Source organism: Streptomyces sp. AK08-02 (genome assembly GCF_033795085.1).
GTDB lineage: Bacteria > Actinomycetota > Actinomycetes > Streptomycetales > Streptomycetaceae > Streptomyces > Streptomyces echiniscabiei.
Genome location: NZ_JARAZV010000011.1, coordinates 1 through 57,383, shown reverse-complemented (window position 1 = coordinate 57,383; position 57,383 = coordinate 1). Strand labels below are relative to the sequence as shown.

General features: G+C 69.9%; 52 protein-coding genes and 1 pseudogene (1 of these 53 running past the window's edge). 21 read left to right on the top strand and 32 right to left on the bottom strand.

What is annotated here, in order from left to right; all coding sequences use genetic code 11:
• Together PV734_RS23205 and PV734_RS23200 are read right to left on the bottom strand one after the other, a co-directional pair.
• A protein-coding gene (locus PV734_RS23205) for an NAD(P)/FAD-dependent oxidoreductase (RefSeq protein WP_319092775.1) crosses the window boundary here: on the bottom strand, positions 1-360 show its 5' portion. The gene continues 954 nt to the left of window position 1, outside the view; 360 of the gene's 1,314 nt are visible here — the first part of the coding sequence; its start codon is at positions 358-360; its stop codon lies beyond the left edge, outside the window.
• Between the two features lie 178 nt (positions 361-538).
• Entirely contained in the window at positions 539-1,318 is a 780-nt protein-coding gene (locus tag PV734_RS23200) for a cobalt-precorrin-6A reductase (protein WP_319291425.1), read from the bottom strand.
• 18 nt (positions 1,319-1,336) lie between these two features.
• On the opposite strand from PV734_RS23200, the gene PV734_RS23195 reads away from it, so the two are divergent.
• Positions 1,337-2,512, top strand: coding sequence for a cobalt-precorrin-5B (C(1))-methyltransferase (locus PV734_RS23195; protein WP_319093047.1), 1,176 nt, complete (start codon positions 1,337-1,339; stop codon positions 2,510-2,512).
• Positions 2,513-2,684: 172 nt separating this feature from the next.
• Positions 2,685-4,622 carry a potassium channel family protein gene (locus tag PV734_RS23190; protein ID WP_319092777.1) on the top strand — a complete coding sequence of 646 codons (1,938 nt, stop codon included), beginning with the start codon at positions 2,685-2,687 and terminating at the stop codon, positions 4,620-4,622.
• 137 nt (positions 4,623-4,759) lie between these two features.
• On the opposite strand, the gene PV734_RS23185 is transcribed toward PV734_RS23190, so the two are convergent.
• The 7 genes from PV734_RS23185 to PV734_RS23155 all read right to left on the bottom strand — a co-directional run bounded on the left by PV734_RS23185 (position 4,760) and on the right by PV734_RS23155 (position 9,618).
• Positions 4,760-5,128: a DUF6415 family natural product biosynthesis protein gene (locus PV734_RS23185; RefSeq protein WP_319291423.1), complete on the bottom strand. Its 369-nt coding sequence runs from the start codon at positions 5,126-5,128 to the stop codon at positions 4,760-4,762.
• Positions 5,125-5,349, bottom strand: a complete 225-nt coding sequence (locus PV734_RS23180; protein ID WP_319092779.1) for a hypothetical protein — start codon at positions 5,347-5,349, stop codon at positions 5,125-5,127. The genes PV734_RS23185 and PV734_RS23180 overlap by 4 nt, the downstream gene beginning before the upstream one ends.
• Before the next feature lie 2 nt (positions 5,350-5,351).
• Positions 5,352-5,657, bottom strand: a complete 306-nt coding sequence (locus PV734_RS23175; RefSeq protein ID WP_319092780.1) for a hypothetical protein — start codon at positions 5,655-5,657, stop codon at positions 5,352-5,354.
• 270 nt (positions 5,658-5,927) lie between these two features.
• A complete protein-coding gene (locus tag PV734_RS23170; protein ID WP_319092781.1) occupies positions 5,928-7,115 on the bottom strand; it encodes a helix-turn-helix transcriptional regulator in 1,188 nt (395 codons plus the stop codon).
• Between the two features lie 36 nt (positions 7,116-7,151).
• Positions 7,152-7,793 (bottom strand): HAD family hydrolase, encoded by a 642-nt coding sequence (locus tag PV734_RS23165; protein ID WP_319092782.1) that lies wholly within the window; start codon positions 7,791-7,793, stop codon positions 7,152-7,154.
• 242 nt (positions 7,794-8,035) lie between these two features.
• Complete coding sequence (locus PV734_RS23160) at positions 8,036-9,019, bottom strand: NADPH:quinone reductase (RefSeq protein ID WP_319291420.1); 984 nt, start codon at positions 9,017-9,019, stop codon at positions 8,036-8,038.
• A gap of 20 nt (positions 9,020-9,039) precedes the next feature.
• Positions 9,040-9,618 carry a PadR family transcriptional regulator gene (locus PV734_RS23155; RefSeq protein ID WP_319291417.1) on the bottom strand — a complete coding sequence of 193 codons (579 nt, stop codon included), beginning with the start codon at positions 9,616-9,618 and terminating at the stop codon, positions 9,040-9,042.
• A gap of 124 nt (positions 9,619-9,742) precedes the next feature.
• Here PV734_RS23155 and PV734_RS23150 point away from each other — a divergent pair, with 124 nt between their 5' ends.
• Positions 9,743-10,135 (top strand): ester cyclase, encoded by a 393-nt coding sequence (locus PV734_RS23150; protein ID WP_319291415.1) that lies wholly within the window; start codon positions 9,743-9,745, stop codon positions 10,133-10,135.
• 103 nt (positions 10,136-10,238) lie between these two features.
• Here the strand turns inward: PV734_RS23150 and PV734_RS23145 are convergent, their stop codons facing one another.
• The gene (locus PV734_RS23145) at positions 10,239-12,029 is read right to left on the bottom strand and encodes a prolyl oligopeptidase family serine peptidase (protein WP_319291412.1); all 1,791 of its coding nucleotides are present in this window, start codon (positions 12,027-12,029) and stop codon (positions 10,239-10,241) included.
• 42 nt (positions 12,030-12,071) lie between these two features.
• Entirely contained in the window at positions 12,072-14,981 is a 2,910-nt protein-coding gene (locus tag PV734_RS23140) for an ATP-binding protein (RefSeq protein ID WP_319291410.1), read from the bottom strand.
• 191 nt (positions 14,982-15,172) lie between these two features.
• On the opposite strand from PV734_RS23140, the gene PV734_RS23135 reads away from it, so the two are divergent.
• Complete coding sequence (locus PV734_RS23135; protein ID WP_319291408.1) at positions 15,173-16,687, top strand: helix-turn-helix transcriptional regulator; 1,515 nt, start codon at positions 15,173-15,175, stop codon at positions 16,685-16,687.
• Positions 16,688-16,755: 68 nt separating this feature from the next.
• Here PV734_RS23135 and PV734_RS23130 read toward each other — a convergent pair whose 3' ends face one another.
• On the bottom strand, positions 16,756-17,289 hold the full coding sequence (locus tag PV734_RS23130) for a hypothetical protein (protein WP_319092789.1): 534 nt from the start codon (positions 17,287-17,289) through the stop codon (positions 16,756-16,758).
• Positions 17,290-17,540: 251 nt separating this feature from the next.
• On the opposite strand from PV734_RS23130, the gene PV734_RS23125 reads away from it, so the two are divergent.
• Entirely contained in the window at positions 17,541-18,380 is an 840-nt protein-coding gene (locus PV734_RS23125) for an SURF1 family protein (protein ID WP_319291405.1), read from the top strand.
• A gap of 80 nt (positions 18,381-18,460) precedes the next feature.
• On the opposite strand, the gene PV734_RS23120 is transcribed toward PV734_RS23125, so the two are convergent.
• From PV734_RS23120 to PV734_RS23105, 4 genes are all read right to left on the bottom strand, one after another.
• Complete coding sequence (locus PV734_RS23120) at positions 18,461-19,516, bottom strand: hypothetical protein (RefSeq protein WP_319291403.1); 1,056 nt, start codon at positions 19,514-19,516, stop codon at positions 18,461-18,463.
• Between the two features lie 422 nt (positions 19,517-19,938).
• Positions 19,939-20,604 carry a SigE family RNA polymerase sigma factor gene (locus PV734_RS23115; RefSeq protein WP_319092792.1) on the bottom strand — a complete coding sequence of 222 codons (666 nt, stop codon included), beginning with the start codon at positions 20,602-20,604 and terminating at the stop codon, positions 19,939-19,941.
• 414 nt (positions 20,605-21,018) lie between these two features.
• Positions 21,019-22,086, bottom strand: a complete 1,068-nt coding sequence (locus PV734_RS23110; protein ID WP_319291890.1) for an aspartate-semialdehyde dehydrogenase — start codon at positions 22,084-22,086, stop codon at positions 21,019-21,021.
• Positions 22,087-22,307: 221 nt separating this feature from the next.
• Positions 22,308-23,588 (bottom strand): aspartate kinase, encoded by a 1,281-nt coding sequence (locus tag PV734_RS23105; RefSeq protein ID WP_319092793.1) that lies wholly within the window; start codon positions 23,586-23,588, stop codon positions 22,308-22,310.
• A 203-nt stretch (positions 23,589-23,791) separates the two neighbouring features.
• Here PV734_RS23105 and PV734_RS23100 point away from each other — a divergent pair, with 203 nt between their 5' ends.
• Together PV734_RS23100 and PV734_RS23095 are read left to right on the top strand one after the other, a co-directional pair.
• A complete protein-coding gene (locus PV734_RS23100) occupies positions 23,792-24,505 on the top strand; it encodes a response regulator transcription factor (protein WP_319092794.1) in 714 nt (237 codons plus the stop codon).
• The gene (locus tag PV734_RS23095) at positions 24,502-25,860 is read left to right on the top strand and encodes a HAMP domain-containing sensor histidine kinase (RefSeq protein WP_319092795.1); all 1,359 of its coding nucleotides are present in this window, start codon (positions 24,502-24,504) and stop codon (positions 25,858-25,860) included. The genes PV734_RS23100 and PV734_RS23095 overlap by 4 nt, the downstream gene beginning before the upstream one ends.
• Positions 25,861-25,902: 42 nt before the next feature.
• Here PV734_RS23095 and PV734_RS23090 read toward each other — a convergent pair whose 3' ends face one another.
• On the bottom strand, positions 25,903-26,400 hold the full coding sequence (locus tag PV734_RS23090) for an SgcJ/EcaC family oxidoreductase (protein ID WP_319092796.1): 498 nt from the start codon (positions 26,398-26,400) through the stop codon (positions 25,903-25,905).
• A gap of 285 nt (positions 26,401-26,685) precedes the next feature.
• On the opposite strand from PV734_RS23090, the gene PV734_RS23085 reads away from it, so the two are divergent.
• Both PV734_RS23085 and PV734_RS23080 read left to right on the top strand, forming a co-directional pair.
• Positions 26,686-27,678, top strand: a complete 993-nt coding sequence (locus PV734_RS23085) for a hypothetical protein (protein ID WP_319092797.1) — start codon at positions 26,686-26,688, stop codon at positions 27,676-27,678.
• Between the two features lie 100 nt (positions 27,679-27,778).
• Positions 27,779-28,336, top strand: coding sequence for a hypothetical protein (locus PV734_RS23080; RefSeq protein ID WP_319291401.1), 558 nt, complete (start codon positions 27,779-27,781; stop codon positions 28,334-28,336).
• 136 nt (positions 28,337-28,472) lie between these two features.
• Here the strand turns inward: PV734_RS23080 and PV734_RS23075 are convergent, their stop codons facing one another.
• The 3 genes from PV734_RS23075 to PV734_RS23065 all read right to left on the bottom strand — a co-directional run bounded on the left by PV734_RS23075 (position 28,473) and on the right by PV734_RS23065 (position 30,207).
• Positions 28,473-29,132 (bottom strand): DUF5063 domain-containing protein, encoded by a 660-nt coding sequence (locus PV734_RS23075; protein ID WP_319092799.1) that lies wholly within the window; start codon positions 29,130-29,132, stop codon positions 28,473-28,475.
• Complete coding sequence (gene recR / locus PV734_RS23070) at positions 29,125-29,724, bottom strand: recombination mediator RecR (RefSeq protein WP_319092800.1); 600 nt, start codon at positions 29,722-29,724, stop codon at positions 29,125-29,127. The genes PV734_RS23075 and recR overlap by 8 nt, the downstream gene beginning before the upstream one ends.
• Positions 29,725-29,859: 135 nt before the next feature.
• Entirely contained in the window at positions 29,860-30,207 is a 348-nt protein-coding gene (locus tag PV734_RS23065; protein ID WP_319092801.1) for a YbaB/EbfC family nucleoid-associated protein, read from the bottom strand.
• A gap of 335 nt (positions 30,208-30,542) precedes the next feature.
• Here PV734_RS23065 and PV734_RS23060 point away from each other — a divergent pair, with 335 nt between their 5' ends.
• Complete coding sequence (locus PV734_RS23060; protein WP_319092802.1) at positions 30,543-31,316, top strand: SLATT domain-containing protein; 774 nt, start codon at positions 30,543-30,545, stop codon at positions 31,314-31,316.
• A gap of 80 nt (positions 31,317-31,396) precedes the next feature.
• On the opposite strand, the gene PV734_RS23055 is transcribed toward PV734_RS23060, so the two are convergent.
• The 3 genes from PV734_RS23055 to PV734_RS23045 all read right to left on the bottom strand — a co-directional run bounded on the left by PV734_RS23055 (position 31,397) and on the right by PV734_RS23045 (position 39,287).
• Positions 31,397-32,074, bottom strand: a complete 678-nt coding sequence (locus PV734_RS23055; protein WP_319291399.1) for a hypothetical protein — start codon at positions 32,072-32,074, stop codon at positions 31,397-31,399.
• 11 nt (positions 32,075-32,085) lie between these two features.
• On the bottom strand, positions 32,086-36,978 hold the full coding sequence (locus PV734_RS23050; RefSeq protein WP_319291396.1) for a ricin-type beta-trefoil lectin domain protein: 4,893 nt from the start codon (positions 36,976-36,978) through the stop codon (positions 32,086-32,088).
• A 506-nt stretch (positions 36,979-37,484) separates the two neighbouring features.
• Positions 37,485-39,287: a serine/threonine-protein kinase gene (locus tag PV734_RS23045; RefSeq protein ID WP_319291393.1), complete on the bottom strand. Its 1,803-nt coding sequence runs from the start codon at positions 39,285-39,287 to the stop codon at positions 37,485-37,487.
• A gap of 278 nt (positions 39,288-39,565) precedes the next feature.
• Between PV734_RS23045 and PV734_RS23040 the strand changes: the two genes are divergently transcribed.
• From PV734_RS23040 to PV734_RS23025, 4 genes are all read left to right on the top strand, one after another.
• Positions 39,566-40,921 carry an aspartate aminotransferase family protein gene (locus PV734_RS23040; protein ID WP_319291390.1) on the top strand — a complete coding sequence of 452 codons (1,356 nt, stop codon included), beginning with the start codon at positions 39,566-39,568 and terminating at the stop codon, positions 40,919-40,921.
• Between the two features lie 221 nt (positions 40,922-41,142).
• On the top strand, positions 41,143-42,045 hold the full coding sequence (locus tag PV734_RS23035) for a GntR family transcriptional regulator (protein WP_319291388.1): 903 nt from the start codon (positions 41,143-41,145) through the stop codon (positions 42,043-42,045).
• A complete protein-coding gene (locus PV734_RS23030) occupies positions 42,045-44,480 on the top strand; it encodes a glycosyltransferase (RefSeq protein ID WP_319092806.1) in 2,436 nt (811 codons plus the stop codon). The genes PV734_RS23035 and PV734_RS23030 overlap by 1 nt, the downstream gene beginning before the upstream one ends.
• A 182-nt stretch (positions 44,481-44,662) precedes the next feature.
• Positions 44,663-45,313 carry a hypothetical protein gene (locus PV734_RS23025; protein WP_006373454.1) on the top strand — a complete coding sequence of 217 codons (651 nt, stop codon included), beginning with the start codon at positions 44,663-44,665 and terminating at the stop codon, positions 45,311-45,313.
• Between the two features lie 24 nt (positions 45,314-45,337).
• Here the strand turns inward: PV734_RS23025 and PV734_RS23020 are convergent, their stop codons facing one another.
• Entirely contained in the window at positions 45,338-45,628 is a 291-nt protein-coding gene (locus PV734_RS23020; RefSeq protein WP_319092807.1) for a hypothetical protein, read from the bottom strand.
• 212 nt (positions 45,629-45,840) lie between these two features.
• Between PV734_RS23020 and PV734_RS23015 the strand changes: the two genes are divergently transcribed.
• The gene (locus PV734_RS23015) at positions 45,841-46,626 is read left to right on the top strand and encodes a pectate lyase (protein WP_319092808.1); all 786 of its coding nucleotides are present in this window, start codon (positions 45,841-45,843) and stop codon (positions 46,624-46,626) included.
• A gap of 34 nt (positions 46,627-46,660) precedes the next feature.
• Entirely contained in the window at positions 46,661-47,494 is an 834-nt protein-coding gene (locus PV734_RS23010) for a GH12 family glycosyl hydrolase domain-containing protein (protein WP_319092809.1), read from the top strand.
• A gap of 65 nt (positions 47,495-47,559) precedes the next feature.
• Here the strand turns inward: PV734_RS23010 and PV734_RS23005 are convergent, their stop codons facing one another.
• From PV734_RS23005 to PV734_RS22985, 5 genes are all read right to left on the bottom strand, one after another.
• Positions 47,560-48,003 (bottom strand): hypothetical protein, encoded by a 444-nt coding sequence (locus tag PV734_RS23005; RefSeq protein WP_319291385.1) that lies wholly within the window; start codon positions 48,001-48,003, stop codon positions 47,560-47,562.
• Complete coding sequence (locus PV734_RS23000) at positions 48,000-48,266, bottom strand: hypothetical protein (RefSeq protein WP_234372480.1); 267 nt, start codon at positions 48,264-48,266, stop codon at positions 48,000-48,002. The genes PV734_RS23005 and PV734_RS23000 overlap by 4 nt, the downstream gene beginning before the upstream one ends.
• Positions 48,267-48,379: 113 nt before the next feature.
• Positions 48,380-48,838 carry a hypothetical protein gene (locus tag PV734_RS22995; RefSeq protein WP_319291381.1) on the bottom strand — a complete coding sequence of 153 codons (459 nt, stop codon included), beginning with the start codon at positions 48,836-48,838 and terminating at the stop codon, positions 48,380-48,382.
• Positions 48,839-48,913: 75 nt separating this feature from the next.
• Positions 48,914-49,270, bottom strand: coding sequence for a hypothetical protein (locus tag PV734_RS22990; RefSeq protein WP_319092813.1), 357 nt, complete (start codon positions 49,268-49,270; stop codon positions 48,914-48,916).
• 156 nt (positions 49,271-49,426) lie between these two features.
• Positions 49,427-49,825, bottom strand: coding sequence for a hypothetical protein (locus PV734_RS22985; protein WP_319291887.1), 399 nt, complete (start codon positions 49,823-49,825; stop codon positions 49,427-49,429).
• 234 nt (positions 49,826-50,059) lie between these two features.
• On the opposite strand from PV734_RS22985, the pseudogene PV734_RS22980 reads away from it, so the two are divergent.
• The 3 genes and pseudogenes from PV734_RS22980 (at position 50,060) to PV734_RS22970 (ending at position 52,939) form a co-directional block, all read left to right on the top strand.
• Positions 50,060-51,691, top strand: a pseudogene (locus PV734_RS22980) (IS200/IS605 family accessory protein TnpB-related protein).
• Positions 51,692-51,857: 166 nt separating this feature from the next.
• Positions 51,858-52,694 (top strand): helix-turn-helix transcriptional regulator, encoded by an 837-nt coding sequence (locus tag PV734_RS22975; protein WP_319291378.1) that lies wholly within the window; start codon positions 51,858-51,860, stop codon positions 52,692-52,694.
• On the top strand, positions 52,691-52,939 hold the full coding sequence (locus PV734_RS22970) for a DUF397 domain-containing protein (protein WP_319092814.1): 249 nt from the start codon (positions 52,691-52,693) through the stop codon (positions 52,937-52,939). Before PV734_RS22975 ends, PV734_RS22970 begins: the two co-directional genes overlap by 4 nt.
• On the opposite strand, the gene PV734_RS22965 is transcribed toward PV734_RS22970, so the two are convergent.
• On the bottom strand, positions 52,930-53,436 hold the full coding sequence (locus tag PV734_RS22965; RefSeq protein WP_319092815.1) for a hypothetical protein: 507 nt from the start codon (positions 53,434-53,436) through the stop codon (positions 52,930-52,932). The genes PV734_RS22970 and PV734_RS22965 overlap by 10 nt on opposite strands.
• A gap of 272 nt (positions 53,437-53,708) precedes the next feature.
• Here PV734_RS22965 and PV734_RS22960 point away from each other — a divergent pair, with 272 nt between their 5' ends.
• Positions 53,709-53,933 (top strand): hypothetical protein, encoded by a 225-nt coding sequence (locus PV734_RS22960; protein ID WP_319092816.1) that lies wholly within the window; start codon positions 53,709-53,711, stop codon positions 53,931-53,933.
• 27 nt (positions 53,934-53,960) lie between these two features.
• Here PV734_RS22960 and PV734_RS22955 read toward each other — a convergent pair whose 3' ends face one another.
• Positions 53,961-54,560, bottom strand: coding sequence for a TetR/AcrR family transcriptional regulator (locus PV734_RS22955; protein ID WP_319092817.1), 600 nt, complete (start codon positions 54,558-54,560; stop codon positions 53,961-53,963).
• Between the two features lie 353 nt (positions 54,561-54,913).
• Here PV734_RS22955 and PV734_RS22950 point away from each other — a divergent pair, with 353 nt between their 5' ends.
• Positions 54,914-56,359, top strand: a complete 1,446-nt coding sequence (locus PV734_RS22950; RefSeq protein WP_319291375.1) for a pyridoxal phosphate-dependent decarboxylase family protein — start codon at positions 54,914-54,916, stop codon at positions 56,357-56,359.
• Positions 56,360-56,540: 181 nt separating this feature from the next.
• Here PV734_RS22950 and PV734_RS22945 read toward each other — a convergent pair whose 3' ends face one another.
• Positions 56,541-57,002 carry a hypothetical protein gene (locus tag PV734_RS22945; RefSeq protein ID WP_319093050.1) on the bottom strand — a complete coding sequence of 154 codons (462 nt, stop codon included), beginning with the start codon at positions 57,000-57,002 and terminating at the stop codon, positions 56,541-56,543.
• Positions 57,003-57,383 lie beyond the last annotated feature (381 nt).

The following is a 57,383-nucleotide window of genomic DNA, read 5'->3' as shown; positions in this document are numbered from 1 at the left end:
CGCCCCCGCGTACTCGAGTCCGCACCCCTCGCACCGCACCGACATGCTCATCTCCGACTCCTGGGTGGGGACACCGAGTTCGTCGAAGAGCCGCAGCAGGCGCGGATAGGTGCGGCGGTTGTGCACGATGAACCCGGAGTCGACGTGGTGCACCCGTCCGTCGTGCGGCGAGGTCAGCTCGTGGGTGTGAGCGTGTCCGCCGAGCCGGTCGTCGGCCTCGTACAGGGTGACGTGCCGGTCCAGGCCCAGGACGTACGCGGCGGTCAGCCCCGACACCCCGGAGCCCACCACCGCCGTCCGCCGCCCGCCCCGTGCCGCCCGCCCCGGGTCGTCCGACGCCTCCCTCGACGTCCACCGCATCGTCTCTCCTCCCGCCTCCGCGATCCGCCGTCTACGCGGTCTCCGCGTAATCCGGATCAGGTCGGACAGCAGATTGGTCGGGAAGGAGACGGTTTTGGCTTTGCTCGGGGGCGGAGTCCTGCCCAGGGGGCCGGGTGGGCCCGGGTGAGGACCGGCCCCCGTACCCCGGCCGCAGGGATCAGCCCGGTTCGCCGGGTGCGGGGCGGTCGCCGAGCCGTAGCACCCGCAGCACCCGCAGCGCCTCCTCGGGCCCGTCGACCACCCGGACACCCTCCGGTACCGCCGGACGCCGTACGACGACCACCGGCAGCCCCGCCTCCCGCGCGGCCGTCAGCTTCGGGGCGGTCGCCGGGCCGCCGCTGTCCTTCGTGACGAGGACGTCGACGCGGTGGCGGCGCAGCAGCTCGCGTTCGCCTTCAAGGGTGAAGGGACCCCGGTCCAGCAGCACCTCCATACGGGCCGGGTGCGGGGCCTCGGGCGCGTCGACGGCACGGACGAGGAACCACAGCTCGTCCAGGGCGGCTCCCGCGAAGGCGGCCAGGCCCAGGCGTCCGGTGGTGAGGAACACGCGCCGGCCGAGCGCGGGCAGCAGCGCGGCGGCCTCCGCCAGGGAGCCGGCCCCGTGCCAGTCGTCGCCCTCGACCGGCACCCAGCCGGGACGCCGGAGCGCGAGCAGGGGAACATGGACCGCGGCGGCGGCCCGCGCCGCGTGGAAACCGATCGTGGCGGCGAAGGGATGAGTGGCGTCGATGAGCACGTCCACCCGGTGCGCGCGCAGCCACTCGGCGAGCCCCTCGGCCCCGCCGAAGCCACCGACGCGCACCTCGCCGGGCGGCAGCCGGGGCGCGGAGACCCGTCCGGCCAGCGAGTACGTCACCCGAACCCCACCCTCCTCAGCCGCCAGCAGCTCGGCGAGACGGCGGGCCTCGGCCGTTCCGCCCAGGATCAGTACATGCACGAGGACCGGGTTCCCTTCATGAGCGGCGAGCGACGAGCGGCGAGCGACGGCAGCGAGGCCGGGGGCGGGCGCGGCGCCCAACTCAAGCACACCGGCCTGCGCCCCGGCTGGACCACCGGCGCCTGCGCGACCGCCGCCACGACAGCCGCGTACACCGCCCTGCTGACCGGCGACTTTCCCGACCCGGTGACGATCACGCTGCCCAGGGGCCAGACACCGGCGTTCGCGCTGGCCACCGAGGAGCTGACCGGCTCGTACGCCATGGCGGGCATCGTCAAGGACGCGGGCGACGACCCGGACGTCACCCACGGCGCGCTGGTCCGGGCGACCGTGCGTCTGCTGCCCGCCGGGTCGGGCGTCGTCTTCCGGGCCGGTCCGGGCGTCGGCACGGTCACCCGCCCGGGACTGCCGCTGCCGGTCGGCGAACCGGCGGTCAACCCCGTCCCCCGGCAGCTGATGCGCGAGCACGTCGCCCGGGTGGCGGCCGAACACGGGAAAGGGATCGGGGGCGGGGGCGGGGACGTCGAGATCACCGTCTCCGTCGACCACGGCGAGGAGATCGCCCGGTCCACCTGGAACCCGCGTCTGGGCATCCTCGGCGGCCTGTCCATCCTCGGGACCACCGGGATCGTCGTCCCCTACTCCTGCTCGGCGTGGATCGACTCGATCCGGCGGGGCGTGGACGTGGCCCGGGCCGCCGGACACACCCATGTCGCCGGATGCACCGGCTCGACCTCGGAGAAGACGGTCGTGGCCGCCTACGGACTCCCCGAGCAGGCCCTGCTCGACATGGGCGACTTCGCGGGGGCGGTACTGAAGTACGTACGCCGTCATCCCGTCGACCGGCTCACGATCTGCGGCGGGTTCGCGAAACTGTCGAAGCTGGCCGCCGGTCACCTGGATCTGCACTCCGCCCGTTCCCAGGTCGACCTCGGCCTCCTCGCCGAACTGGCCCGGCGCGGCGGCGCGAGCGAGACCCTGGCCGCCGAGGTCGCGGACGCCAACACCGGCCTCGCGGCACTGCAGTTGTGCGCGGCGGCCGGTGTCCCGCTCGGCGACCTGGTGGCGGTGGCCGCACGCGACGAGGCCCTGACCGTGCTGCGCGGGGCGCCCGTCGCGGTCGACGTGATCTGCATCGACCGGGCGGGCGGGATCGTGGGACGCAGCGGGGTGAGCGCCGGCGGGCGCGCGTGACCGCGCTTCCGAACGCCTGACCTCCGCGTCCGACGGGCCCCGGCCCGCAACCGCCCGTCCCCGTACGGCAGTCTTCTCCCTCGTGGCGATCCTGGGGAACCTTCCGAGTCAGAGCGGGCCGAACGGGCCGAGTGGTCCGGGTGGTCCGGGTGCAGGTGATCCCGCCGCGCACATGATCGTGGCCGGGGACGACGGACTCGCGCACCGCCTGGCCCACGAACTCCGCAACGTCTACGGCGAGCAGGTCACGCTCGTCGTCCCGCCCTCGGAGCGGAACGTACGGCCGCCGGTGGTCGTCCGGCCCGCCGGAACCGCGTCGGCGCTGCTCGACCGGATGTCCGCGGCCGTCAACCGGGCGGCGGGCAACGGGACCACCGGGCCGGCCGGAAGCGGTGAACCCGGGCCGCACGCGGGGATGTTGGAGGCCGTCGAGGCGACCGAGGCCGTACTCGCCCAGGCGGGCGCGGAACGGGCCGCGGCCCTGGCCCTCGTGTACGACGACGACGAGACCAACATCCGCGCCGCACTCACCGCCCGCCGCCTCAACCCACGCCTGCGGCTCGTACTGAGGCTCTACAACCGGCGGTTGGGCCAGCACATCGAGGAACTCCTCGACCAGGCATCGGTGTTGTCGGCGGACCCCGGCGACGGCACTGCCGAGCCAGGCGACTTCGACGCGTCGACCACCGTCCTGTCCGACGCCGACACCGCCGCCCCCGCACTCGCCGCCACCGCCATCACCGGTACCAGCAAGGTCGTCCAGACCGCCGGACTGCTGCTGCGCGCGGTGGAACGGCTGCCGCCCGCGCCGGGCGAGGTCGCCGACCCCGGCCTGCACACACTCGCCCTGCTGTCCGCGACGAGCAGCGACCCGGCCGGCGCGGACGGCTCCGAGGGCAGCGGCGACCAGGGACCCCGGCTGCTCCCCGACGAGGCGGCGGTCGCGGCGGCCACCGGACGCGGGACGGTCGTGCTCCAGCAGGTGGCGTACGCGTACTCCGGGACGTCGATGTCGGGCGGGCGCGGGCGGGGCGTGGTGCCGCCGTTCGCCTCGCTGTTCTCCCGGCGGCTGCGGTGGTCGCTGGCCGGGATGGTCGGGGCCGTGATCGCCCTCGCCATCGCGCTGACCATCGCGACCGGCGACCATCCGATCCACGCGACGTACCTGACCCTGCTCGACCTCTTCGCGATCAACGACCCGGCACTCGGCGCCTCGATGCCCCGCCAGATCCTCCAACTCCTCTCCGGGCTCGTCGGGTTGCTGCTGCTGCCGGTCCTGCTGGCCGCCGTCCTGGAGGCGCTCGGTACGTTCCGCAGCGGATCCGCGGTACGGAGGCCGCCGCGCGGACTGAGCGGCCACGTGGTGCTGCTCGGGCTCGGCAAGATCGGCACCCGGGTACTGACCCGGCTGCGCGAACTGAACATCCCGGTGGTGTGCGTCGAGGCGGACCCCGACGCGCGCGGGCTCGCGACGGCACGGCGGCTGCGGGTGCCGGTGGTCCTGGGCGACGTGACCCAGGAGGGCGTCCTGGAGGCCGCGAAGATCAACCGCGCCCAGGCCCTGCTCGCCCTCACCAGCGCCGACACGACCAACCTGGAGGCGGTGCTGTACGGGCGTTCCGTACGGCCCGACCTGCGCGTCGTCCTGCGCCTGTACGACGACGACTTCGCCACCGCCGTGTACCGCACCCTGCGAGCGGCGCACCCCGGCGCCACCACCCGCAGCCGGAGCGTGTCGCATCTCGCGGCGCCCGCCTTCGCCGGGGCGATGATGGGGCGCCAGACGCAGATCCTGGGCACGATCCCGGTCGAGCGGCGGGTGCTGCTGTTCGCGGCGATGCGGGTGGGCGGGCACGCCCAGTTGGAGGGCCGGACGGTCGGGGAGGCGTTCCGTGCGGGGGCCTGGCGGGTGCTGGCGCTGGACACGGGGGTGGGTGCCGCGGGCGGCTCCGCACAGGGCGTCGGTGAGGACGGACGTCCGTCCGGGCTGGTGTGGGATCTGCCGGTGACGTATGTGCTGCGGGCGGAGGACAGGGTGGTACTGGCCGCTACGCGACGGGGGTTGGCGGAGCTGTTGGGCCGGCGGCGGGCGGAGCGGGCGGGGGTGTAGTTCCTCGGCTCCGGCGCCTCTACCCGTCCTGTTCCCGTCCTGTCCGTGATCCGTGATCCGTGCGCGGCAGTTGTGGTCGAGATGCTTCGCGACGTGCACTCGGCGGACAGCGTCAGGTCTTCCGCGGGTCTTGGCACTCACTGCCCAGCCTCCGGATGTGCGCCGCGCAGGTTCTCGTAGTGGTCGCACAGGGCATTCAAGGACCGGGAAAGACGGCGTGCGTACGCGACGTGTGAACTCGGGCCGAGGTTCGGCTTGATACGCAGCTTCCTGCGCGTCTCGGAAATGGCCATCCGAGCGTCCACTCGGGCGAGGGTGTCGTCACCGCGCCTTGCTGAGGCAACCCGCCCTACTTCGGGAATGATGAGCGCCAGGTGCCCCTTCAGCGTGAGCATCAGCGTGTGAAGTTCGTCCACGGAGGGCGGCTCGGCGTCCGGCGCCAGCAGTCGGGACGCGGTGGCGCGCATCGTCTCGACGTCGAGGGGCAGGGGGGTCTTCGGCGTCACAACCACTCTCCCCGTGAACGGGCGTTGGCCACCGCGACGGCCGAACTCAGCGCGTCGGCGCCGGTGACGGGCCGGAGATTCTCCGGACGCGCATCCCATTCCCGGCCGCCACCGACCGGCCGCACCTGCACGTACGGCCCCTCAAAGCCCATGACCTTGCCGATCCTCCCGGCGTCGGTGTCCTCGACGGTGTCGCCGAGGTTCGGCCTGTACGCGGTCATGCTCACCGGACCTCCTGCGCCGACAGGGTCAGCGCTCGCGCCTGCCCGTTCGGTGGAAAGGCGTAGGCGCGCACCGGAAGGGCTGCGCCCAGCTCGACGAACCAAGCGCGCGTCGGCACCAACCCTTGGCGCTGAGCCCTGCGACGTCGGGCGTGGACGAGGATGGCTCCCCACATCTCCGGCGACGGATCGTGCACGATCACGCCTGAGCCGTCGTCCCGGTCCGCATCAGGAGTGGGGCTGCTGAACGCAGGCGGCCCGAGCACGAGTGTTCTCACACGTTCGAGCAATCGCGGTACGAGATACACGTCGACTCCTTCATAGTCGGCCGCGCCCCGGGGTGTTCACGCACCGCCGGGGTCTGCTGGCGTCTCCCAAAGAAGGCCACGCCGTGGTCATGGCGCGGGGCACCCGCGTGCAGTCGAACGAGGCTCACGCGCGCGTCAACGATCGTCGGCACGAGCGGGAGTGCATTGGCCATCCCCGATTCCCATCTGCTGGTTTCTACGCGTGTGACAGATGGTGGGGTCCGGCAAGAGGCACAAGTACCCCAGTGAGGGGTAGTTGGGTGAGGTCGCTCAGGTGGCAGCGCACCATTCGGCGAAGTTGGTGAGGCTCTCCGAGCCAGAACGCTTCAGACGACGAAGCGTGCCGACGTCCTCACGGACCCACAGGTGTTCACGCGTGTGCTGCGGGGCGATTTGCCGCGCGACCTTCAGCGACTCGAAAGCATCATCCGCGAGCCCGGACCACAACTGGGCCCGGGCAAGCTCGATGTAGAAACCGGAGCGCCGTTCAGCCGGAAGGTCCTGGGGCGGCTTCCACTCCCCTGCGACGTCAAGGGCGCGGTGAACGTGGTCGTTTCCCAGACTGACGGCGACGGACACCTCGTGGATGCGGACGGACTCGGGACCGAACGCGGTGCCGCAGTACACGTCCTCCTGTACCTGGTCGCCAAGCGAGCGAGCCTCGCCAAGGTGAGTGGCGGCGGCGGAGGCATCATGTGCCCGGCCCGCAAGGACGGCGGCCCGCATGTGTAGTGCGCCGCGTGCTGCGATCTCCGGCGTCGTACGAGCGGCTGGTGCGGAGTCCAGGGCATGTTCCAAGGCACGCAGTCCCGCAGCGTGTGCGCGTGCGGCGAAGAAGGTCTCGGTGCGCACGTAGGCGACGGACGCTGACAGAAGCGGATCGCCTGCCTCGGGTCCGGCCCACCGCATGAGGTCGATCAGACGCGCGGACAGGTCGCGGGCACCGAACTTGTAGGCGACGGCATCCGCGGAGCGATAGGCCCTGACCAGGAGTCCAGCCAGTTCGGCTCGTTCTACGGCGGAAGCCGCGTGATAGCCCCGGGCAAGCTCGCCGAGGAGTTCAGGCAGCTCGCGGGCGATGCGGGTGTACTGCGCGGCCAGTCTCCAGCGGACGGCTGCGGCGACAACTGCGCGCAGCTCAGGGACAGGACGGACCGGGCCGTCCTCGGGAAGGTCGTACGTCGCGATCGCCGCAGACAACGCGGGCAGTGCGTCGTGGACGCGAGTGCGAGCTGTGTCCCGGTCTGCGAGGAGGAGAGTGGGATCGATACCGAGAGCGTCCGCGATGGCTTCGAGGGTGGTGCCGCTGACACCGCGCTCACCACGCTCGATCTTGCGGATGGTGCCGAGTGCCACGCAGGCGGCAGCCGCGAGTTCCTGCTGCGACATCTTCGGACGGACAACGCTGCGGTAGTAGGCGATTCGCCTTCCTACCCCGCCACGGGTGGGTGCAGCCATGGTTGCTCCAGTTCAAGGCCGGTGGGGCCGCTCGCTTCAGCCGCCGACGATCTCGGTGAGCTGAGTGAGGTTGTCGATCCGCCAGTCCGCCGTCGCGACGACATCCGGGTCGTTCGCCCACAGATGTCCCCACGGGCCGCGCCGAATGTGAGCGACACGCAGCCCGGCCGCCTTCGCCGGGAAGACGTCGTTGGCGGGATGATCGCCCACGTACACGGTCTCGCTCGGTGCCGCCTGGGCCACGTCCAGAACACGCTCGAAGAATGCTGACTGCGGCTTCGCGACACCCCACTCCCCCGACGTCACGATCAGGTCCGCCGGGAGATCCAGACCGCGCAACAACTCACCCGAACGAGTCGTCTGGTTGCCCGCGATGATGACGCGCACACCCAGCCTTCGCAGCTCGGACAGAGCAGACCGTACGTCACCGTAGAGATCGCTCTCATCGAGCTGCTCACCACGGCCGGCACCTTCACGGGCCCGGTATTCGGCGTCGATGTCGATGTCCGGCCGTACAAGACGAAGTGCGTCGGCGTTGTCGCGGCCCTGGGCCACGACAGCACCGACGAGCGCAGAGAGGGTGTGGCGGGGGACGGCCAGCCAATCGGCCCAGGAAGCCCAATAGCGGTCGTCCCGGGTGATGGTCTCTCCGACGTCCAACACAACAGTCTCAGTCACCCTGCGAGCCTAAGACAGAAGGCCGCAGGCATCATCGCCGTACGTGACTTCAAGAACCTCGACGGTCTCGCTCTGCTGAGCCGTCCACCCTGTTCGAGGCCCTCGTCACCGGTGTACGTGAGAGCCGCTCCGAGTCCTGACGCACCGAGTTGGGGCCCGCTCCAGTTCGCCGATTACTTGGCGGCGCGACGGACCGCCGCACAGAGCCGGGCAGTCGAGCAGGGCGGTGTTCCGGGTCTGCGCTATTGGGGGACGGTGACCAGGATGCGGCCGTGGCCACCGCCGGTGTCGACCTGGTCGTGGGCTTTGGCGATGTCTTCCAGCGGGTAGCGGTCGCCGAAGGCGATGGTGAGGGCGCCGACGGCGGCGGCGGAGGTGAGGTCGCGGGCGGCCTGGCGCTTGGCCTCGGCGGGGAAGTCGTCGCTGCCGAGCAGGCGGAGAGTGACGTTGTTGAACAGCAGCGGCCAGAAGGGGATCTCCGTGCGGTCCGTGCGGGTGGCGTAGGCGGCGATGACGGCGCCCTGGGCGGCGACGGCGTTGTCGAGGTCGGCGTTGTCGGACAGTGCGACCTCGATGATCCGGTCGACGCCCCGTGGCGCGTACGAGCGGATGGCCGCGGCGGGGTCGCCGGTGTCCAGGGCGACGGCGTGGGAGACGACGGCCGGATCGACGCGGTCGAGGTCCGCGGATCGGCGGACGGTCGCGATCACGGTGGCGCCGGCCCAGTGGGCGAGCTGGGCGGCCAGGGAGCCGACGCCGCCGAGAACTCCGTGGACCAGAACCAGCCGGCCGTCGACCGGGCCGTCGGCGAAGACGGTGCGGTGGGCGGTGATACCGGGGATGCCGAGGCTCGCGCCCAGCTCGTCACCGAGGTGGTCGGGCAGGGGTGCGGCCTGGTGATCGGGTACGACGGTGTACTGGGCGGCGGTGCCGAAGGGGCGGTAGGACTGGGCGCCGTACACCCAGACCCGTTGTCCGACGCGGTGGACGTCGACCCCGTCGCCCACCGCGTCGATGACTCCGGCGGCGTCGCTGTGCGGGATCACCCGCGGGAAAGGCATGGACGAGCCGAGCCAGCCGCGTCGTTTCTTGGTGTCGCCGGGGTTGACGCCCGAGACGGTGACGCGGACGCGGACCTCACCGGGGCCGGGGAGAGGATCAGGGAGTTCGCCGACCTGCAGGACATCGGCGGCGGGGCCCTGGTCGTCGTACCAGGAAGCAAGCATGGAGGTACCTCCGTGGGCGGTCAGTTCGCGGGAGCGGCGGGTGCGTGCGGATCGCTGTCGGTGCCTGCGGTGTCGAATGCGGGCGGCTTCTCCCCGAGGGCCTCGCGCAGCCAGGTCCGTTCGGCGCGGCTGGTGGCGCGGGCGGTGAGCAGCATGCCCCGCCGGTAGGGGTCGGCGATCTCCTCGGCACGCACGGGCCGCTCGCTGTCGTAGAAGAAGCTCGCCGGTTCTTCCAGGAACTCCAGCCGTCTGCGCAGCACCGCGTGCTGTTCGGCCACGTCGGGCAGGTGGGAGAGGAAGGCCAGGACGACGAAGAACCGGGTGAAGTCGGTGATCTCGTGGTCGGCGGGCTTGCGCAGGCGCTGAAACATGTCGGCCCGTCCGGCCGCGGTCAGACTGAGCACGTACCGGGACGCCCCTGCGGCCGGGTCGGCGCGCCGCTCGATCAAGTCAGCCCTGTTCAGGCGATTGATCGCCGGGTACAGGCTGCCGTCGCTGACCGGCCGCGTGTAGCCGGTCAGTTGTGAGACGCGGCGGCGCAGCTCGTGTCCGGGCAGGAGGCCCTCGGCGAGGAAGCCGAGTATCGCGAGTTCCAGCATGAGTCCATCTTCGCATGCAGACATCGAATCGATGTGAACATCGATTCGATGTTATGGTCGAGGACCCGCCCGAACGTCTCCGGAGAGGCACAGCAAGATGCCGTCGCAGTCCACCGAGTCAGTGATGAACCGTTTCGTCGAGTTCATCAACACGGGCAACGAGGATCTCGCCCGCGAGATCATTTCTCCGGACGCGGTGTTCCACGCGCCAAGCCACCCGGAACCACTGCGGGGGCCCGACGGTTACCTGGAAGTCATCGGGATGATGCGCAGCGCCTTCCCCGACGTCCAGTGGACGCTGGAGGAGACGGTCACCGAAGGCGACACCGTGGCCGCGCGGTTCACCATGCGGGGAACCCACGACGGTACGTTCTTCGGGATCCCGGCGAGCGGCAACAAGATCTCGGTGCAGGCCATGAACTTCTACTACCTGGCCGACGGCCGGATCGTCGGCGAACGGGGCCAGCCCGATCTCCTCGGCGTGATGCGGCAGATCGGTGCCGTGCCGGCGCCGTGAACCTCGTGGCGCCGGGCGAGCCTTCCGCCGCGCAGGACTGCCGCTGGACGGAGAAGGGTGGGGCGGGTGGGGCGGGTGGGCAGCACCCGCCCCCAGAACGCCCTCACGCCCCCAAGTGCCGCTCCACGAACTCCAGTTCCAGGCGGACCTGCTTGATCCGCTCGTCCACCACCAGTGAGCCGTGGCCCGCCTCGTAGCGGTACACCTCGTGGACCGCGCCCCTCGTCTCCAGGCGCTTCACGTAGTTGTCGATCTGGCGGATCGGGCAGCGCGGGTCGTTCACGCCGGCCGAGATGTACACCGGCGCCTTCACCGCGTCGACGTACGTCAGCGGTGACGACGCCTCGAAGCGTTCCGGGACCTCCTCCGGTGTGCCGCCCAGCAGCGTGCGGTCCATCGCCTTCAGCGCTTCCATCTCGTCGTGGTACGCCGTGACGTAGTCCGCGACCGGCACCGCCGCGAGGCCCAGTGCCCACGCGTCGGGCTGGACACCGAGGCCGAGCAGCGTGAGGTAGCCGCCCCAGGAACCGCCGGAGAGGATCAGCCGGTCGGGGTCCGCGAGGCCCGAGCCCACCGCCCATTCCCGTACCGCCGCGATGTCCTCCAGCTCGATCAGACCGACCCGGTGCTTGAGGGCGTCGGTCCACTCACGCCCGTACCCGGTGGATCCCCGGTAGTTGACCCGCACCACCGCGTACCCGTGGTCGACCCAGGCCGCCGGGCCCGCCGCGAACGAGTCGCTGTCGTGCCAGGTGGGCCCGCCGTGGATGTCGAAGACCGTCGGGAACGGGCCGTCCGCTCCCGCCGGCTTCTGCACCAGGGCGTGGATACGGCCCCCCGGCCCCTCCACCCACACGTCCTCCACGGGCACCGAACCCGGGGACTTCAGCCCGGGCGGGTCCAGGACCACCGCTCCGGTCGTCGAGCGCACCGACGACGGCCGCTCCGACGACGACCACAGGTACTCCACGCTGCCGTCGGGCCGGGCCGTCGCCCCCGAGACCGTGCCGGGGGGCGTGGGCACCTTCACCAGCTCGCGCGAGTCCAGGTCGTAACGGAACAGCTCGCTGCGCGCCTCGAAGCCGTGGGCGATCAGGAGTCCGGAGCCGTCCGGATACCACTCCGCGCTGACATCGCCCGGCAGGTCGAGGCCGAGGTCCGTCTCCTCCCCGCTCACCACGTCCCACACGAGGGGCTCCCAGCGCCCGCGCCGCTGATGCCCGACGAGCAGCCGTGTGTCGCCCTCCACCGGAGCGAAGCCCAGCACCTCCAGGCCCAGCTCCTCCGCGCCGCCCTTGGTGTCGTCGAGCTCGGCGACCGTCGTACCGTCCGGGCGCAGGACGCGCAGCGCCGAGTGCATCGCGTCGCCGTGCTCCGTGTGCTCGATCGCGATCAGCGAACCGTCGTGCGAGAGGTCGCCGACGCCCGCCGACTCGCGGTGCCGGTAGATCACCACCGGGGGCGCGCCGGCCACCGCCAGATGGATCGTCGTGCCGTCCTCGTCCGTCGAGCGCCCCACGACCGCCGTACGACCGTCCCGGGCGAGCGCGAGCCCCGCCGGGTACGAGGCCTCCAGACCGGGCGTCGCGACCTCGTCCTCGCCGCCCGCGAACGGCTGCCGGCGCCATACGCCGAACTCGTCGCCGTCCTTGTCGTCGAACCACCAGATCCACTCGCCGTCGGGCGACAGCACACCGTCCGTCGTGCCGTTCGGCCGGTTCGTCACCTGGCGCTGCTCGCCCGTGGCACGGTCCCAGGCGTAGATCTCGTACGTCCCCGTCGCGTTGGACACGAACAGGGACCGGTCGGGGGCGTCTTCCGCCCAGTCGGGGAGGGAGACCCGCGGGGCTCGGAACCGCTTCTCCCAGTCGGGCATGGCTTCTGCGTAGCTCATGTCTCTATGTAACCCGATCGGCGGTCTGCTGCGGCGCACGATCTAACGCTGAAGCGGTGTCCCGCCGGATCGGTCGCCGCCGGAGTCCGGCAGGGCCGTGTGGACGTCCTTCCTCGACGCGCCCAGCTTCGTCAGCACCCGGGCCACGTGTTTCTCGACTGTGCGCGGGGACAGGAACAGGGTCTCGGCGATGTCCTGGTTGGTGGCCCCGCCGGACAGCAACTCGGCGACCTCCAGTTCCCGGGGCGACAGCTCGCTCCCGTAGCCGCGCCGGCCACGGCGCCCCACCGCCGCCACGCCGAGTTCACGCAGGCGGTGCTGGCAGCGCGCGGCGTCACCGGTCGCACCCAGGTCGGTGTAGCCGCGCACGGCCTCGGCCAGGTGTCCGGCCGCGTCCTCCGGTTCGGCGCACGTCAGGGCGTCGCCCCGGTGTTCGGCGGCCTTGGCCACCTCGTAGGGGCGGCCGATCTCCTGCCACCTCCGCTGCGACTCGGCGAAGTGCTCGGCGGCTTTCACCCGCTCGGTGGTCGCCGTCGGCCCGGTGGCGCGGAGCAGCAGCAGCCCCTGGGCCAGTTCCAGTTCGGCCAGGGCAGCCGGCGCGTCCCGGTCGCGGACACCGGACTCGGCCTCCGTCACGAGTTGTTCGGCCGCCGTGCGGTGCCCGCAGCCCAGCGCGGCCTCGACCGCGACGGGAAGCAGGCCGAAGGTCCGTGTCCAGGAACCGAGTTCACGCAACGTCGACAACGCCGGTTCGGCGGCCGCCCAGGCCGCCCGCGGGTCGTGCTGGGCGAGCCGGACAGCCGTGAGTGCGGCGGCGATCCCCATGGTGACGTCCGCCGAGGTGCCTCCGTGCTCCGCGGCGGCGATGAAGTTGTCGAGGGCCCGGGAGTGCCTGCCCTGGGCGAGGGCATGGTGTCCCTGGTACAGCAGTCGGTCGACCTCGACCTGTCTCATATCGGGGTGGGCACGTCCCAGGGCCGCGTACTCGCCGTCCAGGTCGGCCCAGCGGCAGACCAGCCGGTCGATGCACAGTTCCTGGGCGCGGACGAGGCACTCGAACGGCCGACCGTCCACGCCGTCGGCCAGGTCCCTCATCTCGAGCAGCAGGGCGCGGGCCCGCCGGTCGTGGCCCAGCTGGATGGCCTCGGCGGTGAGGTTGTAGAGGGCGAAAATGGTCTGGCTCAGCACCACGCCGTCAGCGCCGCGCCGCGGCAGCCGGTCCACCAAGGGCCAGACGGCGGGATCACCGTCCCTGGCCATCAACAGCAGTCGGGTGATCCTGACCGCCATCCGACTCGCCTCGTCGGTACCGTCCGCCACGGCCTGCTCGGCCCGGCCGAGCCATTTCCACCCCTGCGTGGCGACGCCGTCCAGGTCGTTCAGGGCCAGCGCGATCATCGCCTTCACCGCCTTGTGCGGGAGGGTGGCCAGCTCGTCGATGGCGTGTTCGAGCTCGCGGAAGCCGGCAGGGTCGCGGTCGATGTTGAGCATGTTCAGACCGAGTCCCATGCGGATCTCACCCCGGGTGGCCGCAGGCAGCCGCGGATCGGCCAGCACGGCGCGCAGCTCGCGGACGGTCGCCGCGTAGTCGATGCCGAAGTTGACGATCCGGGCGAGCGCGAGCGCGGCCCGGGAACGTCGCTCGGTGTCCGCCCCGGACTGGGCCAGGATCTGGTGCAGGAGCGTGACCGCGGTGCCGGTGTCGCCCAGCGCGACGGCCTGTTCGGCGGCCTCCTCGGTGCGATCGAGCCAGCCCGGCTGGTCGCCGACGGCGAGCGTGTGGTGCGCGATCTGCACCAGCGGCAGCGGGTCGTGCGTCTGGAGCTCGTCGATGGCACGCCGGTGCAGGCGGACCCGGCGCGGCCCGAGGATCCGCCGGTAGGCGACCTGCTGGGCCAGCACGTGGCGGAAGGCGTACCGGCCGGTGGCGGTCTCGCGCAGCACCGCCGCCCGCAACGCCTCGGTCAGCGCTTCGGCGGCCGGGTCGCCGTCCAGTCCCGCGACCTCGGCGAGCAGCGCCTCGGTGGCGGGCACCGCCAGTACGGCCGCCGCGTCCACCACCGCCGCCCCGGCCTGGGACAGCGATGTCAGACGCTCGGTGACCGCTTCCCGCAGACCGCTGGGCACAGCGGCCCGCTCCAGCTCCCCGACGTCGCGGCGGGCCTGGGCCCGGAGCGTGAGCAGGTCTTCCTCGGCGACCAGCGGCAGGCCCTCACTGCGGCGGTGAAGCACCGTGCACAGCTCGGGCGTGGCCTGTGCGCCGAGCGCGATCGCGGCCAGGTCGGCGATGTCCGTCCCGGTGAGCGGCGACAGCCGGATCACGGTGCCGTCCGCACCGGGCGGAGGCCGGTAGGCCGCGCCCAGGACGGGGGTCCCGGGCGGCAGGTCCTCGGCCCGGTAGGTCACCACCAGTGCGAAGTGCTCGGGCAGGTCCCGGGCGAGCAACAGAAGCAGCTCGCGGGTCGCGTCGTCGACCCAGTGGAGGTCTTCGACCACCATCACCACCCGCCCGATCGAGGCGAGCACCGTGCGCACGGCCCGGATCAACCGGTGGCGTGCCGCACGCGGGTCACCCGGTTCGGGCGGTGCCGGTGGCAGGCGGTCGGCCAGGTCCGGCAGCAGCGGAGCCAGCGCGCCGGCCGTCGGCGGAAGACCGGTGTCCGGCAGCCACGGACCGACCTTGCCGAGCGCGTCCACCACCGGCCCGTAGGGCAGGGGCTCGCGCAGCGGGTGACAGAAACCGGTGACCACCCGCCAGCCCTCCGACCGCAGGATCGCGGTGGCCTCCTTCACCAGCCGGGACTTCCCCATGCCGGCGTCGCCCTCCACCATCACCACAGCCGGTGGCCGCCGAACGGCGTTGAGCAGCCGGTCGAGTTCGGGGCGGCGTCCGACGAACGCGAAGCCCCGTCCGAAGCCCGCGGCACCACACTGGTCAGCCGTCCCGGCCATCCCGTCACCGTCCTCAGCGGACACTGCTGCCGTGCGCCGCTACCCATCTTGGCGGCCGTACATACCCACTCTAAGCGGCCCCCATTGTTCCGTCCGGCCGGTACCGGCAGCGTCGAACATGCGCCCCGGGCAGCGTGTCCCAGCCCAGGTGCGTGCTCAGGCAGGGTGCGTGCTCAGGCAGGGAAGGAAAGATGGGTCGTCCCGAGAAACCGCTGGATCCCGGCGAAGGTCCCGTTCAGCGCTTCGCGAGCGAACTGCGTGCGCTGCGGAGCGACGCCGGCAGCCCCACCTACCGTTCGATGGCGTGCCGTGCCCACTACTCCCCCACCGCGCTGGCCCAGGCCGCCGCGGGCGACCGGCTGCCGTCCCTGGCCGTGGTCGTGGCCTTCGCCCGGGCCTGTGGCGGGAATCCGGACGAATGGCAGCGACGGTGGTCGCGGGCCGCCGAGGAGTCGGCCGCGTTCCGGGACGACGACGTCGCCCTGTCGCCCTACCGGGGGCTGGAGCGGTTCGAGAGTGAGCAGCGGCACCTGTTCTTCGGGCGCGACCGTGTGGTGGACAGCCTGCTCGACCTCATACGCACAAAGCGGTTCGCCGCGCTGTCCGGACCGTCGGGCAGCGGGAAGTCCTCGCTGCTGCGCGCCGGCCTGCTGCCGGTCCTGCGAGATGCCGCGCGGTGCGTCGGACACCCGGTCACCGTCCACCTGATCACGCCGGGACCACGGCCGGCGACCACGTACGAGCAGCTGTTGTCGCCCGGCGCCGACGACCCGGAACGCTGGATCGTCGTCGACGAGTCCCACGAGCCGGGCACGCCGGTGCCGGACCTGGACGAGCGGCTGCGGTTCGTCGAACTGCTGGTGGCCGCGCGGCGACCGGAATCGCGGCTGAGGGTGGTCCTCGGCCTCAGGCCGGACTTCCTGTGGTGGTGCCCGCGTCGGACACCCTGGCTCGACGCACTGACCGACTGCACCGTGCGGATGCCGGGGATGACGTCGGCGGAGCTGCGCGAGGCGATCGTCCGCCCGGCGGCGGCGGCCGGGCTCGCCGTGGAACGTGATCTCACGGCCCGGCTGGTCGACGACTTCCTCGGGCAGCCCACCATGCTGCCCATGCTCTCGAACGCGTTGCTGCGCGTCTGGTGCCGCCGGCGCGGCCGGGTGCTCACCCTGGCCGACTACGAGGAGACGGGCGGGGTGCGGGGCGCCCTCGCCACCACCGCGGAGGAAGTGTTCGACCGGCTGTGCGCCCGGCAGCGGCTCACCGCGCGCAGGGTGCTGCGCCGTTTTGTCGCCCCCGACGAGAACCGCTCCTACGTGCGCCGGCCGGTGCGGCCGTCCGAGCTGCGCGCGTTCGAGGACCGGGAGACGCGGCCGGTGCTGAACACGCTGGTCGGCGCCCGGCTCGTCACACTCGGCGAGGACTCCGCGGAGCTCACCCACGACGCCGTGATCAGCGAGTCTCCCAGGCTGCGTCGGTGGCTGGAGGAGGACCGCGAGCGCCTGCTGCACCACCGGTATCTGACCGAGGCGGCGGGAGCCTGGCAGGAGCTCGGCCACGACGAGTGCGACCTCTATCGCGGCAAGCGCCTCGCCATCGCGGAAAGCCTTTTCCCCCGCTGTCAGGAACCCGACGAGCTGACCGGTCTGGAACGCGAGTTCCTCACCGCTTCCCGCCACGCTCAGGGGCACCGCCCCGCCGCGTGACCACAACGCGTGGACGCGGCAGAAGGGGGTGTGACCGCCGTGCGGCGGTCACACCCCCTTCGGATGTGCTAGCTCCGTCCCGCGTAGTGGAACGTCGAGTAGTGGTCGTTGGTCCAGAACAGGTCGCCGGTACCGATCGCCCTGACGATCCGGTTGGCGTCACGCCGGGGAACCACGTCGTCCCGCTGACGGTCGTAGATGGTCGTGTTGTACTCCTGGAAGGTCCCCGTGTACCCGTGGCTGGAGCTGGGGGCCGCCGGGCTGTTCATGAAGTTGATGAGGCCCTGGTCGCGGTCGTAGAACCGGCCGCCGGTGAAGACGAAGTCGGAGTGGGTAACCCCGTTGCTGTCAGTCCAGCGGGCCGCCTCGATCCACTCCCGGTCACCGAGGTTGCGCCAGTTCGGCCATCCCATATTCTCCCAGAAGTCGATGCCCAATTCCATGTTGCTCGGCGGATTCTGGGTGTGCTGGGAACTACCCGAGACCGGCGCCGGCTGCGCCGAAGCGACACCGGGGGCGGCGACACCTATTCCCAGGGCGAGCGTGGAGGCGACGAAGCCCACGGCGAACGCACGCCTGCTCTTGACAACGAGTTTCTTCATGCTGATCGGATTCTCTTTCACTTGCCACTCCGCCGTGTTCGGCGGCCTACGGCAAATCCTCACATCCGAGCAATTGTCCAGCTATCCCCTGCCGATTGGTGTGGACAATCCGCCGCTCGAGCGACGGCCATCCGATTGCCGGCGGCAGGATGCGGCCTTCCCGCATGACCAGCTGACGGCTTTGACTGCGCTGACGGCCCCGGCCGACCCCGCGAACCCGGCGCCCACCCCCGCCCCGTACCTTGGAAGGCGTGTACCGGTTTCTGCTGACGCCCCGTTGGTGGGGGATCAACGTCTTCGTGCTGCTCGCCATCCCCTTCTGCGTGTTCATGGGGTCCTGGCAGCTGAGCCGGTTCGAGGACCGGGTGCAGGACCACCGGACCGCCACGAAGGAGGTCTCCGCCGAGAAGGAGGAGGCCGCCCGGCCGCTGGCCGAGCTGCTGCCCGTAGACGAGAAGACCTCCGGGGACCGTGTCACCGTCACCGGGCGATACGCCCGCCAACTGCTCGTCCCGGACCGGCAGCTCGACGACCGGAACGGCTACTACGTACTGACCCTGCTGCGCACCGACGGGGGCCGGGCACTGCCCGTCGTACGGGGCTGGCTGCCCGGTACCCCCGACCCCGCGAAGGCCCCCGCCCCGCCCACCGGCGAGGTCACCGTCACCGGTGCGCTCCAGGCGTCGGAGTCACCGGGGTCCAACGGCGTGAGCGCGGTGGGCGGTCTCCCGGCCGGGCAGACCGGCGCGATCAGCGCCGCCTCCCTGGTGAACCTCGTGCCGTACGACGTGTACGACGCCTGGGTGACCCTCGACAAGGGCGACTCCGGCATGAAGGCCGTACCGGCGACCGCGCCCGCGAACACCGGCCTCGACCTGAAGGCGTTCCAGAACCTCGGCTACACCGGCGAGTGGTTCGTCTTCGCGGGCTTCGTCGTCTTCATGTGGTTCCGACTGGTGCGCCGCGAGGCGGAGTTCGCCCGGGACGCGGAACTGGGGCTCCTCCCCGACCGGACGCCCACCGGGACGGCCGACAAGACCGCCGACGAAACGCCCTCCGCGGATCCGACGCGGGAAGGCGCCAGCGCCTGACCAGGATCCTGGTCAGGTTCCTGACGAGGATGTCGGGCGGCCGACCGGGACGCGTGGCCGGGCCCGCCCGTACGTGACCGCTACGCGCTCTCCGCCATGACCCCGGTCCTGTACACCGTGCCCGCGCACGCGTTGGACACCGTCGTCGTCACCGAGGGCGAGCCGGCCTCCGCCGTGTAGGTCACCGCCACGCTGCCGTCGGCCAACGTGCCGTCCTCCGTCAGCAGCTGGGACGTGGTGCCCGCGTCGCCACCCGCCGTGGTCGTGGACGAGTCGGTGCTCTCGGTCGGAGTGGGCGTCGGGGACTCCGTGGAGCCGCCCGTCGTACCGCCGTCGGAGCCGGTACCGGTCGTGGGGCACGTCTCCGAGGGCACCCAGGCGAACTGCACCGTGTACGCCGCGCCCGGCGCCAGAACCAGACCGCTGACCGAGAGGCCCGGGTCGGGCAGGCCGCCGGCCGCGTCCCCCGCCGTGTGGTCGGCGGTGCCGATCTTCGACGAGTCCGCCGCGCCCTGTGCCAGCGGGGACACCGAGCCGGTGCCGCCGACCGTACAGCTGGCGCTGGAGACGTTGACGACCCGGAACGTGCCGTAGACCGCGCCGCCCGCGTCGGGGGCGCCGACCGACCCGGTGGCCGAGCCCAGCTGGGTGGCGTCGCAGGTGGCCGGGGTCTGCGGGGTGTCCGACTGGTTGGAACTCCCGGTGGTGCTGCCGCTGCCGCCGCCCTTGTCGGGGTCGCTCGCGCCGCCCGACGGGGTGCTCGTCGGCTTGTCCTTGACCGTGCCGGAGTTGCCCCCGGAGGTGCTCTCGCCGCCGTCCGGGCCCTTGCTCGTGCCCTTGTCCCCGTCGGTCGCCGAGCCGTGGCCCGCGTTGACGGAGGGGCCGGACGCGGCGCCGTTGACGTTCGAGACGTGCAGCAGGGCCGGGACGGCCGTGCCGATGAACAGCGCGGCGGCGGCCAGACCGATGGCGGCGTGCCGCTTACGGGCCCGTCGGGCGGGCACCGCCCGCCGAAGATGGTCCAGCACCGCGTCGGTCGGCTGGATTCCGCCCACCGCCTGGTGCAGCATCGTGCGCAGTGCCAGCTCTTCCGAGCCGAGCCCGTCCAGGGCCTCGTCGTCGGGGCCGTGATTCACAGTTCCGTTCCCAGCGTGCGATTGCTTGTGCTCTTGCTCATGGCGGCGAGGTCCGTGGACTCCGGCCGCCCAACTCCCGTTGGATCGGGCCCCCTTGCCGGAAACCCTACCGGCCCGAAACTCCGCGGGCCGGAAACCGTCGCTCCCCGATCCGGCATCCCCGCGCCCTTCGCGCCCGGCAGCCGCCGAGTCCGAAACGTCGCGTTCGGAGGGCTCGCGTTCGGAGCCCTCGGTTTCCGAGACCTCAGGTGCCGGCACCGGGGATGCCGACGCCTCGGATCCCGGCGCCTCCGAGCTCGAAGCCTTCGGTCCTCGCGCCTCGGGTCCCGAAGCCTCCGGTCCTGTCACCTCGGGGCCCTGCGCCTGCTCCCGCTCCCGATTCCGCTCGCGGCCCTGCTCCCGGTCCTGGCCGTGATCGCCGCTCATGCCGGTTCCTCCATGGCGATGCGCAGCGCGGCGATGCCCCGTGAGCCGTACGCCTTCACCGAGCCGAGCGATATGCCCAGCGTCTCGGCGACCTGCGCCTCGGTCATGTCCGAGAAGTAGCGCAGGACGAGAACCTCGCGCTGGCGGCGCTGCAGGCCCTTCATCGCCTTGATGAGGGAGTCGCGCTCCAGCAGGTCGTACGCCCCCTCCTCCGCGCTCGCCATGTCCGGCATCGGCTTGGAGAGGAGCTTCAGGCCGAGGATGCGGCGGCGCAGCGCGGAGCGGGAGAGGTTCACCACCGTCTGGCGCAGATAGGCGAGCGTCTTCTCCGGGTCACGGACGCGCTTGCGCGCGGAGTGGACCCGTATGAACGCCTCCTGGACGACGTCCTCGCAGGACGCGGTGTCGTCGAGGAGGAGCGCGGCGAGGCCGAGGAGGGAGCGGTAGTGGGCGCGGTACGTCTCGGTCAGGTGATCGACCGTCGTCCCCGCCGCCACGCTCTCGTCGGCGCCGTCACGCTGGTTGGGTATGCGGGCCGGCCGCGCTGCGGGCATCGGCGCGATCACCGGCATGCCGCCGTGCGCACCCGGCACGCGGGGTCGGCGGGGCGGACGCAGGGCTGTGCCGCGCGTCGCCGTTCTGAAGTCCAGTACCTCTGCCACGCATGTTGGACACGCATCCCCCCGTCAGGGTTGTACGCATCCGGCATCACTTTTGCGTCGTACGACACAGCCACCCTCATGCGTCCCGCTCTTCCCCTAAATCCATGGTCACCGCGCGTCCCCCGCATGGTCACGACGTCCCACGCCCTGGAAGGGCGACCGCAAAGACGCTCCCCGCCGTCCGCGCGGTTGCGGGCAGCGGGGAGCAAAACTTCTGTTCTCGCCGTTCTCACCTGGATCCTACAAACGTTTTCTGCCGCAACCGGAGTGATTTCCGACAAGATCAACGGATCGCTACGGACCGGCACAGAGCGTTACCCGCAGGTCAGCCGGTGGTGGGTGGGCGGGTTGGTCAGGAGTTGTCCTGGGGTTGCCCTGGGGTTGGCCAGGGGTTGGTCTGGGGGCCGGCGATGATCAGGACCGCTCGGCTGCCACCAGCTCGGCGATCTGTGTCGTGTTGAGCGCTGCGCCCTTGCGCAGGTTGTCCCCGCACACGAAGAGTTCCAGCGCGGTCGGGTCGTCCAGCGACCGCCGGACCCTGCCGACCCAGGTCGGGTCGGTACCGACGACGTCCACCGGGGTCGGGAACTCTCCCGCGTCCGGGTTGTCGAACAGCACGACCCCGGGCGCGGTGGCGATGATCTCCCGGGCTCCGGCGACGGTGACCTCGCCCTGGAAGCGGGCGTGGACGGTCAGCGCGTGCGCGGTGACGACCGGCACACGTACGCAGGTCACGGCCACGGGGAGCTTCGCAAGGCCGAGGATCTTGCGGGACTCGTCCCGCAGCTGCATCTCGTCCGACGACCAGCCGTCCGCCCGGGCTGCACCGGCCCACGGTACGACGTTCAGCGCGACCGGCTCCGGGAACGGCCCCGTCCCGTCGCCCACGGCCCGCCGTACGTCTCCGGGGCTGGTCCCCAGTTCCGTACCGGCGACCAGGGACAGCTGCCGGCGCAGGGTGTCGACGCCGGCCCGGCCCGCCCCGCTCACCGCCTGGTACGTGGAGACCACCAGCTCGCGCAGGCCGTACTCGGCGTGCAGCGCGCCCAGGGCGACGATCATCGACAGGGTCGTGCAGTGCGGGCTGGCGATGATCCCGCGCGGGCGCTGCCGTACCGCGTGCGGATTGACCTCGGGGACGACGAGGGGGACGTCGGGGTGCATCCGGAAGGCGTTCGAGTTGTCGATGACGACGACACCCTTGGCGACGGCGACGGGCGCCCACTGTTCGGCGATGTCGTCGGGCACGGAGAACATCGCGACGTCGACGCCGTCGAAGGCCTCCTCCGACAGCGCCACGACCTCGGACTCCTCGCCGCGCACGGTCAGTTTGCGGCCGGCCGAGCGCGGGGAGGCGACGAGACGGATCTCGCCCCAGATGTCCGCGTGCTGGGACAGGATCCTGAGCATGACGGCACCGACGGTGCCGGTCGCTCCCACAACCGCGAGCGTGGGCCGCGCGGCGGACCGGGGCGCGACGATCGCCCCGGAGGCGGCCGGCCGGGACGCGAGCGACCGAGCAGCGGCCTGCCCAGGCCCAGGCTCAGTAACCACCCGATCCCCGGCCGACCGGGGACCGACCGAGCCGGTCACCCCGGCCCACCGGGGCACAGCGGCCGACCCGGACGCGGACGACCCAGGACCGGTTGAACCGGTCACCCCGGCCACCGTCGATCCAGTCACCGTCGATCCGGGCGGAGCCATCAGCGGCCGGTGCCTCCGTAGACGACGGCCTCGTCGCTGTCGGAGTCGAGGCCGAAGGCCGAGTGCACGGCGCGGACGGCCTCGGGCACGTCGTCCTGGCGGGTGACGACCGAGATGCGGATCTCGGAGGTCGAGATGAGCTCGATGTTCACGCCCGCGTCGGACAGCGCCTGGAAGAAGGACGCGGTGACGCCCGGGTTGGTCTTCATCCCCGCGCCGACCAGCGAGATCTTGCCGATCTGGTCGTCGTAGCGCAGGGAGTCGAAGCCGATCCCGCCCTTCGCCTTCTCCAGGGCGTCGATGGCCTTGCGACCCTCGGTCTTGGGGAGGGTGAAGGAGATGTCCGTCAGACCCGTCGACGCCGCCGACACGTTCTGCACGATCATGTCGATGTTGACCTCGGCGTCCGCGATCGCGCGGAAGATCACCGCGGCCTCGCCCGGCTTGTCCGGGACGCCGACGACCGTGATCTTGGCTTCGGAGACGTCATGGGCGACTCCGGAGATGATGGCGTGCTCCACCTGCTGGTCCCCTTGCCACTCGGGCTTCTCGTTGCTGACCCAGGTGCCCGGCAGTCCCGAGAAGGACGAGCGCACATGGATCGGGATGTCGTAACGGCGGGCGTACTCCACACAGCGGTGGAGCAGCACCTTGGAGCCGGACGCGGCCAGCTCCAGCATGTCCTCGGAGGAGATCCAGTCGATCTTCCGGGCCTTCTTCACCACACGCGGGTCGGCGGTGAACACACCGTCGACGTCGGTGTAGATCTCGCACACCTCGGCGTGCAGGGCGGCGGCCAGCGCGACGGCCGTCGTGTCCGAGCCGCCCCGCCCCAGCGTGGTGATGTCCTTCTTGTCCTGGCTGACGCCCTGGAACCCGGCGACGATGGCGATGTTGCCCTCGTCCAGCGCGGTCCGGATGCGCCCCGGCGTGACGTCGATGATCCGGGCTTTGTTGTGGACCGAGTCGGTGATGACGCCTGCCTGGCTGCCGGTGAACGACTGGGCCTCGTGCCCCAGGTTCTTGATCGCCATGGCCAGCAGCGCCATGGAGATCCGCTCTCCGGCGGTCAGCAGCATGTCGAACTCACGCCCGGCAGGCATCGGAGACACCTGCTCGGCGAGATCGATCAGCTCGTCCGTCGTGTCGCCCATCGCGGAAACGACGACGACCACTTGGTGGCCGTTCTTCTTCGCTTCCACGATTCGCTTGGCGACACGCTTGATGCCCTCGGCATCGGCTACGGATGAGCCTCCGTACTTCTGCACGACAAGGCCCACGTGCGCTCCTAGCTCAGTCCGTCTGCGGTCGACTCAGTCTAACGAGCGGCCGAATTCCCCTTACGGGATATCGCATGGTGAGATGTCCCGCTCACCACGGCGTTCACCGGGGGATCTTCGGCCGCTCAGCGGGGCTCATGCCCACCCGCTCCTGGGATACGCGTTGCCGCTGTGAATTAAGTTTCAAGGACTAAGGTTCGGACGTGCGCGTACTTCTGGTGGAAGACGATGAACCTGTGGCCCAGTCGCTCCGTCGCGGCCTGCTGCGCTACGGCTTCGAGGTGGCGTGGGTGTCCACGGGCGGCGCGGCACTCAGCCACTCCGAGCCGTACGACGTCGTCCTGCTCGACCTCGGCCTGCCCGACACCGACGGCCTGGACGTCTGCAGGGCGCTGCGCGAACGCGGTGACGTCCCGATCATCGTCATCAGCGCGCGCAGCGACGAGACGGACCGGGTGGTCGGCCTGGAGCTCGGCGCGGACGACTACGTCTCCAAGCCCTTCGGTGTACGGGAGGTCATCGCGCGCATAAGGGCGGTGATGAGGCGCGTCCAGCCGCGCGCCCAGGCCGACGCCGGCCCCGACCGGTACGGCACCCGACTGACGATCGACCGCAAGGCCGCCCGGGTCCGCCTGGACGGCGACGAGGTCGCCCTCGCGCCCAAGGAGTACGACCTGCTGGCCTTCCTCACGGAGGAGCCGGGCGCGCTGATGTCGCGCGAGCAGATCATGGAGGCCGTCTGGGACGCGAACTGGTTCGGGCCGACGAAGACGCTCGACGTTCATGTGGCGGCGCTGCGACGGAAGTTGAGGGGCGCCGTCGTGATCGAGGCGGTACGGGGCGTCGGCTTCCGGCTGGAGATCGCCAAGGCCGAGATCAGCAAGGACGAGACCGTCAAGGACGCTGAGCCCTCGTGAACCGTCAGCTCATCCGCAGTTACATCCTGCTCGTCGCGGTCGCCATCTTCCTCTTCACCGTGCCGGTCGCCTTCACGCTCACCAAGCAACTGCGCGACGACACCAAGGTGTCCGTCCAGCGCGAGGCCCAGACCATGGCGCTGCTCCTGGGCCACGGCGACAGGATCTCGTGCGAGGCCCTGGAGAAGGTGGCCAGGGCCTACGACCGCGAGACGCTCGGCCAGGTCCAGGTGGCCACCGACAGCTGCGCCGCGAAACTGCCGAGGCCCAGCTCGGACGCCGCCCTGACCCGCGCCCTACGGGACAACGAAGGCACCACCGACTGGGGTTCCGACTTCATCTGGGGCAAGCAGCTGACGGTCACCGTCCCCGCACAGGGCGATTCGGCCGTGCGGATCGTGTACTCGACGTCGGACATGACCAAGCGGCTCTGGAACATCTGGGGTTTCCGGGCGGGCCTGGCCGTGCTCGTCCTTGCCGCTGCCGCCGCGATCGGCGCGTACGCCGCCCGTCGCATCACCGCGCCCCTCCGTGAACTCAACGGCATGGCGAGCAAGTTCAGCGACGGCGACCTCACCGCGCGCTCGCAGGTGACGGGCCCGCCGGAGACCCAGACGCTGGCCCGCACCCTCAACCAGGGGGCGGAACGCCTGGACACACTGGTCGCCTCGCAGCGCATCTTCGTGGCGGACGCCTCGCATCAACTCCGTACCCCGCTCACGGCGTTGCGCCTGTCGCTGGACAACATCGCGGACGGCACCGACGACGAGTTCGTCCGCGAGGACGTGGAGCAGGCGACCGCCGAGGTCGTCCGGATGAGCCGGCTGGTCAACGGGCTGCTGGTGCTGGCCCGGGCCGAGGCGAAGGTCACGGCGGCCGAGCCGCTGTCCCTCAGGGACATCGTGGACGAACGTCTGTCGGTGTGGAGGCCGGCCGCCGACGAGCGCGGAGTCACCATCGCGCTCCCGGGGGATAGGGGTGTCGACGGCCGGCTGCTTGTGCTGGCCAGCCCCGGTCATCTGGACCAGGTACTGGACAACGTTCTGTCGAACGCCCTGGAGGTCTCACCGGACGGCGGGACGATCACCGTACGGGCACAACCTCGGGGCGACTGGCTGGAGTTGACGGTCTCGGACGGCGGTCCCGGTATGTCGGACGCCGAGAAGTCCCGTGCCTTCGACCGCTTCTGGCGCGGCCAGGGCCTCACCGGGCGCTCCGGCTCGGGGCTCGGCCTCGCCGTCGTCAAACAGCTGGTGACGGACGACGGCGGGACGGTCGCCCTGGCGGACGCGCCCGGGGGCGGGTTGAGCGTGGTGATCAGCCTGCGTGCGGCAACTCAGAAGAGCGCCGGCTGACCAACTCCGTTGGCCGATCGGGACCGTTCCGGTCCGGGCTGATCAGCCCTCGGGCATCATCGACGAGTGGTGGTTGACGATCAGCCACTTGCCGCCACGCTTCTCGTACTCGTACGTGTAGCGGGCGTCGACCCTCTTCTTCTCGCCGGTCTTCGGGTCGGTGAGGATGAAGTAGTAGGAGCCGGCGTCGATCGCCGAGTTGTCGTCCAGGATGTTGATGTAGGACTTGATCTTCTTGCCGACCGGCTTGTTCAGCAGGAAGTGGTCGAAGTAGTCCTCGATCTGGGCGTGGTTGGTCCGGATCTTGTTGGAGACGGTCGGCAGCAGCACCGCGTCCTTCGCGTAGCGGTCGGTGACCTTCTCCGCGTCGCCGGTCTGCAGGGTCTTGTTCCAGCCGTCGAAGAGGGCCGCGATCTGCTTCTTGGTGGGCTTCTTCGACTGCTCGCCACCCGCCACGCTGACACCGGCGGTCACCGTCGCGGCGGTGACGAGGGCGGTGGCCGTGACGAGGGCGGCGCGTATGCGGGTCTTGCGGTTCATCGCAACTCCTGTACGGGTGAGGGGGGTTCGCCTTCTCCGCAGGTCCTGCGGTGGAAGTGACTCCAGCCTCTCTTTTCGCTGGTTAGCGCCCGTGCAAGGGACGTACAGGGGGCGGGAAGGACACCTCCAACTCACGTAGCGCGACGGGCGGTCACGTTCCGCAGTCAATGAGCTGCACCATCGGTCCGCCGGTCCCACCCAGGACGCTCACACTCACCCCAGTACGGTGAGCCCGGCCCCACAGGCCGCCCCGACTCCCGCCCCTCCCTGAGGAGAAGCCCCCGTATGACCTCCCGGCAGAAGCTGTTCACCCTCGGCACGACGACGACGGCGGTGGCCGTCGCACTGGCGCTGACCGGATGCGGCGCCGGCTCGAAGGACAGTGCCGACGGCGCCGACGCGAGCCCGGTGGCGAAGGGTGCCGTCACCGAGGCGCAGGCGGCGAAGATCCTCGGCACCTACGAGTCGGTCAACAACAAGGCCAACGCCCAGCAGGACTCAGCCCTGTTGGGCACCGTCGAGGGCGGGCAGCTGTACGAGCAGAGCAAGGCCGACTACCGCCTCTTCGCGACCAAGTCGAAGAAGGAGCAGGCCGAGTACCGCAAGCCCTTCCACTACACCGGCATGAAGTACTGGATCCCGGCGGGCAAGGACTGGTTCGCGGTGACGACTAAAGCGAGTGACTCCAAGAGCGAGGCGCTGCTGGTCTTCGGCAAGGAGTACGACGACTGGAAGATGATGTCGGCCGTCTACTCGGAGGTACCGCTCCCGGCGATCGCCACCGACGACTCGGGCCTCGCCACCGCTGTCGACGCCACCACCCGCGTCGGTACGCTCGCCCCCAACCAGATCTCGGCGGCGTTCGAGGATCTGTACGCGACCGGCGGTACGAAGGCCGGGGCTGGCATCTCGCACACCACCGAGGTCGCGAAGGACGCGATCGAGACCCACACGAAGCGCGACAGCGGCAAGAACGCGAAGTTCGCGACCACGGCGTACGTCACCACACCCACCGAGTTCGACACGGTCTACGCCCTGCGCCTCAAGGACGGCGGCGTCCTGGCGGCGCTGCCGACCGCGCACGCCTCCCAGTTCGTGATGAAGGCCGCCTACCGCGAGAACTACGACATCACCCCGACCGAGGTGGAGTCGGTCTTCAACGGCCGCGAACGCGACACCGTGGTGAACACCTACCAGGGCATGGCCCTGGCAACCCTCCCGAAGACGGGGAAGCCGTCGGTGACGGCACGCGAGTACCGGATCGTGGACTCACAGTAGCGGCATGGCGGATACGCGGGCGGTGCTGATCGGAAGCACCCGACCACCCGCCCGGAAACCCGGTACCGGACACGGGTACCGCTCGACAATGATGGTGGCCATGCCGAACGAGACAGGCCCCGAACCGCTGGGCCTCTGTGTGGTGGCCAACGTGGCGCGGGAGACCAGCCATGGCGACGGCGGGCTGGAGATCCGTGCTGGACTGCGGCACTTCGCTCCCGGGGCCAAGGTCTGGATCGCACCGCTGCGGTGGGACGGAGGCAGTCCGAGCGTGCCTGTCGTGGGCCGGCACCGGGGCAACAGCCGCCGCTACAGCGCGATGGTGATCCCGCGCCGGTTCCTGGAGAACTTTCGGGTTCGTGCCGTTTACAGCTCAGCATTGCTGAGCGCGCTCGGTGGCGGCCCGCTCTGGGGTGAAGAGCATGCGGAGAGCTACGTACGGTACTGGGGCACGCCCAGGCTGGAGACGCAGGTCGAGGTCGAGGGCAGGGACTACACCCTGTGGGCTCCGCCCGTCACCGATCCTCCGCCCATGGAGCTGGAGTTCGAGGGCGCGACCTATCATCTGGCCCACTTCAACGCCAACCGCGCCCGCTACTCACCCCTGCCGCCGCCCGTCGAGCCGTCCCCGTCACCGGTCGGGCCGACCGACTCCTGAGTTCGTTCTTCATGTCCGGCGCGGCGTACTCGCCGCGCCCCACCCGGTACGTCCCGATCCATGATCCCGCCGCCGGTCAGGCCGCGCCGACCACCCGGTCCCCGTACGCGATTCCCTCCAGCGGCCTGACTTGTCGCTACTTCACCGTACGCAGCCCCAGCGGCTCCGCGATCTCCTCCTCCATCACCTTGCCGGCTTCCTCCGCCAGGGTCTCGTCGCCGAGTTCCTGGTCCGTGTCCAGGCCGTCCAGCTCCGCCAGGGGCTGGTTCAGGCGGACGTGGGCGACAAGGGACTGGAGCGCGCGCAGGGTCGCGGACGCCGTCGAGCCCCAGTTGGAGAAGTAGGAGAACTGCCACCACCACAGGGCCTCCGTGGTGCGGCCCGCCCGGTAGTGGATCATGCCGTGGCGGAGGTCGGCGATGACGTCGGCCAGGTCGTCGGAGATACGGGCCGGGACCGGGGCCTTGCGGGGCTCGTAGGGGTCGAAGACCTCCGAGTAGACGTCCACCGGGTCCAGCATCAGCGCCAGCCGTTCGCGGATGTCGTCCACGTCCGGTTCCGGGCCCATGTCGGGCTCGTAGCGCTCGTCCGGGAGGATGTCCTCGTGCGCGCCGAGGCGACCGCCCGCCAGCAGGAGCTGGGAGACCTCCAGGAGGAGGAAGGGCACCGCCGAGTCCGGCTCGTCGCCCTTCGCCACCTCGGTGACGGCCACCAGGAAGCTCTCCACCTGGTCGGCGATCTGGACCGCGAAGTCGTCGGGGTCCTGCGTCGTGTTGTGCAGCGTGGCGTCAGACATCTAGAAGTCGTCTCCCCTCGAAGGCGCGGCCAAGGGTCACCTCGTCCGCGTATTCCAGGTCGCCACCCACAGGGAGGCCGCTGGCCAGGCGGGTGACCTTGAGGCCCATGGGCTTGATCATGCGGGCGAGGTACGTGGCCGTGGCCTCGCCCTCCAGGTTCGGGTCGGTGGCCAGGATCAGTTCCGTGACCGTGCCGTCGGCGAGCCGGGTCAGGAGCTCCCTGATCCGCAGGTCGTCGGGGCCCACGCCCTCGATCGGGCTGATCGCGCCGCCCAGGACGTGGTACTTGCCGCGGAACTCACGTGTCCGCTCGACCGCCACGACGTCCTTGGGCTCCTCGACGACACAGATGACCGTCAGGTCCCGGCGCGGGTCGCGGCAGATGTTGCACAGCTCCTCCTGCGCCACGTTCCCGCAGGTCGCGCAGAAGCGGACTTTCGCCTTCACTTCGAGGAGGGCGTGCGCGAGCCGCCGTACGTCCGTCGGCTCCGCCTGCAGGATGTGGAAGGCGATCCGTTGCGCGCTCTTGGGACCGACGCCCGGGAGCCGCCCCAGTTCGTCGATGAGGTCCTGGACCACGCCTTCGTACAACGGACTGCCTTTCCGTACGTCGGTACATCAGTACAACGGTCATCGGTACGGCGGTCGCCTCGCGCCCGCTGTACGTACCGTAGTTGGCCGCCGCCCACCTGAGGAAGGCGGGACCGGGGGCGCGCGGGGCGAACGTCAGAACGGCAGGCCCGGGATGCCGCTTCCGCCGCCGCCCAGACCCTGGGCCAGCGGGCCGAGCTTCTGCTGCTGAAGCTGCTGCGCGTTCTCGTTCGCCGCCTGTACGGCCGCCACGACCAGGTCGGCGAGGGTCTCCGTGTCCTCCGGGTCGACCGCCTTCGGGTCGATCCTGAGGGCCCGCAGTTCGCCGGCGCCCGTCACGGTCGCCTTGACCAGTCCGCCGCCCGCCTGCCCGTCGACCTCGGTCCGCGCGAGCTCCTCCTGCGCGTTCGCCAGGTCCTGCTGCATCTTCTGGGCCTGCTGAAGCAGCTGCTGCATGTTGGGCTGGCCACCACCGGGGATCACGATCAGCTCCTCGTCGTCCGTAGTCGTTCGTCATCGTTGTGCGTCGTCGTTGTGCGTCGTCGTGCGTGCCGAATTCGGCTTCAGCACGAGCCTACGTGGTCGGGTGGGCCGTCGCTCCAGCACTCTTTCGAGTGAGCCGGTTGACCGGCCTATACCTGATCAAGCGATCCGTCCGAGCGGAAAAGTAACGAAAGCTTGGTCATCGCCACCCATTGGGCGGTAGGAAGGGGGCGGCACGACAGCTTTACAACGGCATCAGACGTCACGTGGGCGCCCGTACGGTGTCACGGACTGTGATGGATTGTGGTCAGTCTGCTCAGCTAAGGGAGTGCCGGGTGAGCCAGCCGGAGATGCAGCCCGAGGGGCCGTCCCAGAGACCGCCCCATGAGGGGCGGAGCGAAGATCCCGCCGGGCTGAATACCGCCGGGCCACGGCCCGGGGACCTCACCGGCCGGCCCTTCCCCCTCGGCGACTGGGGCGAGCCCGCGCCGCGCCTCGACGAGCTGTACCGGTGGGTGGAGCAGGGGGCGCTGGAGACGGCCGCCTGGTACCTCGCCGACCGGGTCTGGAAACGGCGGGGCGCCCGGGCCCTGCGTACGGGCGCCGCGCTCGGGGCGATCTCCGGAGCCGCGCTGCCGCTGCTCGACCTCACCGGGGTGGTGGGCGACATCGCGCCCTGGGGATACCTGGCGATGCTGGTCGCGGTGGCATGCGTCGCCGCCGACCGGTTCTTCGGGGTCACCTCGGGCTGGATAAGGGATGTCGCCACCGCCCAGGCCGTCCAGCGACGCCTTCAGGTGCTGCAGTTCGACTGGGCGTCGGAGAGCGTGCGCGAGGTCCTAGGACCGACGGAGGGAACGGCGAGCGAGGCGGCCGACCGGTGCCTGGGAGTACTGCGCCGCTTCTCGGAGGACGTGACGGAGCTGGTCCGGGCGGAGACGGCGGACTGGATGGTCGAGTTCCGCACGGGCTCCGCTCCGCTGGGCATCCAGTCGGCGGGGATGGTCGTACCCCGCCAGGACGCGACGGTCCACCAGGGCCGCTTCGGCGTCGCCGCCCCGGGCGCCCGACCGAACATGCCCCGCCAGAGGCCGCCGGAGGCGCGGTGAGGTAGGGCACGCGTGACTAACAGGAGGAAACCCCGCCAGGGATTGCCTGGCGGGGTTTCGACTTCATCGATCTGTCGAGGTCACTGCTCCGTCAGGGCAGCGCGCAGGTAGGCGATCAGATCACCGGGTGGCACCTCGTCCCAAGAGGACCCGGGCTCCACGGCACAGACCTCATAACGCTCCTCGTCCGGCTCGTGGACCAGGACCTGACGGCTCGCTCCGTCGAAGAGATCCACTCGCAGACGGACGGCACGGTGCGAGACCGTCGGGAACATGTGCCTCAGCACCTCGTCCTCATGAAGGCGACGGAGAAGGTTCCACTGGCCCCGATGGAATTCGGTCGACAGAAGGAGAGACCACTGCGAAGAGGTAGGTTCTCCCCTTTCGATGGCCCTGGCGTATTCGTCAAGCTCCAGGAAATCGAACCTTGCCTGCAACTCGCCGAACGGCACACCTTCGCGCCATGCGACGACCGCCTCCACGAGCAACCCGAGATCGTCTGTCGAACCGACCTCCCAGGAGAACCCGGGAACGTCCCAGGTGGACCCAGGAACACGGACGCTCACGCGGAACAGTCGTTCCTCGGCCGCGGGATCGACCGACACGTGACCCCTTGCGGTCTTGACAGTCATGCCGTCCGTGGTTGAGGGCGTCGGCCAGATTTCGCCGCTGCCCAGCCCTGCGGCCTGTTTCGTCGCCGGTACGAGGCCGCCCGCAGCGGTCACATCCGGGTACAGGTCTGTCCCATGGGGATCCATACTTCGACTCCTCAGCACTGGCAGTAACCAATGCTCATACCCTTCACACGGTCAAGCTTTCCCAGCTCCGAGAGGTCCGGCATGGATGTCGGGGGATCCAGCCGCATGGCTCCGCCCGGACCCGATGGGGAGTAGAACTTGATCGAACTCCATGGACGTTGACCGTTGGCGAGAGCTCTCACGATCATGGACATCTCGTAGTCCGTAGCATGCCCATGCTCGCCAGCCAGGAGGCCGCGCCGGGCAGCATCCATGAAGGTTCCCTGTCCGGCCAGCCCTGTCATGTTGACGTGCAGAATCACGTTCGGATCGGCGATGGCCATTTCCGCCATCGAGGCGAAGTCTTTCGGGGACACCTGGGAAAAGGTAAGGAACTCGTTCTCCGGCAGCTTGGCCCACTCGTCGAGCTTTCCGCCGTTCTGCCACCCCAGTGCCAGCTTGCAGTTGTGGACAAGAACGGGAGTGGCGCCTGCCAGCACGAAGAACGTGTGCAGGTCCGCGACCGTGAGGTCGTAGACCGTGCGCGGCGCCAGGCCCGATCGGTCGAGGAGTGCGGTCACCGCCCGGACGGAGCCGTCCGGGGTGCGCAGACGGTCCCCGACGCGCAGGTCGGAGACCAGTGTCCAGCCGCGATCCACCTCGTAGAACTTGTGACCGGCGGTGCTGGCCAGCTTCCCCCCACCGGCGACGGTGATGTCCACCAGCCGCTGGGTGTCATGCCTGAAGGTGTCGGTGACCCGCCTGGCCAGCGATTCGCCGGAAGCCGGATCCGTGGCCATGACGAGGTCTCCCACGACCACCTGTCTGATGGGGCGTCGTGAGCCGTCCGCCATCAGTACCTGGGTGGTGCCGGGGAAGCTGTTCGCCTTGCAGGCGGTGTACAGGTCTTCGTAGGCGGTGACGAATTTGTTGATCTTGGAGATGGTGCCGGGGTCCAGGTCGAGAGTCTTGAGCGCCTTGAACGCGTCACGGACTCCCACGCCCGTCTTCATCGCGGCGTCCAGAACCCGGATCCCCTCGAAGACCTTGGTGAACGCCTTGCCGGGGATGAAGTTGCTCAGGGCCCAGGCGCAGCCGCTGGCGCTGCCGTGGTAGCAGTCGACGAAGTCCTGGACCAGGACCGCCTTGATGATCTTGTAGGTGAGCGTCTGCTGGATGAGTGCCAGCTTGGAGAAGTACTGAGTGACGTCCTTCTTCAGACCTGGGATGCGCTTGCTCTCGATGAGCAACGTGTCCGCCGATGCGCAACCCTCGGTGCTGGCCGTACTGGCGGGGTCGGTGCAGAGGAAGAAGTCGACCATCGCGCTGAACGTGACCGTGAACGTGACGGTGCAGCCTTCGAAGCCGACCGTGATATCACAGGGGTCGTGCTGCTTGGCGTCGGAGATCTCGATGCTGTCCTCGTCGACGACGTACCACGTGCCGCCGACTCCGGTGCCCGCACCGGTGGAGACCTGCTGGTTCGCGGCGTTGCGGGCCGCTGCTTCCGCTGCTTTCTGCGCCTCCTGCGCGTACTTCAGCGCGTCCTTCGCCGCCTGTTCCGCTTCGGTGGCGGCTGCCTCGGCGCGGTCGGCGGCGGCTCGGGCGTCCTTGGCCGACTGCTCGGCCGCCGCTGCGGCGTCGCGGGCCGCTGACGCGTCGAGGGCGGCCTGGTCGGCGGCGGCGCGGGCGTCCTTGGCGTAGCCCTCGGCGCGTCCGGCCGCCTGGTCGGCGGCTGTCGCGTCGACGGCGGCCTGTCGGTCGTACTCGACGGTGCGGGCCAGGGACGCCGATGCCTGTGAGGCGGCCTTGGCGGCGTCGGCCGCGTAGCCGAGCGCCTCCTTGGAGTAGGTGCGGGCGGTCGCCGCGTGGGCGGCGGCGTTGGCCGCGTACTGGTACGCGAGCTTTGTGTCGCCCGTAGCCTGGTCGGCGAGGCTCTTGGCCGCTGCCGCTTCCGCCTGCGCGTTCTTGGCGTGGGCATCGGCGACGGCCTGCTGCTGGTCGGCGATCGACTTCGCGCCCTGACCGGCCAGCACTACCAGGCCCGCGGCCGAGTCGGTGGTGACGTAGGGGGAGCCGAGCTCGATCGCGTCGTTGGCCGGCTTGGCGACCTGGGACGCGGCGTTGCCCGCGTCGGCCGCGGCCTGCGCGGTGACATGGGCGAAGCCCGCGGCCTTCGCCGAGGTGGCAAGGGCCTTGGCGGCCTCCTTGTTCGCCTCGTCCGCCTGGGACATGGCGGTCTCGGCCAGCGTCTCCGCCTCGTCCGCCAGTTCGACGGCTGTTTTGGCCTCGGAGGATGCGTGCTGAGACGCCGTGATGGCGTCGGCCACCGCGCTGGTCGCGGTCGCTACGGCGGCGTCGGCCCTCAGCTTGGCTGCCTGGGCGGCGTCCGCGTTCGAGCGGGCGCGCTTGGCAGCCGCTTCGGCGCGGGTGGCCGCGGCATCCGCCTCGGATGCCGCCTGGGTGGCGGCGTCCGCCGCTGCCCGGGAACGGCCTGCGGCTGCCTCGGCGTCGTCCGCGTGCGCGGAGGCCGCGTCCGCTGCCGCTCTCGACTCCCCCGCGTTGCTGTCGGACTCGTGGGCTTGGGCGAACGCCTCCCTCGCGTCCGCCTTCGCGCGGGAGGCGTCCGCCTTCTGCTCGGCGTCCCAGGCGTCGTCCCGCAGATCGCGGGCCTTGTCGCGGGCCGTCACAGCGTCGTTCTTCCGCGCGAGGGCGGTCGCACCGGCGGCTTCGGCCTTCTCCTTGGCGTCCTTGGCATTCGCGGCCTCGGCCTGCGCGGTCCGCTTGTGCTGGTTGGCCTCGATCTGCTTGGCGGTGGCGGTGTCCTTCTCCGCCCTGGCCGTCTTCTCCTCGGCCTCGGCCGCGAGGCGCTTGGCGCGCGCGTCGGCGGCAGCCGCCTTCGCGTCAGCCTCCGCCTTCAGCGCGACGGCCAGCTTCGCCTCCGCCGTCTCCTTGTCCTTCTTGGCGTTGTCACGGTGCAGCTTGGCAGCGTCCGCCGCGGCCTTCGCCTGCAACTCGGCCGCGTGCGCGGCCTCCTTGCGGAACTCCGCGTTGACCTGCGCGGCCTGCGCCAGAGCCCGCTGCGTGATCGTCGCGCTGTCCGCCGCGGCTGCCCTGGTCGCGGCCTCGGCGGTCTCACCGGCCTTCACCGTCGCCGTCAGCGCAGCCACCGTCCCCTTGGTGACCTGTGCCTTCTGCTGACCGACCAGGAGCCCACGACCTCGCGGCGCGCCGGCTCCGTCCGCGATGCCGTACGCGGCCTGCTCGGCAGCGTTGGAGGCGGTGGCCGACTTCTTCGCGTTCTCCAACTGGGTTCTGATCGTGGCCAGATGTTTCTTCGCCGCCGCCTGGGCGTCGGTGACGATCTTCTTCGCCTTGTCGAACTCGGCCTTCTCCGGGTACAGAGAGCTGTCCGTGCCCTTGTGGCCGGACGGCTTGATCAGAAACTTCTGCGAGTCGGCGTTCTTGCAGTCCAGCAGTCGTGCGTCCGTGCTCTTGGTGAACGCGCTCAGGTCGAGGCACTTGCCCGTGGTGACGCTCTTCAAGGGCGAGGTGGCACGGACGTCGCCCTTCCACGACTGCCCCGCGGACTTGTAGCAGTCCGATATCTGGATCTTCGTGCCGTTCGCCGACGCGTTTCCGGCCACGTCCAGACACTTCAGCGAGCCGACATTACGGAGGTGGAGGTCGTCCTCCTTGCCCTCCAGCGTCCACTGCTGGGACGCGCCGCCGTTACAGGTGAAGATCTGGACGGGTGTGCCGTTGGTCTTGCCACTCCCCTGGACATCCAGGCAGTTGCCCTTCGCACCCGGCACCTCGATCGTCACATAGCTGTCGCCGATCCAGCCCAGCCCGCCCGCGGACCAGTAGTCCTGCCAGCGGGTGGAATAGTCAGCGAGCCATGACTGGCCGAGAACCTGGCCCAGCGCGAACGTGCCGTCCCGCAACGCGTTCGTGGCGCTGAGACCGGCGGTGAGGATCTGCTGCCGCTGCGTGGCCTGCGCGGCGATCTCCTGCTGCCACTCGGCGGAGGCCTGCGCCACCTCCTTGCCGAGAACCCGGTTCGGGTCGATCGGGGCGTGCCACGCACACGACGCGAAGCGGGCCTTCAGATCCTCGACCGCGATACGGAATTCCGGGGTGCCCGGGGCCGGGGCGGTGCGGGGGAATCCACCGGAGGCCAGGAAGATCCGGGCGTCATCGGCGAACACCCGGGGAACGAACAGCACATTGGGTTCGATCTTCCCCGAGTTCTTCTTCCACAGCTTCCACGCCTGCTGCTCCTCCGGTGTCCCCCCGGCGGTGTACAGCGGGTCGCCTATCGCGAGCGCGGCGGCCTTGGTCTTGTCGTCGGCCGTGGGCGACGGATCGTAAAACGGGGAGAACAGGTCGATCGAGCTGCTGTACGACTGCCAGACCCACTGCTGCAGCCCGGTCCGCTCGTAGACCTCGAACTCATCGTCGGGTTCGCCAGGGTAAGAACTCAAGCCGCTGACGGCGTTGGTGAGCGCGAACTCCTGGGCGAACATCTTGTCGTCCCACTGCTTGACGCCGGCACTGTCCGCGCTGAAGGCCTGGTGCAGTGGGGTGGTCGCGTCGGAGAGATCCCGGCTGAGCTTCTGATGGAGCTGATCGGCAGGCAGCCCGACGGCGTTCTGCGCGAGGGCGAACAGGTTGGGCCCGCCCTTGCGCAGGCCGTAGGCAGCCACGCACTGGTCGTCGCGCAGTTGCTCGGCTGCTTTGGAGTCGAAGCCGTCGTACGAGTCGGCCGTCGCGGCGACAGGCTGTGCGGCGTCCCGACCGAGCAGGCCGGGCTGGACGGCCAGGCCGCCGAGGACGGCCAGGGCGGCTACGGACGTGACAGCGGAGGTGAAAGTGGCAGAGGTTCGTGATCTGGGCTCGAACAGCCCCGGTCTGAAGCGCAAAAGCAAATCCTTCGCAGAAAGCGAGTGAGAGCAGGCAGGGAGGCGACTGAGCGGAGAGCGGACAGGCAGCGGTGGCCGCCCGAAGAGGCGGTGAGCCGCGCGTGGGTCAGCCCGCCGCCCCAGCGCGGGAAGAGGGACCGCAGACAGCAGCGGTCGGGCAGACGTTCAAAACGAGCCGGCATCGCGGCATGACGAACCAATCCCCCGTGGCGGCACAGTCCCCCCGGCCGCCGAATGACGTGAGCGCAACATGGGAGGGGTGGTCAAGGCCCCTGCCGTCGGCGCGGCGCTCACCATAGCCACAGGCGGACAGGGCATGACAAGACTCGTCTTCGGCGCCCGGACCGTGGAACGGGAAATCACTTGCTCTGCGATTCGCTGCACAGCACGAGCAAACGCCGTGCTCAGAGCGGGAGTTACATGTGCGGGAGAGGTAAAGAAAGCGTGCGTACAGAGTTCAATCTCGGCCATGAATTGACCAAAAGTCACTCACTTGCGGCCGCCGCTCAACTCTCCTTCTCGTACGTAAGTTCACCGCCCCCGCCCGCTGTCACTCGCCTCAGCGTGCCGTTCTTGCGCAGGGTGAGGGTCGAGGCGGCGCCCGGGGTGCAGGAGGAGGCCGGTTCGCCGGAGGTGACCTGGGACGGGCCGAGGTTCAGCAGGGTGTCGCCGGTGGGGCGTTCGGTCAGGGCGGCGGCGAAGACGCAGTGGTAGGTGCCCGTCTCCGTGCGGCCGTCGGCGACCAGGGTCAGTACTCTGTCGCCCAACTCGCCCTGGGTGATGGTCAGTCGGCGGGTGTTGTGGCCCGTGGAGTTGTCGATCGAGGCGGTCCAGGTGCCGAGGAGGCCGGACGGGACGACACCGCTCGGCGGGGACAACGACCGGCCGGACGACGTCGGTGTGGGCGTCGGGGACACGGGCGGGGTGCCGTCGTCGCCGTTCAGCAGGGCGGCGATGGACGCGCCGGCCCCGAGGGTGACGACCAGCGCGGCGACGCCGAGCCCGACCGACAGCCGGGATCTCCGCCCGGCCGGCTGCGCACGCCCTGTCGCGTAGGGCAGCGGCGCCTCGCTGGGCGTCCTGCTCCACGCGACCGGCATGACCGGCTCTTCGAGCGCCGGGTCCCCGGGCCAGACAGGGGGCCGTTGGCTCGCGCCCGGGGCGGTGGCGAAGGGCTGCGGGTGGGGCCGCTGGTGGGCGGGGAAGGTGAGCGGTTCGTCGGGCGGCGTGTGCTCGGGCTCGATGTCCCCCGCCCTGGCCTCCCGCTCATCGGAATCCCGCGCCTTGGCCCCCCGCCCACTGGCTTCCCGCTCCCTGGCCTCCCTCTCCCCGGCAGCCTCGCTCCGCTCGACGCCGCCCCCCGCCTCCGCCCCCGGCCTCTCCTCCACCTCTGTCTCCACGTCGAGCAACCGCACCGCGTGCCGCCCGAGTTGGGCGACCAGCGCGGCCGGCAGCCAGGTGTCCCCCGCGTGGCCGTCTGCGACGAGGTCCGCCGGCACCCCCGTACGTTCCAGGATCTGTTCCGGGGTGGGGCGGTCGGCCGGGTTCTTGCGGAGGCAGTCGCGGACGAGGTCGGCGACGCCCTCCGGGACACCCGTCAGGTCGGGTTCCTCCTGGGCTATGCGGAACATCATCGCGTGGGCACCGCTGCCGACCGCGCCGAAGGGCAGGGCGCCCGTGGCGGCGTACGCGAGCACGGTGCCGAGGCAGAAGACGTCGGCCGCGGGCGTGACCCGGTCGCCCCGCACCTGTTCCGGCGCCATGAAGCCCGGTGAGCCGACGAGCGCGCCGGTGCGGGTGAGGCCGCCGTCGGCGACGGTCTCCAGGGCGCGGGCGATACCGAAGTCGATGACGCGGGGCCCGTCGATGGTGACCAGGACGTTGGACGGCTTGAGGTCGCGGTGGACGATCCCGGCGGCGTGGATGTCGCGGAGGGCGTGCGCGAGCCCGGCGGCGAGAACGCGTACCGACCGCTCGGGCAGTGGCCCGTGGTCCCGCCCGACGACCTGCTTCAGGCTCGGCCCGGCGACGTACCCGGTGGCGACCCACGGCACGGCGGCCTCGGTGTCGGCGTCGAGCACGGGCGCCGTCCAGTGCCCTCCGACGCGACGCGCGGCGGCGACCTCCTGCCGGAACCTGTCCCGGAACTCGTCCTGCTCGGCCAGTTCGCGCCGGACCAGCTTGACGGCGACCGTGCGCCCCCGCTCGGAGCGCGCGACATACACATGCCCCATCCCGCCCGCACCGAGCCGCGCGACCAGCCGGTACGCCCCGATCCGCACCGGATCGCCGTCCCCGAGCTTCCGCATGCCGCGCCTCCTCCCCGTAACGCCCCGTACCCGCCCTGCAAGAACCCGGACGACCCGTACACCCCGTAAGCCCGTCCGCGCGGATGCCGCCGCGACAGGCCGAGGATAGTGCGGAGCGGTGATCGTGCGGCAAGCGCTTGTGCGCGGCTTCGTCGGTGGCCGGGGTTTTCGTCGGTGGCCGGCGGTTTGGGCCAGGTCGACAACCTGTCGCGTCAGCCGCCATTCCCCAGACAGGTCGCCGATACCGCGCCCTCACCCCGGACACCTACGCTCCCCGCATGACCCCTCAGCCCAGCCCCCAGTCCGGCGCGGCCGTCAAGGCCGCCGACCGTGCGCACGTGTTCCACTCCTGGTCCGCGCAGGAGCTCATCGACCCGCTCGCCGTCGCCGGTGCCGAAGGGGCGTACTTCTGGGACTACGACGGCAGGCGGTACCTGGACTTCACCAGTGGGCTGGTCTTCACGAACATCGGCTACCAGCACCCGAAGGTCGTCGCGGCCATTCAGGAGCAGGCCGGGCGGATGACGACGTTCGCGCCCGCCTTCGCCGTCGAGGCGCGGTCCGAGGCGGCCCGGCTGATCGCCCAGCGGACCCCGGGCGATCTCGACAAGATCTTCTTCACCAACGGTGGCGCCGACGCCGTCGAGCACGCCATCCGCATGGCCCGGCTGCACACCGGGCGGCCCAAGGTGCTGTCCGCCTACCGCTCCTACCACGGCGGCACCCAGCAGGCCGTGAACCTCACCGGCGACCCCCGCCGCTGGCCCTCCGACAACGGCACCGCCGGTGTCGTCCACTTCTGGGCCCCCTATCTCTACCGCTCGAAGTTCTACGCGGAGACCGAGGAGCAGGAGTGCGCGCGGGCGCTCCAGCACCTTGAGGACACCATCGTCTTCGAGGGGTCCGCCACCATCGCGGCGATCATCCTGGAGACCATCCCCGGCACCGCCGGCATCATGATCCCGCCGCCCGGCTATCTCGCCGGGGTGCGCGCGCTCTGCGACCAGTACGGGATCGTCTTCGTCCTGGACGAGGTCATGGCCGGGTTCGGGCGGACCGGTGAGTGGTTCGCCGCCGACCTGTTCGACGTCGTACCCGACCTGATGACCTTCGCCAAGGGCGTCAACAGCGGCTATGTGCCCCTCGGCGGTGTGGCGATCTCCGGTGCCGTCGCCGAGACGTTCGCCACTCGCCCCTACCCCGGCGGGCTCACCTACTCCGGGCACCCCCTCGCCTGCGCCGCCGCCGTCGCCACGCTCACGGTCATGGCGGACGAGGACATCGTCGGGCAGGCCGCCCGCACCGGCGAGAACATCCTCGGCCCGGGCCTCCGGGAGCTGGCCGCACGGCACCCGAGCGTCGGCGAGGTACGCGGCACCGGTGTCTTCTGGGCCCTGGACCTCGTACGGAACAAGGAGACCCGGGAGCCGCTGGTCCCGTACAACGCCGCCGGGGAGGCCAACGCGCCCATGGCCGCGTTCGGCGCCGCCGCGAAGGCGAACGGACTGTGGCCGTTCGTCAACATGAACCGCACCCATGTCGTGCCGCCCTGCAACGTGACCGAGGCCGAGGCCAAGGAGGGGCTCGCGGCACTGGACGCCGCGCTGTCGGTCGCCGACGAGTACACCGCGTAGGGCGGAGCACGCGGAACATGAACAAGTAGGAACGTGAACAAGCAAGGAGTGGGGCCGGAGGGGAACGTACGGGGGTGAAACGGGGTGAACGGGCGCCCTCGTACGTCGGCATGTGGGTAAGCGCACGGGAAAGTCCGTCGGGAAACCGAACGCGTAAGGTGACGTGCTCGTAGACATATGCGAGTAGCCATTCGAACGCGTGAAGGGGGAGGGCCCCGACCATGCCCGCCAGCAGCGGCAACGGTGCCGTGACCCGCAGCACCCTGCGGCAGCAGATCGCGGACGCACTCCGCGACGAGGTGCTGGCCGGCCGTCTCCAGCCGGGTCAGGAGTTCACGGTCAAGGAGATCGCCGAGCAGTACGGCGTCTCCGCGACGCCCGTCCGCGAGGCCCTCGTCGATCTGTCGGCCCAGGGCCTGCTGGAGGCGGACCAGCACCGCGGCTTCCGCGTGCACGAGTACTCGCTCGCCGACTTCCGGGGCATGATCGAGGCCCGCGGTCTGGTCACCGACGGCATGTTCCACGGCCTCGCCAAGGGTCTGGCGAAGGGCCTGGCGACCGGTGCGGCGGGTCGTTCGACGGACGGCCGGGTGAGTGGCTTCGCCGTTGACAGCCCGGGTCCGCGCGGCTTCTTCGTCCGGGTCGGCGACCCCCGTGCCGCCGCCGCCCTCGCGGGTGTCCGCCGCCGGGGGGAGGAGGCGCGGCGCGCCGCCGCCGCCGGGGACCTGAACATCCTCATCGGCTACGACCTGCGCTTCTGGCGCGAGCTCGGCGCCCTGTTCGGCAACCAGTACCTCACCGACTTCCTGCACCGGCTGCGCGTCCAGTCCTGGGTGTGCGCGGTGCAGCACCTGCGCCGACTGAGCGACCTCCGCGGTCACCTGTGGTCCAGGTACACCGAGGTCATCGACGCCCTGACCCTCCGTGACCTCGCCGAGGCGCACCGGATGGTCGACGACTACGACCTGCACTCCCTCGCCCTGATCGAGGGCCTCGCTGTCCTCCCCTCCGACGGAGGCGAGGACAAGGAGAAGGAGAAGGAGACGGGGACGGGGACAGGGGCAGGGACGGAGACGGACGACGGCGTCACGGCACCTGCGGGCAACGGCGGAGGCACCCTCTGATGAGCGCTCCCACCCGTACCACCGGCACCCTCGACCTGACCGTCGTCGTCCCCGCCTACAACGAGGAGGAGCGGCTCGGCCCCACCCTCGCCGCGATCACCGGCCACCTCCAGGAGAACGAGGCCCGCTGGGGCTCCTGGGAGGTGGTGGTCGTCGACGACGGTTCCACCGACGGCACCCGTGATCTCGTCACCGCCCTCGCCGACCCCCGCGTCCAGCTCGTCACCAGCCCCCGCAACCGGGGCAAGGGCCACGCCCTGCGCCTCGGCGTCGCCGCCTCGCGCGGGGCCCGCGTCCTGGTGACCGACGCCGATCTGGCGGCTCCGATAGAGGAGCTGACGGTCCTGGACGAGGCGCTCACCGAGGGGCACGCGGCGGCCATCGGCTCCCGTTCCGTCCCCGGCGCGACCATCGAGCACCACCAGCACCGGGTACGGGAACTCCTCGGCAGAGCCGGCAACCTCCTGATACGCAGGGTCGCCGTCCCCGGCATACGGGACACCCAGTGCGGCTTCAAGCTGTTCGACGGCGACCGTGCCCGTACGGCGTTCGCCGCGTCCCGGCTCAACGGCTGGGGCATCGACGTCGAGGTCCTCCAGCACTTCCGCCGCGCGGACTGGCCGGTCGCCGAGATACCGGTCCGCTGGGCCCACCAGTCCGGCTCGAAGGTACGCCCGCTGGACTACGCCCGGGTCCTCGCCGAACTGACCGCCCTCAAGGCGCGGGCCCTGCGCCCGGCCGACCTCCTCGCGGTCACCCTCTTCCTCCTCATGGCGGTCGCCCTGTACGCGGGCCGCTGGCTCGACCCGGCCCACCGCTACCTCCCCGACTCCCTCCAGGACCAGAACCAGTGGGAGTGGTTCTTCGCGGTCACGGCCGACAACGTCAGCCACTTCACCAACCCCCTCTTCACCGACCTCCAGGGCTTCCCCGACGGTGTGAACCTCATGGCCAACACGGTCATGCTCGGCCTCTCGGTCCCCTTCACCCCGATCACGCTGCTGGCCGGCCCCGCGGTCTCCCTCGCCCTGGTGATGACACTGGGCCTCGCCGCGACAGCGACCGCCTGGTACTGGCTGATCATGAAAAGGGTCGTACGGCAGCGGGGAGCGGCCTTCGCCGGCGCGACCCTGGCGACCTTCGCGCCCCCGATGGTCAGCCACGCCAACGCGCACCCGAACTTCGTCATCCTCTTCATGATGCCGCTGATCATCGACCGCGCCCTGCGCCTGTGCGAGGGCGAGCGGGTCACCCGCAACGGCGTGATCCTGGGCCTGATGGCGGCGTACCAGATCTTCCTCGGCGAGGAACCGCTGCTGCTGGCGGCGATGGGTATGGTGTTGTTCGCCCTCGCCTACGCGGTCCTGCGCCGGGACCTGGCGAAGGCCGCCTGGCGTCCGCTGCTGCGCGGCCTGCTGATCGGGGGCGCGGTCTGTCTCCCGATCGTCGCCTTCCCCCTCTACTGGCAGTTCGCCGGGCCGCAGAGCTACAAGAGCGTCCTGCACGGCGACAACGCCGGCAACAGCCCGCTCGCGCTGCTCTCCTTCGCCGAGCGCTCCCTCGTGGCGGGCGACGCGGACCGGGCCAACGCCCTCTCCCTCAACCCCACCGAGCAGAACGCGTTCTACGGCTGGCCGCTGGTCCTGCTGGCCTTCGCGATCGTCGTACGGCTGTGGGAGCGCACGGCGGTGAAGGCGCTCGCCTTCACGGCTGTCGCCGCGGCCTTCCTGTCCCTGGGCCCCGAGTTCCGTGTCCCGCTGAGCGACACCGTGCTGCCGGGTCCCTGGGCGCTGCTGGCGAAGAAGCCGCTGTTCGAGTCGGTGATCGAGGGCCGGGTCGCGATGATCTGCGCGCCCGCGCTGGGCATGCTCCTGGCCCTCGCGGTGGAACGGCTGGCGGCCACGCGCCGGCTGCCCACGCAGTACTTCGGCACCATGGCCGTCCTCCTCGCCGTGCTGCCGATCGTCCCGGCCCCGCTGAAGACGGTGGAGCGCGCGGACGTGCCCGCGTTCATCGCGGACGGCACATGGAAGTCGTACGTCGGCAAGGGCGAGTCGCTCGTCCCGGTGCCGTTGCCCGATCCCGGCAACGCCGAGGCGCTGCACTGGCAGACGACGGCCGGCCTCGGCTTCAAGTTGCCGGGCGGGTACTTCAACGGGCCCTACGGCGCCGAGCGCGTCGGCATCTACGGCGCCTCGCCCCGCTTCACCTCCAACATGCTGCGGGACGTGCGCTACACGGGCGTCGCGCCGACGATCGGCCCCAACTGGCGTGCGCAGGCCAAGGAGGACTTCGCGTACTGGAAGGCGGGCGTGCTGGTGCTGGCTCCGCAGGGCAACGACGGGTTGCTGCGCGAGACGCTGAAGCAGTTGACGGGAAAGCCGGGTAAGTGGACGGGCGGGGTGTGGGTATGGGACCTGCACGACGGGACGTGAGTCCCGTCCCGCCTGGCTTGACCCGCCCTACCCGACCTACCCGCCCCGCCCTACGTGACCTGTTCCTGCCGGTGTCTGGCCCATCACACAGGGGTCCGACCCACCCATGACCCATTACGCTTCCCTGACTGCTCTGCCCGCGGTGCCTGACCACCGCCTGCGACGATGCGAGGAGTTCTCCTTTGGCCTGTGACCTGTGGCTGGTCCCACTCGTCGACGTGCTGTGTCACACCCCCGACAATCCCTTCGCCGAGGAACTCGCCCTCTACGACAAGGTGCTGGGCGAGGCAGGACTGCCACCGGTGCCGGTGTACGCGTACATGCCCGGGCTGTCCGGCGACGTGGCCCCGATCGCGGGCTTCGACTACGACGCGCTGCACTTCCTGCGCCGCGCCTACCTCCTCCAGGTGTGCGGTCTGCCGGTGACGCCGGTGGGCGAACTGGGCGGTGACTACGAGCAGTTGCTGGAGATGTTCGAGGCGACCGCCCAGCAGTCGCACCTGGTCTGGCACTACGACCACGCGGGCGCGTACGTCCCGGTGGACTTCCCGCACCCGCTCTCCAGCGATGAACTCCTCGCCGGAGGCGGCCCGTTGGGCTCGTCCCAGAGTCTGCTGAGGGAGCTGGAGTTCGTGGCCCCCTCGATCGGCATCGACCCGGCGAACCCCCCGGTGGCCCCGGCCCCGCCGCTGACACCCACGTCGCTGGAGGAGCCGGCGGCACCTCCCCCGTTCGACTCGAGCCCGTTCGCCCGGGAACGGCATGTGTGGCTGGGCCTGAACGCGGCGGCGACACGGAGTCTGGCCCAGGGGTCGATGATCGTCTTCAGCTGAGCGGCGACAGCGACGGCGGGGTGCTCAGCGGATCTGCGCGAGCCCCTTCTGCAGATCGTCGGTGTTCATGACGGGAGTGAACGAGACCCTGGCGCCCAGCTGGCTGAAGAACGGTTCCGCGATGGCCGGGATCTGGGAGGAGTCCTCCAGATCGATGAACAGCCAGCAGGTCCGGCACCCGTCCTCGGGGCCGAAGTACGCCGCCTCCGGCTTGAGGTGGTCCAGGGTCTCCTTCAGCATCTTCGGCATCTCGCCACTGTGTATGCCCTCGTTGCCCTTGTCCGTGTCGAACTGCGCCTTGAACAGAACGCGCATGGCACTCACCTTCTCCTGATCGACGCGCGCCGCACGCCGGATACGCGCTCGCGCCACCTCAGGATATGCCCGGTATGTCCGCTTGGCGTGCGCACATTCGGCCCACTCGAAATGCGCACTCGGTGACCATACGAACACGATGCGTGCATGAACCAGCACATACGCATCCTGGTGCCCCGGACCGTCTCGGCGGCGGGGCCGGTGACGACGTCATGAACGCGAACCGCATCCGCACCCTCCTCGGCGCAGGGCTCACCCTCGCGGTGGCCCTGACCCTCACCGCCGGGCCCTCCCCCGCCGCCGCCGCGAGCTGGCCGACCGCGAAGCGCGTCCAGAAGGTGACGGCGACCATCAAGGTCCCCGCCGGCACCAGGGACTTCGACTTCACCCGCCTCGTCGGCAGCGGCGCCCTCGGCGGCGGTGACCAGGCCGAGAACCAGCCGCCCATCCTGGAACTCGCCGACGGCGCCACGATCTCCAACGTGATCATCGGCACCCCGGCCGCCGACGGCATCCACTGCCGGGGCACCTGCACCATCAAGAACGTGTGGTGGGAGGACGTCGGCGAGGACGCGGGCACCTTCAAGGGCACGCGCGCCAACCAGACGATGACGATCGACGGCGGAGGTGCCCGCAAGGCCGCCGACAAGGTCTTCCAGCACAACGGCCCCGGCACGTTCGTCATCAAGAACTTCGAGGTCGAGAACTTCGGCAAGCTCTACCGCTCGTGCGGCAACTGCAAGACCCAGTTCCAGCGTCACGTGGTCCTCGACAACGTCACGGTGAAGGCTCCCGGCCTCGATGTCGTCGGCATCAACGCCACACCGTACGGCGACACGGCCAAGCTGACGCGCGTCACCATCGTCGGCGACGCGGCCCGCAAGATCGTGGTCTGCCAGAAGTTCCGCGGAGTGACCTCCGGCGAGCCCGCGAAGACGGGATCAGGACCGGACGGCAGGAACTGCGTCTACCGCACGTCCGACATCACCTACAAGTAACCGGCAGACCGGTCAACGGTAAGGAAGAGACATCGTGGTCACCATCAAACGTCTGTACCGCCTGCCGCTGCTCGTCGGCCTGGCGAGCGCCGCCGTCGCAGCCCCGCTGCTGCTCGCCCCGGGCGCCGCGGCCGACGCCCACTCCAGCGCCGCCGCCAGGCCGTCGGACATCTGCACCGCCTTCAACACGGTGAAGGTCTCGCCGTACTACCTCAACAACAACGTCTGGGGTGCGAAGGGCGCGACGGGCCAGGAGTGCACCTGGCTCAACTCGTACAAGAGCGGCAAGATCAACTGGGAGACGTCCTTCGACTGGAAGGGCGGCGACCCGCACGGCGTCAAGGCGTACGCCAGCGCCGTACTGGGCTGGCACTGGGGCTGGAAGGACACCACCACCAAGCTCCCGGTCCGGCTCAACAGCGGCCGCAAGGTGACGTCTTCCTGGAACTTCAACATCACCCAGACGACGCCGACGGTCATGAACGTCTCGTACGACCTCTGGTTCCACCAGAAGTCCAACCCGGACTGGCAGGACCAGCCGCACGACGAAATGATGGTCTGGCTCAACCGCCAGAACGGCGCGGGCCCCCTCGGCACGAAGCGCGAGACGCTGACCGTGGGCGGCGTCGCCTGGGACCTCTACGTCGGCAAGATCGTCAACACGAACAGCAGTTGGAACGTCTTCTCGTTCGTCCGCAAGACCAACACCAACTCGCAGACGACCGACCTGACGGCCCTGACGAACGCGCTGGTCCAGCGCAAGCTCATGGCCAACACCAACTACCTGAGCAGCGTTGAGGCAGGCACTGAAGTCTTCAGCGGCAAGGGCAAGTTGAGCACGTCGTCGTACTCGGTGACCGTGGGCTGACACCCACTCCGCCACCGGCCCAGGGCCCGCGTCCCGTTGGGGGTGCGGGCCCTGGGGCTGCGGTTCTACTCGACGACGCGGATCGTACGGATGCCTGTGCCCCGGTAGCGGGTGGGCACCCGGGTCAGCACGGGCCGGCCGCGAGGCCACTCCACGGTGGGCAGGGCGAGGTGCAGCACATGCGCCCCGCTCCAGTCCACCTCCCCCTTGTCGCCTTCGACGTCGGGGCCGCCCGCGACGCGCAGGCGCTTGCCCACGGCGGTCGCCGCCGCGAAGTCGAGCCCTTCGATGGTGACTGACGGCAGCGCGCCCACATGCTCGGCGACCCCCGCCCGTTCGAACTCGGCGGCGGCCAGGCTGAGAGCCGGGACATAGACCTTCAGCGCCGGGTCCTTCTCGGCCTCGACGACCAGCCGCGAGGCCATGCTGTTGCCCGCGCCGAGCGCGAGCGCGGCGGTGTCGTCGAAAATGACGGCACGCGGCAGCGGGTAGGACTTCTCCTCGCTCACTGGACCTCCCCGATGCGCCCGGACTCAAGGTCGGCCCACAGCTTCTCGCCGGCCTTCTCGTCCTCTTCGGTGTAGGGCCTGCCGAGGAAGTGCTCCTCGACATACGCCCTGGTCTCCTCGTACCGCTTGCGCAGTTCTTCCTTGGTGGGAGTGGCCCCTGCCAGCCCCGCCACGAGGTCCCGCATGCTGATCCCGCGCTCCCGCGCCAGCTCCTGAAGACGGTCCCGGACGGCGGGGTCGACCTTGATCGTGGTGTCAGCCATGAGCACAGTATACCGACGGTATACCGTCTCTGGGCGTTCGAGTGTGACGGTCATGGATACTCCATTTCTCCTGAAGGACCTGGCGCGCGAACGCACGCCAGGAGTCTGTGCGCCTACACGGGCGCGGGACGCCCCTGCATCAGGGCGCGGGCCAGTGCGCCACCACGTCGTGCGGCCTCGCGATAACCGCCGGAGGCACCTGGCTTGCGGATCTCAACGGTCGTGACAGGTACGGCCGTTGACCCGACCGCCTCACCGGCAGGGGCAGCGGCAACTGGAGCGCCCGGCGCGGCCGGGCACTTGCGGCGCAGCCGGTTCTCGACGAGGGCCCGGGGCGAGTGCAGCGGCGAGGGCAGCCCCTGCGTCAGGGCCGCGCGCACCTGGGCGCTGCTCGCCCCCGCAGCCCACCACTCCTCGACCAGCGGCGCCAGCCTCAACGCCTCGGCGGCCCCGAAGGCGAGCCGGGGCTCGGTACGGCTGAGCGAGCCGAGCAACCGCGCGGCGAGCGCGGTGCGTTCGCCGGGCGGCGCCTCGGGCGCGGCCTCGCCCGACGGCACGTCGCCTGACGGCACGTCGGCCGACGGCGGGGAGGGAGGTTCTTCTTCCCTGGTCTTTTCTCCCGAAGGGAGGCCGCCCGAAGCCCCGGATCACGACTCACCGGAGGCCCGATTCCGAACTTCTTCGGATTCACCCGCAGGCGGCTCGTCCTCGTACGGAGTGTCGAATACCTCGTACACGGTGGAGAAGTGCCCGGACTCCTCGTCCTTGCGCACCACCCGCCGCAGATACCGGGATTTCTCCAGCTCATGCAGGGCGGCGGCGATCCGGGCCCGCCCTTCCTTGCGCTGCTCGGCAAGGGTTCGGATGGTGGCGCGGGCGCCGTTCGGGAGGCTCAGGAGGTACGTCAGTACGCCTACCGCGCACCAGGAGAGACTCCGGTCGCGGAGAAGAGCGTTCGAGAAGACAGAAAACGCGCGCGTGGGCGTCGTACGATGAATTCGCACTGGGAGCTCCAGTTTTGTGCTTGGAGCTGGCGCTCCGGTGACAAGCCCCCGGGTGCTGGTAACACCGCGGGGGCAATCTGTTGCCGTGACTCTAAGGGCACACAGAGCGACGAAAGCAAGCTGAACAGGCTTTTCCCGGGCGGAAGTTCGCGTTCTTCACTCTTCGGGGTGAAGTGCGGCCTTCAAAAGCAACGCGTGTACGAAGTGATCTCGCCCCGTCGGCCGATAACGCCAAGTCAGCGGCCAGGTCTGGCCGTTGAGCGCCGGTACGGGGATGAAGGCGATGCGGCCCGGACCGGACGCGAGACGGGTGACGCCGGGCGGCCAGACCCGATGCGAAGTCGCCCCGACGGGCACGAGGAAGTAGACGGCCCGATTCCCGTTCGCCCCCTCCACGACCGGCCCCGGCGCCCCGCCGGTCATCCTCGCCAGCCGGTCCGCCGCCGCTCTGCCCTCGTCACCGTCCACCCGCACCGCGTCGAACTGGACGCCGGCCTTGCGGAGTTGGATGCCGGTGGATGGGATCCAGTCCGGGAGGTCGGGGAGATCGGGGATCTGAGCGACCTCAGGGGCGAGTGGGGGTTGGAACTGCTGACGCTGGAGTTCGCTCAAGTGCGTTCTGGTGAGCGGGAGTGAGTGTTGCTGGGCCGTGTTGTGTCGTGCGTCGCGGCCGTGGGGTCGTTCCTGGCGGGAACTGGTGTTCTCCTGTCGAATGCGTGACCTTCATGGGTGACGCTCGTTTCTCATGGCGACAGGTTTTCGGGTGGGGCAGGGGATGGGGTGACAGGGGTGGGTGAGCTGCGGACTGTCGCTGCGCCGTTCGTCGCGTCCGGCCCGTCCGGTGTGGCCGTCCGTACCCGCCTCAAGGACCTGATGCCGGATGATGAGATGGTGTTGCGTCTGGTGGGCGGGCATCTGGGGTCGCTGGCGTCGAGGGATCTCAGGGCGCGTTGCCGGGACGCGCTGGAGCACTCCGCCGAAACGTGGGCGGTGCGTAAGCGGGAGCTGACACCGTTGTCGTCGTCGCGGTGGGCGGGATCGATCACCAAGGCCACGCATGATCAGTGGGCGCTGGCCCGGCGTGGCCAGTCGGCGCACATCCACCATCTGGAAGCGGGCATCCGCACCGTCGAGGACCGTCTGTCCCAGCCGCTCGGGCAGAAGGGGACCAAGGGCAAGCCCGGGGGTTACCGGTCTCGGCGGGAGTGGCATGCCAAGTCGCGGCGCCTGCGGGTGCTTGAGGACCGGCTGGCGGTCGCGCGGGCGGATCGTGAGGCCGGTCTCGTGCACGTGGTGCGGGGCGGCAAGCGGCTGGCGCGTACTCGGCAGCATCTGGAGGCGGCCGGGCTGACGGAGTCGGTGTGGCGGGGGCGGTGGGAGGCGGAACGCTGGTTCTGCCAGGCGGACGGGGAGTCCGGCAAGCGGTACGGCAACGAGACGATCCGGATCAGCCCGGACGGTGAGGTGAGCATCAGGCTCCCCGCCCCGCTGGCGTATCTGGCGAACGCGCCGCACGGCCGGTACGTCCTGGCCTGCACGGTGCGGTTCGCGCACCGGGGCGGCGAGTGGGCGGACCGCGTCGAAGCTAATCGGGCGGTCGCCTACCGCATCCACCTGGATGCCGGCCGGGACCGCTGGTATCTGACAGCGGCCTGGCAGATTCCGGTCGCACAGACCGTCCCGATCGAGACGGCGCTCGCCCACGGGGTGATCGGCGTCGACATGAACGCCGACCACCTCGCCGCCTGGCACCTCGACACCCACGGCAACCCCACCGGCAGCCCACGCCGCTTCCCCTACGACCTCACCGGTACCGCCAAGCACCGCGACGCCCAGGTCCGCCACGCCCTCACCCGCCTCCTGCACTGGGCCAGAACCTGCGGGGTGAAGGCGATCGCGGTTGAGGACCTGGACTTCACGGCGGAGAAGACGCGGGAGAAACACGGCCGCAGGAAGCGCTTTAGGCAGCTGATCTCCGGCATGCCCACCGGCAGGCTCCGCGCCCGACTGGCGTCGATGGCCGACCAGACGGGTATCGCGGTCATCGCCGTCGACCCGGCCTACACCAGCCGCTGGGGTGCCCAGCACTGGCAGAAACCCCTCACCACCACAACCCGTAAGACCACTCGCCATGATGCTGCCGCCGTGGCGATCGGAAGGCGCGCCCAGCAACACCCGATCCGGCGACGGACGGCACCGCCCCCACCACACCGGAGTGATGTGGTGGGGCATCGGACCGTCCAGGCCGATCGACGTGTTCCTGGGCGTGAGGAACCCCGCCCTCGCATTCCCGGACCACGGACACGATCCGTCGGCGCCGGACGCGGAGCGAACGCGGGCAACCAGAACGCCCAACACCGTCCGGGGCGTTCGGCCGAGCATGAGACCTGGCAACAGGACTCACTCCCGCTCAGCCCCTAGAAACGGTTCGTCGAGGTTTACCTCGTCACTTTCCGTATTCATGGAGACAGTTTGAGCAGCTGGGTCTAGCTTTCTCCATAACTCTGTGTCGATGGTGCGTAGCTGTCGGAATTCGGCGTGGGCCGGTGGTGACCAGTTGAGTTCGGTTGAGTTCGGGAGTGACCGGATGGCGAGTTCGGACAACAAGTTGGAAGCGGGCGGCACGGCACGTATGGTCGCCGCCCTGGCAAAGGCCCTGCGCGAGCAACAGGGATACACCCAGGAGGAGTTGGGCAATCTCATCGGCTACACGGCATCGGCGATCAGCGCGATGGAGACGTGCGCGCAGCCCGCCAGCGACAAGATGCTCGTCAAGCTGGAGGAGGTGTTGGGGGGTGGGCTGGGGGTCTTTGAGAAGGCGCGGAAGTGGATGCTGCTGGAGAAGTACCCGGCCCGGTTTCGGGGGTTTGCGGGGCTGGAGCGCGGCGCGGTCACCATCTCCTCGTACGAGACCTTCGTCATCGACGGGATCTTCCAGACCGAGGCGTACGCTCATGCGCTCATCCGAGGCGGCTTTCCGGCAGTCTCCGACCAGAAGCGCGAGGAACTCGTCGAGGCGCGGCTCGCCCGCCGGGCGCTCTTCGAGCGCGAGCCCGCACCGCTGATCGAGCTGATCCTCGAAGAGACCGTGCTGCGACGGCCGTTCGGCGACTGGGACGTCATGCGCGGGCAACTGCTCTCGCTCGCCGCGGACGCCCAGAGGGAGAATGTCTGTCTGCAAGTACTGCCGCTGGACCGCGGGTTGCGCGGATCGCACGCCGGTGCCCGCGGTTCCATGAAACTCCTCGTCACCGAGGACCACGACCACGTCGTCTACATGGAGATCGAGGACCAGAGCATCCTGGTCAGCGAACCCCCCGAGGTGGCCCAACTCGCGCACCGCTATGCGAAGATCCGATCACCGGCTCTGAGCCCTGACGACTCACTCAGCCTCATCGAACGGTTGGCAGGAGAGGAACCATGAGCGACGCCGGTGCACTGCGATGGTTCAAGTCCAGCTACAGCGACGACGGCGGCGGTAACTGCGTCGAAGTCGCCTACGCCTGGCGCAAGTCGACGTACAGCGACGGCGGCGGCAACTGCGTGGAGATCGCCCCCTGCCCCCACACCCCCACCGCCGCGATACACATCCGCGACTCCAAAAACCCCGGCGGCCCAAACCTCACCGTCGCCGGTGAGGCCTGGGCCGCGTTCCTCTTCTACAGGTAGTACCAGTCCACGGCCACGTCCTGGCCGCCGAGGCCGGTCGCGATGATGGAGACGTTGATGACGGGGTTGCCCTTGGCCTTGCCGCCCACGTACCAGCACTTGATGAACTGGAAGCCGCGCTTGGGCGGGCAGCTCTGGTCGGAGCGGTAACCGACCTTACGGCCGTCTATGGTCAGGGTGTCGGCAGCGAGGAGATGCACGCCGTCCCAGTACGAGTCGGATCCCGCGCCGTCGCAGGCGGTGAGCTTGCTGCCGGTCGAGGCGTCGCCCGTCGAGCCCGCGGCCTGCTGAGTGCCGTTGTACCAATGGGTGGAGGCGCAGTTGGCCAGCCGCTTCACCTGCGTCGCGCGCCAGCTGAAGTCGCCGCTGTACTTCAGCGTGTCCGCCAGGGCTGTTCCGGCGGTGATGCCGAGCGCGAGCGTCATGGCGGTCAGCACCATGCCGATGCGGGCCGCGATCCTTGCTCGACGTGAGTGCTTGGGGGGCGTAGGCGTCATTGTCCTGTCTTTCGCTCTGGGGGGAGAACTGATGACTGGACGTGAGAATGGCTGGCCCGTAGATCGTCGCCGTGACGTGATCATTCCTCGGCCGTAACGAACTCTCTCCTCTCCCGGCGATCTTGATGTGAGCGTCCTTTGCCCGGGTCTTTACCGACCCGCTGACGGCCGTGGCAACCCCTTTGCCCGCCCCGCTGTCCGGCCACTTAGCCTGCTCCGAGGAATTCGATTTCTCCCCGGCCTGAGCGCCGGGACTGCCTCGGAGGTAGCCGATGAACAACATACGGTGCACCCAGTGTGGTGCCGTGGGGCTGCAGCCGGGCTTCGTCGAGGACTCCGGGCAACGCGCTCGCGGGTTCGCCCGGTGGATCGAAGGCGCCCTTGAGCGAGGCCCGCTGGGCGGTGCCAAGAGGATGGGGCGGCCTCGCTGGCAGATCGACGCCTTCCGTTGCCCCAACTGCGCACATCTGGAACTGTTCGCCGCTCAGCGCGACTAAGAGGTCGTCTGCGCCCGCGTGCTCAAATCATGAGGTGCCGGTCTGCAACCCCGCGATGAGTCCGTCGAGTATCCGCAACTGGCGGGAGGGTGTGGTCAGGCGAGCCGCGAAGATCGCGTTGATCTGGAGTCCCATCAGCGTGGCCATCGCAAGGTCCAAGAACGCATCGAGATCGCAGGATGGGTTGATCTCTCCCGCTTCAGCCGCAGTGTTCAGATACGAGAGCATCTGATCGCGCCAGCGCGATATCGCCTGGTCGTAGACGCCGATCAGTTCCTGATCGGCTACCGCGTAGTTCCAGAAGCCGATGACCACGCGGGCCTCATTGAGACGCTCGTCATCCAGGGGCATGATCTCGACGCAGAACTTGCGGAACGCGTTCAGGCCGTCGGCGCCGGCGATGGTGCGGGCGGCCCGCTGCTCGGTGGCTGCATTGGCGCGCTCCAGCGCGGCCCGCAGAATGGCTGCTTTGGTGGGAAAGTATCGTGCGAGCGCACCGTTGGTGAATCCAGCTTCGGCGGCGAGATCCCGCATGTTCAACGCCGCGAATCCTCGCCGCGCGACAAGGCGCCATACGGCTTCGATGATCTCTTCACGCCGCGCGTCGTGGTCCACGATCTTGGGCATGGTGACACCTTACCAACGGGTAGACGCCTGAATGCTGAGGACTGTGGTCGCACTCACGGGCCTCACGGCGGAGGAGTCCGAGGGGTCGCGTGACCCGCAGACCCAACCCGTTCCCGGTGGCCGTGAGAGGTGTCCCCATGGCGCCCTCTTCCCAGCGACCCCATGAGGGATTACATTGGAGCTATTAATCTACAACTGTAGACGACAGGCTCTGGTGCGGCACCAGTCGGTACGCGGCATCGAGGCCCTCTGAATCCGGTAGCGGCCGGCTCGCCCCGGGCACCTGATCGCCCCCAGCGCTCAGGTAGGCGCTCAGCCCTCGTCATGACCAACACCACCTCCTAGGACAGAGCATGCCTGATCTTGAGCCAGATGAATTCCGCCGCCAGGGCCACCAGTTGGTCGACTGGGTCGCCCAATACCGCACCTCGCTCCCTTCCCTGCACGTGCGGCCGAAGGTCTCACCGGGCTCCGTGAAGGCGCGGCTTCCTCGTGAACTGCCTGAGCAGCCGTCCCAGGCGCTGGGCGATGATCTCATCGCCTTGCTCAATGACGTGGTCGTCCCCTCGTCGCTGCACTGGCAGCACCCGGGCTTCTTCGGCTACTTCCCAGCGAACGCGTCCCTGCTGTCGCTCCTCGGTGACATCGCATCGGGCGGGATCGGAGCGCAGGGAATGCTCTGGTCGACATCGCCGGCGGGGACGGAGATCGAGCAGGTCCTGCTCGACGGCCTGGCGGATGCCCTGGGGCTTGGTCGCGAGTTCACTTTCGCCGGCGGCGGAGGCGGTTCGCTGCAGGATTCGGCTTCGTCGGCGTCGTTGGCTGCCCTGCTGGCTGCGCTGCAGCGCAGCAACCCGGACTGGCGCGAACACGGCGTGGACGGCACCGAGACGGTGTACGTCACTGCCGAGACCCACTCGTCACTGGCCAAGGCCGTGCGTGTGGCCGGGCTAGGTGCGCGAGCATTGCGGATCGTCCCCTTTACCCAGGGCACGCTGTCCATGTCGGCGGATGCCCTGGCAGACATGCTGGCCAAGGACGTGGCCACAGGAAAGAGGCCGGTCATGGTCTGTCCGACCGTGGGAACAACCGGCACGGGTGCCATCGACCCCGTGAGAGACGTCGCGCTGGCAGCGCGTGCGTACGAGGCGTGGGTGCACGTCGACGCCGCGTGGGCAGGAGTCGCGGCGTTGTGTCCCGAGTTCCGCTGGCTCCTGGACGGCGTGAACCTTGTCGACTCGTTCTGCACCGACGCACACAAGTGGTTCTACACCGCCTTCGACGCCTCGTTCATGTGGGTGAGGGATGCCCGAGCGCTGCCCACAGCGCTGTCCATCACGCCGGAGTACCTGCGTAACGCCGCGACCGAATCGGGTGAAGTCACTGACTACCGCGACTGGCAGGTCCCGTTGGGCCGTCGTATGCGTGCGTTGAAGATCTGGTCGGTGGTGCACGGCGCCGGACTGGAAGGCCTGCGCGAAAGCATCCGCGGCCACGTCGCCATGGCCAACTCCTTGGCCGACCGGATTGAGAGCGAGTCGGGCTTCGCCCTGGCCACCCCACCATCACTGGCACTCGTATGCCTGTACCTCGTCGACCGGGAAGGGCGCCCCGACGACGCCGCTACCAAGGCAGCAATGGAGGCGGTCAACACCGAAGGGCGTTCCTTCCTCACGCACACATCGGTCAACGGTCACTTCGCGATTCGCGTCGCCATCGGCGCGACGACGACGCTGCCCGACCACATCGACACCCTGTGGGACTCGCTTCGCAAAGCCGCTCGCCAGAGCGGTGGATGACTACTGACCTTGCCGGATCGGCTTCGGGTGCCGGGGTTGAGGGTCAGGCCGGTATCGGTGAGGCAGCCGTCGATGCGTCCCGGGCGGCGGGTGGATCTCACGGCGCCGCCCGCAAGAGCCGGAAGGCTCGCACCCTGTCAGGGTGCGAGCCCTGTGCCATGGTTCGACTATCCGATCCGGGTCAGCAGGGACGCAGCGACCACACCGGACCCCAGTCCGCGGTTCCGGAGCTGTACGCGGTCGAGGTCCACAGCTGGTTGCCGCTCTGCCCGTAGAACCGGGCAACCGTCCCAGACGTCTGGTTGTTGATCCAGGGGCCGGTGCCGTACCAGTTGGAGACAGTCCACAGGCCGCAGGTGTAGTAGTTGAACACCGTGCCCCGTACTTCCATGCACAGGTACTGGTAGGAACACGTCAGCTGCGCGCCGCGCACAGCCTTGGTCGCGGTGAAACCGTTGTAGTCCATGGTCGTCGCGTTGATCTGACGGCCCTTGGCCGCGACGTCCGCACCCATCACCGAAGCGACGGTGCTGTTCACTTCCGCCAGTCCCCTGCCCTGCGCCGCGGCGGACGTGCTCGTCATGCCCAGCAGTGCGCCCACCATCAGGATGCTCGCGGCGAGTGCCGCACCCAAGCGTTTCATCGGGTTCACTTGGTCTACACCTTCCCCTGTGGCCTGCCCGCCCATGCGGGTCATGACTTGACCGCGTTCAGGAGACCAGGGCGCCCAGCTCGGCGGCCAGACGGTTCACTCGGGTATCCGTTCGTATGATTCCGTATCGGTCAACTTCCCTGATCTCATGGGCAGTTGACATCGACCAGCCGAGCACCGAACCGCCCGTGGCGATGCCTCCCGGATGCACTGCCGCCCCACCCGACACTCCGGCCTCACCCCGCACCACACCACATCCGACCGAAAGCCCCACCCCCGTTATCTTCTTCGCGGTCCTGCAAGAGGGCCGCTGGCCTCCGGGTCCGGCATGACTGTTCCCCCCTGTCGAACGAATGACCTGGGGGGTGGTGT

Coding starts and splice junctions, on each gene's coding strand:
- PV734_RS23130 (WP_319092789.1), bottom strand. CDS start 17,289: ATGAAGAAACTCGTTGTCAAGAGCAGGCGTGCGTTCGCCGTGGGCTTC.
- PV734_RS22950 (WP_319291375.1), top strand. CDS start 54,914: ATGCCTGATCTTGAGCCAGATGAATTCCGCCGCCAGGGCCACCAGTTG.
- PV734_RS23045 (WP_319291393.1), bottom strand. CDS start 39,287: ATGCGGAAGCTCGGGGACGGCGATCCGGTGCGGATCGGGGCGTACCGG.
- PV734_RS23135 (WP_319291408.1), top strand. CDS start 15,173: ATGGGTCGTCCCGAGAAACCGCTGGATCCCGGCGAAGGTCCCGTTCAG.
- PV734_RS23180 (WP_319092779.1), bottom strand. CDS start 5,349: ATGACCGCGTACAGGCCGAACCTCGGCGACACCGTCGAGGACACCGAC.
- PV734_RS23075 (WP_319092799.1), bottom strand. CDS start 29,132: ATGTCTGACGCCACGCTGCACAACACGACGCAGGACCCCGACGACTTC.
- PV734_RS23035 (WP_319291388.1), top strand. CDS start 41,143: ATGCCCGCCAGCAGCGGCAACGGTGCCGTGACCCGCAGCACCCTGCGG.
- PV734_RS23030 (WP_319092806.1), top strand. CDS start 42,045: ATGAGCGCTCCCACCCGTACCACCGGCACCCTCGACCTGACCGTCGTC.
- PV734_RS23195 (WP_319093047.1), top strand. CDS start 1,337: ATGAGCGGCGAGCGACGAGCGGCGAGCGACGGCAGCGAGGCCGGGGGC.
- PV734_RS23020 (WP_319092807.1), bottom strand. CDS start 45,628: ATGCGCGTTCTGTTCAAGGCGCAGTTCGACACGGACAAGGGCAACGAG.
- PV734_RS23190 (WP_319092777.1), top strand. CDS start 2,685: ATGATCGTGGCCGGGGACGACGGACTCGCGCACCGCCTGGCCCACGAA.
- PV734_RS23000 (WP_234372480.1), bottom strand. CDS start 48,266: ATGGCTGACACCACGATCAAGGTCGACCCCGCCGTCCGGGACCGTCTT.
- PV734_RS23150 (WP_319291415.1), top strand. CDS start 9,743: ATGAACCGTTTCGTCGAGTTCATCAACACGGGCAACGAGGATCTCGCC.
- PV734_RS23015 (WP_319092808.1), top strand. CDS start 45,841: ATGAACGCGAACCGCATCCGCACCCTCCTCGGCGCAGGGCTCACCCTC.
- PV734_RS23090 (WP_319092796.1), bottom strand. CDS start 26,400: ATGAACCGCAAGACCCGCATACGCGCCGCCCTCGTCACGGCCACCGCC.
- PV734_RS23040 (WP_319291390.1), top strand. CDS start 39,566: ATGACCCCTCAGCCCAGCCCCCAGTCCGGCGCGGCCGTCAAGGCCGCC.
- PV734_RS23160 (WP_319291420.1), bottom strand. CDS start 9,019: ATGCTTGCTTCCTGGTACGACGACCAGGGCCCCGCCGCCGATGTCCTG.
- PV734_RS23155 (WP_319291417.1), bottom strand. CDS start 9,618: ATGCTGGAACTCGCGATACTCGGCTTCCTCGCCGAGGGCCTCCTGCCC.
- PV734_RS22955 (WP_319092817.1), bottom strand. CDS start 54,560: ATGCCCAAGATCGTGGACCACGACGCGCGGCGTGAAGAGATCATCGAA.
- PV734_RS23085 (WP_319092797.1), top strand. CDS start 26,686: ATGACCTCCCGGCAGAAGCTGTTCACCCTCGGCACGACGACGACGGCG.
- PV734_RS23140 (WP_319291410.1), bottom strand. CDS start 14,981: ATGGCCGGGACGGCTGACCAGTGTGGTGCCGCGGGCTTCGGACGGGGC.
- PV734_RS22945 (WP_319093050.1), bottom strand. CDS start 57,002: ATGAAACGCTTGGGTGCGGCACTCGCCGCGAGCATCCTGATGGTGGGC.
- PV734_RS23055 (WP_319291399.1), bottom strand. CDS start 32,074: ATGGATCCCCATGGGACAGACCTGTACCCGGATGTGACCGCTGCGGGC.
- PV734_RS22975 (WP_319291378.1), top strand. CDS start 51,858: ATGGCGAGTTCGGACAACAAGTTGGAAGCGGGCGGCACGGCACGTATG.
- PV734_RS22965 (WP_319092815.1), bottom strand. CDS start 53,436: ATGACGCCTACGCCCCCCAAGCACTCACGTCGAGCAAGGATCGCGGCC.
- PV734_RS23170 (WP_319092781.1), bottom strand. CDS start 7,115: ATGGCTGCACCCACCCGTGGCGGGGTAGGAAGGCGAATCGCCTACTAC.
- PV734_RS22960 (WP_319092816.1), top strand. CDS start 53,709: ATGAACAACATACGGTGCACCCAGTGTGGTGCCGTGGGGCTGCAGCCG.
- PV734_RS23145 (WP_319291412.1), bottom strand. CDS start 12,029: ATGAGCTACGCAGAAGCCATGCCCGACTGGGAGAAGCGGTTCCGAGCC.
- PV734_RS23080 (WP_319291401.1), top strand. CDS start 27,779: ATGCCGAACGAGACAGGCCCCGAACCGCTGGGCCTCTGTGTGGTGGCC.
- PV734_RS22970 (WP_319092814.1), top strand. CDS start 52,691: ATGAGCGACGCCGGTGCACTGCGATGGTTCAAGTCCAGCTACAGCGAC.